General features: G+C 58.8%; 56 protein-coding genes (2 of these 56 running past the window's edge). 25 read left to right on the plus strand and 31 right to left on the minus strand.

Features of this window, described 5'->3' with window-relative positions:
- The 5 genes from ACFWW4_RS00260 to ACFWW4_RS00280 form a co-directional block, all read left to right on the plus strand.
- Window positions 1–770: the 3' portion of a biotin-dependent carboxyltransferase family protein gene (locus tag ACFWW4_RS00260; RefSeq protein WP_411889025.1), read on the plus strand. The gene continues 250 nt to the left of window position 1, outside the view; the window shows 770 of its 1,020 coding nt (coding positions 251–1,020); its start codon lies beyond the left edge, outside the window; its stop codon occupies window positions 768–770.
- Between the two features lies 1 nt (window position 771).
- Complete coding sequence (locus ACFWW4_RS00265; protein WP_411889026.1) at window positions 772–1,530, plus strand: LamB/YcsF family protein; 759 nt, start codon at window positions 772–774, stop codon at window positions 1,528–1,530.
- A 9-nt stretch (window positions 1,531–1,539) separates the two neighbouring features.
- Complete coding sequence (locus ACFWW4_RS00270) at window positions 1,540–2,208, plus strand: cupin domain-containing protein (protein WP_411889027.1); 669 nt, start codon at window positions 1,540–1,542, stop codon at window positions 2,206–2,208.
- 95 nt (window positions 2,209–2,303) lie between these two features.
- Entirely contained in the window at window positions 2,304–3,122 is an 819-nt protein-coding gene (locus tag ACFWW4_RS00275) for a bifunctional allantoicase/(S)-ureidoglycine aminohydrolase (RefSeq protein ID WP_411889028.1), read from the plus strand.
- 257 nt (window positions 3,123–3,379) lie between these two features.
- The gene (locus ACFWW4_RS00280; RefSeq protein ID WP_393927524.1) at window positions 3,380–3,772 is read left to right on the plus strand and encodes a hypothetical protein; all 393 of its coding nucleotides are present in this window, start codon (window positions 3,380–3,382) and stop codon (window positions 3,770–3,772) included.
- Between the two features lie 453 nt (window positions 3,773–4,225).
- Here the strand turns inward: ACFWW4_RS00280 and ACFWW4_RS00285 are convergent, their stop codons facing one another.
- The 5 genes from ACFWW4_RS00285 to ACFWW4_RS00305 form a co-directional block, all read right to left on the minus strand.
- The gene (locus ACFWW4_RS00285) at window positions 4,226–4,831 is read right to left on the minus strand and encodes a hypothetical protein (RefSeq protein WP_411889029.1); all 606 of its coding nucleotides are present in this window, start codon (window positions 4,829–4,831) and stop codon (window positions 4,226–4,228) included.
- A gap of 33 nt (window positions 4,832–4,864) precedes the next feature.
- On the minus strand, window positions 4,865–7,282 hold the full coding sequence (locus ACFWW4_RS00290) for a calcium-binding protein (RefSeq protein ID WP_411889030.1): 2,418 nt from the start codon (window positions 7,280–7,282) through the stop codon (window positions 4,865–4,867).
- 138 nt (window positions 7,283–7,420) lie between these two features.
- On the minus strand, window positions 7,421–7,720 hold the full coding sequence (locus ACFWW4_RS00295; RefSeq protein ID WP_411889031.1) for a hypothetical protein: 300 nt from the start codon (window positions 7,718–7,720) through the stop codon (window positions 7,421–7,423).
- A gap of 72 nt (window positions 7,721–7,792) precedes the next feature.
- Window positions 7,793–8,170 (minus strand): hypothetical protein, encoded by a 378-nt coding sequence (locus tag ACFWW4_RS00300; protein WP_393928183.1) that lies wholly within the window; start codon window positions 8,168–8,170, stop codon window positions 7,793–7,795.
- A gap of 165 nt (window positions 8,171–8,335) precedes the next feature.
- Entirely contained in the window at window positions 8,336–9,637 is a 1,302-nt protein-coding gene (locus tag ACFWW4_RS00305) for a hypothetical protein (RefSeq protein ID WP_411889032.1), read from the minus strand.
- 263 nt (window positions 9,638–9,900) lie between these two features.
- On the opposite strand from ACFWW4_RS00305, the gene ACFWW4_RS00310 reads away from it, so the two are divergent.
- Together ACFWW4_RS00310 and ACFWW4_RS00315 are read left to right on the plus strand one after the other, a co-directional pair.
- Window positions 9,901–11,499 (plus strand): FAD-dependent oxidoreductase, encoded by a 1,599-nt coding sequence (locus ACFWW4_RS00310; protein WP_411889033.1) that lies wholly within the window; start codon window positions 9,901–9,903, stop codon window positions 11,497–11,499.
- A 60-nt stretch (window positions 11,500–11,559) separates the two neighbouring features.
- On the plus strand, window positions 11,560–11,865 hold the full coding sequence (locus ACFWW4_RS00315; RefSeq protein ID WP_411889397.1) for a cytochrome c3 family protein: 306 nt from the start codon (window positions 11,560–11,562) through the stop codon (window positions 11,863–11,865).
- Between the two features lie 84 nt (window positions 11,866–11,949).
- On the opposite strand, the gene torA is transcribed toward ACFWW4_RS00315, so the two are convergent.
- The 4 genes from torA to ACFWW4_RS00335 all read right to left on the minus strand — a co-directional run bounded on the left by torA (window position 11,950) and on the right by ACFWW4_RS00335 (window position 17,607).
- Window positions 11,950–14,406 carry a trimethylamine-N-oxide reductase TorA gene (torA, locus tag ACFWW4_RS00320; protein ID WP_411889034.1) on the minus strand — a complete coding sequence of 819 codons (2,457 nt, stop codon included), beginning with the start codon at window positions 14,404–14,406 and terminating at the stop codon, window positions 11,950–11,952.
- Entirely contained in the window at window positions 14,399–15,034 is a 636-nt protein-coding gene (locus ACFWW4_RS00325; RefSeq protein WP_411889035.1) for a molecular chaperone, read from the minus strand. The genes torA and ACFWW4_RS00325 overlap by 8 nt, the downstream gene beginning before the upstream one ends.
- The gene (locus ACFWW4_RS00330; protein ID WP_411889036.1) at window positions 15,024–15,689 is read right to left on the minus strand and encodes a hypothetical protein; all 666 of its coding nucleotides are present in this window, start codon (window positions 15,687–15,689) and stop codon (window positions 15,024–15,026) included. Before ACFWW4_RS00330 ends, ACFWW4_RS00325 begins: the two co-directional genes overlap by 11 nt.
- 343 nt (window positions 15,690–16,032) lie before the next feature.
- Window positions 16,033–17,607: a gamma-glutamyltransferase family protein gene (locus ACFWW4_RS00335; RefSeq protein WP_411889037.1), complete on the minus strand. Its 1,575-nt coding sequence runs from the start codon at window positions 17,605–17,607 to the stop codon at window positions 16,033–16,035.
- Window positions 17,608–17,853: 246 nt separating this feature from the next.
- On the opposite strand from ACFWW4_RS00335, the gene ACFWW4_RS00340 reads away from it, so the two are divergent.
- The 9 genes from ACFWW4_RS00340 (at window position 17,854) to ACFWW4_RS00380 (ending at window position 28,888) form a co-directional block, all read left to right on the plus strand.
- Window positions 17,854–19,011 (plus strand): acetyl-CoA C-acyltransferase, encoded by a 1,158-nt coding sequence (locus ACFWW4_RS00340; RefSeq protein ID WP_411889038.1) that lies wholly within the window; start codon window positions 17,854–17,856, stop codon window positions 19,009–19,011.
- Window positions 19,012–19,318: 307 nt separating this feature from the next.
- The gene (locus ACFWW4_RS00345; RefSeq protein ID WP_411889039.1) at window positions 19,319–20,899 is read left to right on the plus strand and encodes a hypothetical protein; all 1,581 of its coding nucleotides are present in this window, start codon (window positions 19,319–19,321) and stop codon (window positions 20,897–20,899) included.
- 104 nt (window positions 20,900–21,003) lie between these two features.
- Window positions 21,004–21,456, plus strand: a complete 453-nt coding sequence (locus ACFWW4_RS00350; protein WP_411889040.1) for a GAF domain-containing protein — start codon at window positions 21,004–21,006, stop codon at window positions 21,454–21,456.
- Window positions 21,457–21,535: 79 nt separating this feature from the next.
- The gene (locus ACFWW4_RS00355) at window positions 21,536–22,126 is read left to right on the plus strand and encodes a helix-turn-helix domain-containing protein (RefSeq protein WP_411889041.1); all 591 of its coding nucleotides are present in this window, start codon (window positions 21,536–21,538) and stop codon (window positions 22,124–22,126) included.
- 10 nt (window positions 22,127–22,136) lie between these two features.
- Window positions 22,137–22,517, plus strand: coding sequence for a GFA family protein (locus tag ACFWW4_RS00360; protein WP_411889042.1), 381 nt, complete (start codon window positions 22,137–22,139; stop codon window positions 22,515–22,517).
- Between the two features lie 15 nt (window positions 22,518–22,532).
- Window positions 22,533–24,998 carry a GcvT family protein gene (locus tag ACFWW4_RS00365; RefSeq protein WP_411889043.1) on the plus strand — a complete coding sequence of 822 codons (2,466 nt, stop codon included), beginning with the start codon at window positions 22,533–22,535 and terminating at the stop codon, window positions 24,996–24,998.
- Window positions 24,998–25,453, plus strand: coding sequence for a pyridoxamine 5'-phosphate oxidase family protein (locus ACFWW4_RS00370; RefSeq protein WP_411889044.1), 456 nt, complete (start codon window positions 24,998–25,000; stop codon window positions 25,451–25,453). Before ACFWW4_RS00365 ends, ACFWW4_RS00370 begins: the two co-directional genes overlap by 1 nt.
- Window positions 25,450–26,334, plus strand: coding sequence for a homocysteine S-methyltransferase family protein (locus ACFWW4_RS00375; RefSeq protein ID WP_411889045.1), 885 nt, complete (start codon window positions 25,450–25,452; stop codon window positions 26,332–26,334). Before ACFWW4_RS00370 ends, ACFWW4_RS00375 begins: the two co-directional genes overlap by 4 nt.
- Before the next feature lie 103 nt (window positions 26,335–26,437).
- Window positions 26,438–28,888: a GcvT family protein gene (locus ACFWW4_RS00380; protein ID WP_411889046.1), complete on the plus strand. Its 2,451-nt coding sequence runs from the start codon at window positions 26,438–26,440 to the stop codon at window positions 28,886–28,888.
- On the opposite strand, the gene ACFWW4_RS00385 is transcribed toward ACFWW4_RS00380, so the two are convergent.
- The 7 genes from ACFWW4_RS00385 to ACFWW4_RS00415 form a co-directional block, all read right to left on the minus strand.
- Window positions 28,855–29,289 carry a response regulator gene (locus tag ACFWW4_RS00385; RefSeq protein WP_411889047.1) on the minus strand — a complete coding sequence of 145 codons (435 nt, stop codon included), beginning with the start codon at window positions 29,287–29,289 and terminating at the stop codon, window positions 28,855–28,857. The two genes, ACFWW4_RS00380 and ACFWW4_RS00385, sit on opposite strands and share 34 nt — an antisense overlap.
- 158 nt (window positions 29,290–29,447) lie before the next feature.
- Complete coding sequence (locus tag ACFWW4_RS00390) at window positions 29,448–30,797, minus strand: S41 family peptidase (RefSeq protein ID WP_411889048.1); 1,350 nt, start codon at window positions 30,795–30,797, stop codon at window positions 29,448–29,450.
- Window positions 30,798–30,811: 14 nt separating this feature from the next.
- Window positions 30,812–31,891 carry a murein hydrolase activator EnvC family protein gene (locus tag ACFWW4_RS00395; RefSeq protein ID WP_411889049.1) on the minus strand — a complete coding sequence of 360 codons (1,080 nt, stop codon included), beginning with the start codon at window positions 31,889–31,891 and terminating at the stop codon, window positions 30,812–30,814.
- Entirely contained in the window at window positions 31,888–33,399 is a 1,512-nt protein-coding gene (gpmI, locus tag ACFWW4_RS00400; protein ID WP_411889050.1) for a 2,3-bisphosphoglycerate-independent phosphoglycerate mutase, read from the minus strand. Before gpmI ends, ACFWW4_RS00395 begins: the two co-directional genes overlap by 4 nt.
- A gap of 58 nt (window positions 33,400–33,457) precedes the next feature.
- Entirely contained in the window at window positions 33,458–33,928 is a 471-nt protein-coding gene (rlmH, locus tag ACFWW4_RS00405; protein WP_411889051.1) for a 23S rRNA (pseudouridine(1915)-N(3))-methyltransferase RlmH, read from the minus strand.
- On the minus strand, window positions 33,928–34,383 hold the full coding sequence (gene rsfS / locus ACFWW4_RS00410; RefSeq protein WP_393927507.1) for a ribosome silencing factor: 456 nt from the start codon (window positions 34,381–34,383) through the stop codon (window positions 33,928–33,930). Before rsfS ends, rlmH begins: the two co-directional genes overlap by 1 nt.
- 43 nt (window positions 34,384–34,426) lie before the next feature.
- Complete coding sequence (locus ACFWW4_RS00415; protein WP_411889052.1) at window positions 34,427–34,942, minus strand: hypothetical protein; 516 nt, start codon at window positions 34,940–34,942, stop codon at window positions 34,427–34,429.
- A 130-nt stretch (window positions 34,943–35,072) separates the two neighbouring features.
- Here ACFWW4_RS00415 and ACFWW4_RS00420 point away from each other — a divergent pair, with 130 nt between their 5' ends.
- From ACFWW4_RS00420 to ACFWW4_RS00430, 3 genes are read left to right on the plus strand one after another with little or no spacing between them, the layout of a single operon-like run.
- Window positions 35,073–35,546, plus strand: coding sequence for a DUF2975 domain-containing protein (locus ACFWW4_RS00420; protein ID WP_411889053.1), 474 nt, complete (start codon window positions 35,073–35,075; stop codon window positions 35,544–35,546).
- Entirely contained in the window at window positions 35,543–35,764 is a 222-nt protein-coding gene (locus ACFWW4_RS00425) for a helix-turn-helix domain-containing protein (RefSeq protein ID WP_411889054.1), read from the plus strand. Before ACFWW4_RS00420 ends, ACFWW4_RS00425 begins: the two co-directional genes overlap by 4 nt.
- Before the next feature lie 52 nt (window positions 35,765–35,816).
- Window positions 35,817–36,182: a VOC family protein gene (locus ACFWW4_RS00430; protein ID WP_411889055.1), complete on the plus strand. Its 366-nt coding sequence runs from the start codon at window positions 35,817–35,819 to the stop codon at window positions 36,180–36,182.
- Window positions 36,183–36,215: 33 nt separating this feature from the next.
- On the opposite strand, the gene ACFWW4_RS00435 is transcribed toward ACFWW4_RS00430, so the two are convergent.
- The 5 genes from ACFWW4_RS00435 to ACFWW4_RS00455 form a co-directional block, all read right to left on the minus strand.
- Window positions 36,216–37,223 (minus strand): alcohol dehydrogenase catalytic domain-containing protein, encoded by a 1,008-nt coding sequence (locus ACFWW4_RS00435; RefSeq protein WP_411889056.1) that lies wholly within the window; start codon window positions 37,221–37,223, stop codon window positions 36,216–36,218.
- A 14-nt stretch (window positions 37,224–37,237) separates the two neighbouring features.
- Window positions 37,238–38,371, minus strand: coding sequence for a hypothetical protein (locus tag ACFWW4_RS00440; RefSeq protein ID WP_411889057.1), 1,134 nt, complete (start codon window positions 38,369–38,371; stop codon window positions 37,238–37,240).
- A 15-nt stretch (window positions 38,372–38,386) separates the two neighbouring features.
- Window positions 38,387–39,175, minus strand: a complete 789-nt coding sequence (gene xth, locus ACFWW4_RS00445; protein ID WP_411889398.1) for an exodeoxyribonuclease III — start codon at window positions 39,173–39,175, stop codon at window positions 38,387–38,389.
- A 76-nt stretch (window positions 39,176–39,251) separates the two neighbouring features.
- Window positions 39,252–39,968 (minus strand): bifunctional 2-polyprenyl-6-hydroxyphenol methylase/3-demethylubiquinol 3-O-methyltransferase UbiG, encoded by a 717-nt coding sequence (ubiG, locus tag ACFWW4_RS00450; RefSeq protein ID WP_411889058.1) that lies wholly within the window; start codon window positions 39,966–39,968, stop codon window positions 39,252–39,254.
- Window positions 39,946–40,779 carry a methyltransferase family protein gene (locus ACFWW4_RS00455; protein ID WP_411889059.1) on the minus strand — a complete coding sequence of 278 codons (834 nt, stop codon included), beginning with the start codon at window positions 40,777–40,779 and terminating at the stop codon, window positions 39,946–39,948. Before ACFWW4_RS00455 ends, ubiG begins: the two co-directional genes overlap by 23 nt.
- 123 nt (window positions 40,780–40,902) lie before the next feature.
- On the opposite strand from ACFWW4_RS00455, the gene ACFWW4_RS00460 reads away from it, so the two are divergent.
- Window positions 40,903–41,043, plus strand: a complete 141-nt coding sequence (locus ACFWW4_RS00460; RefSeq protein ID WP_411889060.1) for a hypothetical protein — start codon at window positions 40,903–40,905, stop codon at window positions 41,041–41,043.
- A 54-nt stretch (window positions 41,044–41,097) separates the two neighbouring features.
- Window positions 41,098–42,027, plus strand: a complete 930-nt coding sequence (locus ACFWW4_RS00465; RefSeq protein ID WP_411889061.1) for an endonuclease/exonuclease/phosphatase family protein — start codon at window positions 41,098–41,100, stop codon at window positions 42,025–42,027.
- Here the strand turns inward: ACFWW4_RS00465 and ACFWW4_RS00470 are convergent.
- The gene (locus ACFWW4_RS00470; protein ID WP_411889062.1) at window positions 42,024–43,013 is read right to left on the minus strand and encodes an asparaginase; all 990 of its coding nucleotides are present in this window, start codon (window positions 43,011–43,013) and stop codon (window positions 42,024–42,026) included. The genes ACFWW4_RS00465 and ACFWW4_RS00470 overlap by 4 nt on opposite strands.
- A 195-nt stretch (window positions 43,014–43,208) precedes the next feature.
- Between ACFWW4_RS00470 and ACFWW4_RS00475 the strand changes: the two genes are divergently transcribed.
- The 3 genes from ACFWW4_RS00475 (at window position 43,209) to ACFWW4_RS00485 (ending at window position 45,454) form a co-directional block, all read left to right on the plus strand.
- Window positions 43,209–43,739, plus strand: a complete 531-nt coding sequence (locus ACFWW4_RS00475; protein ID WP_393927494.1) for an invasion associated locus B family protein — start codon at window positions 43,209–43,211, stop codon at window positions 43,737–43,739.
- A gap of 95 nt (window positions 43,740–43,834) precedes the next feature.
- Window positions 43,835–45,010, plus strand: a complete 1,176-nt coding sequence (rlmN, locus tag ACFWW4_RS00480; RefSeq protein WP_411889063.1) for a 23S rRNA (adenine(2503)-C(2))-methyltransferase RlmN — start codon at window positions 43,835–43,837, stop codon at window positions 45,008–45,010.
- 39 nt (window positions 45,011–45,049) lie between these two features.
- Entirely contained in the window at window positions 45,050–45,454 is a 405-nt protein-coding gene (locus ACFWW4_RS00485; protein ID WP_393927492.1) for a ribbon-helix-helix protein, CopG family, read from the plus strand.
- Here the strand turns inward: ACFWW4_RS00485 and ACFWW4_RS00490 are convergent.
- From ACFWW4_RS00490 to ACFWW4_RS00520, 7 genes are all read right to left on the minus strand, one after another.
- Window positions 45,451–46,572 carry a Gfo/Idh/MocA family protein gene (locus ACFWW4_RS00490; protein WP_411889064.1) on the minus strand — a complete coding sequence of 374 codons (1,122 nt, stop codon included), beginning with the start codon at window positions 46,570–46,572 and terminating at the stop codon, window positions 45,451–45,453. The genes ACFWW4_RS00485 and ACFWW4_RS00490 overlap by 4 nt on opposite strands.
- 9 nt (window positions 46,573–46,581) lie before the next feature.
- The gene (locus ACFWW4_RS00495; protein ID WP_411889065.1) at window positions 46,582–47,328 is read right to left on the minus strand and encodes a sugar phosphate isomerase/epimerase family protein; all 747 of its coding nucleotides are present in this window, start codon (window positions 47,326–47,328) and stop codon (window positions 46,582–46,584) included.
- Window positions 47,329–47,343: 15 nt separating this feature from the next.
- Window positions 47,344–49,728 (minus strand): beta-mannosidase, encoded by a 2,385-nt coding sequence (locus ACFWW4_RS00500; protein ID WP_411889066.1) that lies wholly within the window; start codon window positions 49,726–49,728, stop codon window positions 47,344–47,346.
- Complete coding sequence (locus tag ACFWW4_RS00505; protein ID WP_393927488.1) at window positions 49,725–50,801, minus strand: ABC transporter ATP-binding protein; 1,077 nt, start codon at window positions 50,799–50,801, stop codon at window positions 49,725–49,727. The genes ACFWW4_RS00500 and ACFWW4_RS00505 overlap by 4 nt, the downstream gene beginning before the upstream one ends.
- Window positions 50,798–51,778: a carbohydrate ABC transporter permease gene (locus ACFWW4_RS00510; protein WP_411889399.1), complete on the minus strand. Its 981-nt coding sequence runs from the start codon at window positions 51,776–51,778 to the stop codon at window positions 50,798–50,800. The genes ACFWW4_RS00505 and ACFWW4_RS00510 overlap by 4 nt, the downstream gene beginning before the upstream one ends.
- Window position 51,779: 1 nt before the next feature.
- The gene (locus ACFWW4_RS00515; protein WP_393927486.1) at window positions 51,780–52,703 is read right to left on the minus strand and encodes a carbohydrate ABC transporter permease; all 924 of its coding nucleotides are present in this window, start codon (window positions 52,701–52,703) and stop codon (window positions 51,780–51,782) included.
- Between the two features lie 74 nt (window positions 52,704–52,777).
- Complete coding sequence (locus ACFWW4_RS00520) at window positions 52,778–54,007, minus strand: ABC transporter substrate-binding protein (RefSeq protein ID WP_411889067.1); 1,230 nt, start codon at window positions 54,005–54,007, stop codon at window positions 52,778–52,780.
- 178 nt (window positions 54,008–54,185) lie between these two features.
- Here ACFWW4_RS00520 and ACFWW4_RS00525 point away from each other — a divergent pair, with 178 nt between their 5' ends.
- Window positions 54,186–55,226 (plus strand): LacI family transcriptional regulator, encoded by a 1,041-nt coding sequence (locus ACFWW4_RS00525; protein WP_411889068.1) that lies wholly within the window; start codon window positions 54,186–54,188, stop codon window positions 55,224–55,226.
- Between the two features lie 39 nt (window positions 55,227–55,265).
- Here the strand turns inward: ACFWW4_RS00525 and ACFWW4_RS00530 are convergent, their stop codons facing one another.
- The gene (locus tag ACFWW4_RS00530) at window positions 55,266–56,111 is read right to left on the minus strand and encodes a TIGR00730 family Rossman fold protein (RefSeq protein ID WP_411889069.1); all 846 of its coding nucleotides are present in this window, start codon (window positions 56,109–56,111) and stop codon (window positions 55,266–55,268) included.
- 61 nt (window positions 56,112–56,172) lie between these two features.
- Window positions 56,173–56,601, minus strand: the 3' end of a protein-coding gene (locus ACFWW4_RS00535; protein WP_411889070.1) for a fused MFS/spermidine synthase. It continues 1,767 nt past the right edge of the window; 429 of the gene's 2,196 nt are visible here — the last part of the coding sequence; its start codon lies off the right edge, out of view; it ends in the stop codon at window positions 56,173–56,175.

Here is a 56,601-nt window from a genome sequence, read left to right on the forward strand (position 1 = left end):
ACGGCGCGCCTGTTGCGCCCAATACGACCCATTTGCTGCGGGCCGGTCAGCGGCTGACCGTCGGTGGTGCTCGGCGGGGCGTGTTCGGTTATCTGGCCTTTGCCGGTGGCATTCAGACCAACCCCGTGATGGACAGCCGCGCCGCACATCTGACGGCAGGTATTGGCGGGCGGCGGCGGGACGACGACAGCCTGCCATTGGGTCGTGACGCTGACCCATTAGCGGGGCCGTGCCGGATTACGCCGCAGGACCGTCTGGCTGGCGGCGTAATCCGGTTGATGCCTGGCCCGCAGACGGGTTTCTTTGCGTCCGAAACGCGATACCGCTTTGCCGGCACCGCCTTTCAACGCAGCCCACGCGGCAACAGGCAGGGTGTCAGGCTGGACCATGACGGGGCAGGTTTTGTGATGGACGGTCAGCCGAATATCGTGTCCGATCTGGTGCTGCCAGGCGATGTGCAAATGGCCGGTGATGGGGTGCCTTACGTGCTGCTGGCGGAGTGCCAGACCATTGGGGGCTATCCCCGGATTGGCACTGTGATCCCTGCCGACTTGCCCAAGGTGGCGCAGGCGATTCCGGGCGCGACCCTGCAGTTTCAATGGCTTACGGTTGAGGAGGCTGACGCGACAGCACAAACCGATGCCACCCTGTTGCGCGATCTGAAGCAGAACCGTCAGCCATTGATCCGTGATCCGCATGACATTGCTGATCTGCTTGGCTATCAGTTGATCAGCGGGGCGACCCGTGGCGATGACCTTGAAAGGCCCTGAGATGACACGCAAAGTCGATCTGAACTCCGACATAGGCGAAGGGTTCGGCCCGTGGAAAATGGGCGATGACGCGGCCCTGCTGGATATCGTGACCTCGGCCAATATCGCCTGTGGCTTTCATGCGGGTGACCCGGATGTGATGGCGCAGACCATGGGGCTGGCCTTAGACAAGGGTGTGGGGATCGGGGCGCATCCGGGTTTTGCCGATCTGAAGGGGTTTGGCCGCCGCCGGTTGCCGCTGGGACAGGAAGAACTGGCCAATGCGGTTGCCTATCAACTGGGGGCCGCGCAGGCGATGGCGCAGCGGGCCGGTGGGCAGGTGCGCCACCTGAAACTGCACGGTGCGCTGGCGAACATGGCGTCCGAGGATGCCGGGCTGGCGCGGGTTTGTTACGAGGCCGCGTTGGCTGTTGATCCTGACATCGTGATCATGGTTCTGGCGGCCACGGCCCAGGAGACGGCAGCGCGCGATCTGGGTTGCAACTGGGCCGGTGAGATTTTCGCTGACCGCGCCTATGAGGATGACGCCACGCTGGTGGATCGCAGCAAGCCGGGGGCTGTGCTGCATGATGCCGAGGCAGCGGCAGTGCGCATCCTGCGGATGCTGGAGGCGGATGCGATTATTGCCGAAAGCGGCAAGCACATCCCCTGCCGCATTGACACCATCTGCCTGCACGGCGACACGCCGGATGCTGTGGCGATGGCGCGTGGTATCCGGCAGCATTTGGAACAGGCGGGTGTCACGCTCGCCCCGCTATAGGATAAGCCTATGGAATTGAACGCAGATTTCACCAAGCGCATACTGATCCATTCCAACGATATCCCGTGGAAACCCTCGCCCATGCCCGGCGTCGACCGGCGGATGCTGGACCGTATCGGGGAGGAGGTCGCGCGCGCCACATCTATCGTGCGCTACACGCCAGGCAGCAAATTTTCGGCACATACCCATGACGGTGGAGAAGAATTCATCGTGCTCGACGGCGTTTTTCAGGACGAACATGGCGACTATCCGGCGGGGACTTATGTGCGCAATCCACCGACCACATCGCACACGCCCGGCGCGGCAAATGGCTGCACGATTTTCGTGAAACTCTGGCAGTTTGACCCAGACGACCGGACCCAATTTCGCATCGACATGGAGAGTGGGCTAGAGCCGGGACCAGACGGTATCATGCTGAAAACACTGCATAAAGATACGCGCGAGGTTGTGCGGTTCGTCAGGATGGCGGCTGGCAGCACGCTGGCCGAGACCCCGCAGGGCGGTGCAGAAATCCTGATGTTGAGCGGCGACATGCTGGAAGATGGCGACAGGCTGCGCGCCGGTTCATGGTTGCGCCTGCCCGAGGCTGCACCGCTCCGACTGACGGCGCGCGATGACGGCGCTGCCTTCTGGATCAAGACCGGGCACCTGCCCTTTGCCACAGCACCAAGGGTCTGAATTGTCAAAGAAAGCCGGAGGGTCCTATTCGCGCGCTGCATCTTTGCAGGGGAGACCCGCTGCGGTCTAATGCACCAAGTCCCAGAGGAGTTTTCATGACCAATCCGACCTACTATGCGCCCAAGGGCGGGCTGCCGCCGCAAACGCAACTTTTGACGGATCGCGCCATGTTTACAACGGCTTACGCGGTCATTCCCAAAGGTACGATGACCGATATCGTGACCAGCAACCTGCCGTTCTGGGATGCGAGCCGCGCCTGGGTTTTGGCCCGCCCGCTGTCAGGCTTTGCCGAGACATTCAGCCAATACGTTGTGGAGGTTTCGCCCGGTGGCGGTAGCAAGCGGCCTGAGACCGATCCGACCGCCGAGGCGGTGTTGTTCGTGGTGGAGGGTGAGGTGGCGCTGACCGTTGACGGTGTGGTGCATCAGTTGGCCGTTGGTGGCTATGCTTTCTTGCCGCCCGCTTGCGATTGGCAGTTGCGGAATGATCGTGATGCGCCTGCCCGGTTTCACTGGATCAGGAAGCGATATCAGGAGGTTAGCGGGATCGAGATGCCGGAGGCCTTTGTCACCGATGCCGACAGTGCGACCACCGTGGCGATGCCGGGGACGGAAGGAAAATGGGCCACGACCCGGTTTGTGGACCCTGCTGATATGCGCCACGATATGCATGTGAATATCGTCACGTTTGAACCCGGCGCGGTGATCCCATTTGCCGAGACGCATGTGATGGAACACGGGCTTTATGTGCTTGAAGGCAAAGCGGTTTATCGGCTCAATCAGGATTGGGTGGAGGTCGAGGCAGGCGATTTCATGTGGCTGCGCGCGTTCTGCCCGCAGGCCTGTTATGCGGGCGGGCCGGGGCCTTTCAGATACCTGCTCTACAAGGATGTGAACCGGCATATGCCGCTGTAGCCCGCGCAACGTTCGGTGGCCAATGCAACAAGGGCACCGAACGTTGCGCAGGCGAAATCCGCGAATCATGTGTTAACGCTGGGGTTTTGGTCAAAATGGCCGGTCGGATTTGCGTCGGACAAGCGTCGGCAAAGCGTCGGACCCCTGCCCGCAAAACCCCGTGATGAATGATGCGTGCGGTGCGATTGTTACCGTGATATTAAGGTTTGAGGCGCGTGGGTTATACCCACGCTACGAGCAAAAAGACGGAGCAAAGAATGGCCAGAGGCGCAGGCGGGACCGAGGGCGGAACAGGCAGTTTCCTGATCGGGATCATCATGATGATCGGCGGCGGATATCTGTTGCTGAACAGTATCGTGGTCCGCCCGAATTTCGGGCTGGGGGCGGTGGCATTCAGGCTGGGCGGTATCCCCATCACCAGCGGCATGATCCTGATCCCGTTCATGTTCGGGGTGGGGATGATTTTCTACAACTCGAAGAACTGGATCGGCTGGCTGCTGGCGGGCGGATCCATGGTCGCCCTTGTCTTTGGTGTGATCGCCAATATGGAACTGCAACTGGCACGGATGAGCGCGTTTGATCTGATTGTTATTCTGGTGCTGCTGGTTGGTGGGATCGGGTTGTTTTTGAGGTCGCTCAGGGCGGGGTGAGTTAGTGCCTACGGGCACCCCCTCTATGTAAAGATAATGGCCGCTTCGCGGACAAACCGGCTTTTTGCAGGCGCAGCCATTGCTGACGCAGCAAACGTTCGCTTTTGCGGCATCGCTTATTTGGCAGTGCTGCACATTTCACCAAACCGGCCGTTCAAATGCATAAACCTGGGCAAACTCTGACTGGATTTTCGCTGCGGTCTGTTCCAACAATCGGAACGCCGGGCAAACACCAATTCACTGCACCTGCTCCAAAGACCGCTTCATCGGATCGCGATAAAAATGCAGGTTTTCGCTGACGTCAAACACGACGACATCGACATAGTCTCCGGCAAAACCGGCGCGGTTTAGTCTCGAGGATGTTCGCAGCGGTTGTGATCATCGCGCTTGATCTTTGCACGGCCAGCCGCCGCTGTTTCAGCGGCGGCGTTTCGATTTTGGACAAGTTGCGCGCTACCGCTCAGCGGAAAAGACACCGTCATCCAGGAAATTGCCACCAACGTTGCCGTCTGCAGTACCGGCAATTGCGCCAATTGGGTCAGCGCCATTCGCAATAATGCTGCCTTCCAATGCAATGGCCGTTACATAGTCGGTGCCGCCGTTGGACAAAGTACCGTCAATATCGGTCTGCACTTGCGATACCCCCATCGGCGGGTCCTGCACCAGAATGCCAGTCCCTGTTAAAGTGCCGGTGTAGGCACCGTCGGTTTCATGGAAGAAACCGGTTGCTGAACTAGTGATACTACCATCCCCAGCTGCAAAGGCTGCATTGATTGTCAGTTGCCCGATCAGATCACTGCCGCCGATCTCACCGCCAATGAAGCCGTTATAGGTTGCCGAGCCACTGTCGGGAATGTCCATTGCTGTGGCGGGGGTGATCCCCATCAAGAGCGCGCCATTGCTGTCCGTGTAGCTGCTCTGCATTGCAGCCGCATCGGGTTCGATTTCGGCAAAAGAGGTATAGTCAGGCGTCGTCGATCCGCCTCCGTCGTCGTTGCTGCATCCCGCCAACAAGACCGATGATGCTGCAAACGCAGCCAACATATTAACTCTGTTCATTTTCAATTCCTTTCGAGAAAAGTGGTCCGGCCACTACACCAGCAACAGCGCATCATCGGGGATGAAGTCGCTTTCAGTGATTTCAGTGAAGTCGACATTTCGCAGGATCATCCGGTCCATGCCGGATTGGATGACCGCACCGGTGCCCCGGTAGTCAGAGATTGTCAGATCAGCGAAGGTCAAACCATCCAACTGGATCTGGTCTGTGCCGTCCATATAATCATAGACGATGTCCAACCCGGTCCCTGTGGCAAAGACAAAATCGTCTGCACCCGCACCGCCATAAAGCCGGTCGATGCCAGCGCCACCGTCAAGCACGTCATCGCCCGCCAGGCCGTAAAGGTAGTCGTTCCCACCAAGACCCGAGATCAGATCGACCCCTAGGGTGCCAGTCAGACTATCGGCCATTTCAGTCCCGATAATGATGTTTTGATCTGGTGCACCGGCTGTGCCATCGCCGGGGTTTGTAATCAGGAAGCTGTCCAGAAGGGACAGGCCCTCGCCTGGATCAACGGTGCCGTCAAGGATACCCAGTTCAGCGGCAGTCCCTTCCAGCGTGGCCACAAGCGAGAAGCCAGTGCCATCGGCGACTGAGATCGTCAGATCATCGCCCGAGACGCCTTGCTGGATCAACTGGCGATCTTCGAGCAAATCGACATTGAACCCGGCCAAAGCGTCAAAGCCGATGAGGCTAAGCTTGTCGCTGCCGACCTCAAAATCGGTGATCACGCTTGCTGTGACAACATCGCTGACGCTGGTACCGTAGGACAGCACGAACAGGTCATCACCGCCGCCACCTGTGAAGGTGTTTTCGCCAATCCCGACAAGGAAGTCAGATTCAGCCGTGCCAGCAATGGATGTGCCAAAGTCGAACTGATCGACCTCTTCATAGTCCAGCAAAATTTCGGTGCTATAGATCGTCGCTGGTTTCACATCACCTTTGATATAGAAGGCCACGTTCAGATCGTTGGTCATATTGACGCCATTGACCGACACTTGGCCGGCGTTGTTCTGCCAGCCTGCGCTGATCTCAAGCGGTGAAATCGGGGTGGCCCAATCCAGCAGGTTCAGAACGGTTTGGGTTTCGGCCCCAACCTCGTACTTTTCCTCGTCTTTGGTGACCGGCAACGGATCGCTTGGGTCGATCGGGATCACGACACCGGGCAGATCCTGGCCGTACTTGTCAGGCAGCAAGCGCCAGCGCGGACCAGTGATGTATTCTGTGCCATCGGCGTTCAACACAGGCTCGAACGGTTCGCGGTCCATGGTGGTGTACCATGCATTGGTAAAGCCCATCTCTAGGTCTTCGGAGGCCGCACCGATCTCAACAATGGTGGAGCCGGCAACCGCATCAACCAGTGCTGTGTCGCGCAGGATTGTGCCAGCCTCGTAGAGATCACCGTTCCCGGCATAGTAATCATCGGTGGTACGCCAGATGATCCGATCACCGATGATCTCTTCCTCATAGGTGGGCAACTTACCAATCGCGGATTCGTTTTCGAAATCCTCGGGGCGGACCTGATCATTGGGGTTGTTGGTAATCGTGTGGTGGATCACCAGTTCCGCCGCCATGATCCTGAAGAGTGGCTTCAGCGAGCTGAAGTTATCAACCTCTTCCCATTCATCCGGAAGCGGCAGTTCCACATCTAGACGCACGTCATTGGGCCGTTTGACCGCATTGCCCCAACGATAAAGCAGCTTGCCGTCATCCTTCATCGTGACCGAGTAGTCGTCACCATAGGCGATGTCGTATTCAATCGTGGATTCGTTGGGGTTCAGCAGATCCTTAAGGTCTATAACGCCATCTTGGTTGGCGTCCGTGACCTGGTCCTCCACCGCAAGTGCGACTTCCATGCCATCGGCGTCTATTCTGACATTATTCAACAGGTCCGACACATACTGTCCATCGTACAATTCATTCTGGCTAAGCAGGATCAGATCATCGTCCAGCTGATATTCCGCATCTGGATCGCCGGGAAACATCTGATCGGACAGGATGTTCTGCATTGTCACGTAGTGCTCGGTCGAAGCTTTGACCTTGTTGTCGCCCAATCCAGTCAACCAAGTGCCAAGGACAGCGGGGGTCTTGAACGTGTCTGTCGGGGCGTCCGAGACCACGAGACCGATTTGTTCGCCACCTTCGACCAGGTCGCCGACCCAGCCTTCGGTATATAAGCCATCAATTACTTTTTCTTCCGCACCAACAAAATCGGTCACGTTAAACCCGAACTCGCTGTCAATCGGGTAAAGTGTGACGCCTTCTTTGGTGACTCTAGTCCCGTTGGCACCGCTGAAATCAACGTAATTTGCGCCCTCGTCACCTTGTTTGTCGCCATCAAATGTCGCGGTCACATCAGCGGTACTGAACACATGCACCGCTGTATAATCAGGATCTGTGTTCAGCGGTTGATCAAAGTCCAGAACTTCGCTTGGATTAATTGGAATGGCCATCTTTCGTTTCTCCTCCGACTCGCGCTTAATTACGCGGGTGAGGGCATCGTTGCCCCAACATATTCACTAATTGTGATTTGTATTGAGAGACGTGGATTGACGAAAATCAATCCTGACATTCAATAGTCGAGGGCGTGGCTATCTGACAGTAAGCACACCGCCAAGCACCAGCATTCCCCCTGCAAGTAACATTGGAAGTGCGATGCCAAACAGGACCACGGGTGTGGTCCATGCATTGAAGAAGATTACCGAGGCCACCCCAAGCAAGATGATCAAACAGCCTCCAATGCGCGGCCATTTGAATGCAATCCAAACCACGCCAGCAAGTGCGACCCATGGGGCGGCGTTCGTAAGGTTTTGCCACCATGGAAGGCCCCGGTCGGGATCAATTCCCGAAAGCAGCGCAAACCCTCCCCAAAACAGCGTGATCAGCACCAACAGCCCGCGCGCTGTCGTCAACGTTGCGCGGGCCAACCTTTGCTTGCTGATCATAGCAAAGGGGCGCGCATATCAGCCACCACCTTGGTTTTGATTGTTGTTTTGGTTCTGGTTCTGATTGTTGTTCTGGTTCTGGTTCTGGTTCTGGTTCTGGTTGCCCCCGTTTGGATCAGTTGGATCAACGATCACGACACCATTGCTATCATCCACAGTGTCAACATCGGCCACCACATCAACAGGCGCACCTCCAATTACAGAGCATAGCGGCAAGTCCGCGGTATATGGCCCACCGATGGGTACATCGCCCGGACGGCAAGACGGATTGCCGAATTTGTCAAATGTTGGTTCAGCATAGATGACGCCAATGCTAGGTTCCGGCGCTGGGGCACAAGCCCACAAAAGCGCCATGGTTCCTGCGCCCAAGGCGGCGAGCCATTTTGAATGTGTCATGTCGTATCCTCTCAATTACAATATTCTTCACTCGCCGCGACAATGGCGCAGTTGTGATCTTGCAATTCTAGCAATGCGAAATGCGCCGTGATTGACATCGCTCAAGCATGCCTCAACGACTGCTGTTGCCGCTGCATACCAATCATTTCTCAGCCCGCGCCTGCCTTAGAACCGAGTTTCCAGCACCAATGCGCAATATGTCGCGTCACTATCAAAGCGTTCAATGTTTGAGACGGTTTGGTTATAGGCACATGAAAAACGCGGCGATGCGGACATGATGTTCAGGCGGCTGTCCTGAAGCGAAAAACCAAGCTCGCCAAAACTGTCAGACCGGGCTTCGCCCTCGGTTGGATCATCTGCCTTGTAAGACCGGATGCCCAACTCGCCAAACAGTCCAAGCGTTGTTGTCGGGGTGATCGGGCGCGTCATCGAGGCATAGACGGAGGGGCTGTAATAGCGATTGCGTTCCCGCCTGGCATTGTTGCGGGTCATGAAAGCGACGCCATACTCTTCGCTGCTCAGGTCTGGCCCGATGTGCCGCAAGCCAAGAGCCGAGCTGAACTCGCCTTTGCGCGGGTTGTCTTCGCCGTCATAGTCGCGCTGACGGACGTGCAGGGCACCCACCAATGTCGCACCACTGGCCAGATCGCGGTTGTAGTCCGCCTTAAACCCAAGCGCTACAAAGTCATCGTTGAGGTCATCGGCATCGCCGTCAAATGTAGTTTGCTGGAAATAGGTTGTCAGTCGCAGCATCTGCCCGTCATATCTTTGGCGCCATCCGACGCTCAGGCGGGCGTTCAGGCGATGGAAGTCTTCATCGATGAAATCATCACGGAACACGCGCGCGCCAAAGGTGAGGGAAGACCTGTTGCCCAGCCCGACCTGATAGTTCGCGAGCGCCCCCAGATGCAGCCGGTTTCCCGCCTCCGGATCGGTGTCTTCATTTTCCCCGCCACCCTCTGCACCGGGTTGGAAGAAGGAGGCCTCGGTTGACCCGTGAAAGATGGAGTTAGACCGATGTTGCTCAATGTCCGTGCTGGACAAGAACCCAACGGTCAGTCCGAACGACAATGGATCTCTATGCGCATTCCGTCCTGTGTTCCCTGGCTGTTGCAACGGAGTTGCCGCAACTGGGCTGGTTTCGGCGGGGGCAGTCGGCGTGCTTGCTGGTTGCGCAACCTGGGTCTGGGGTGCCTGTGGCGATGGTTTTGGCAGGATTTGCGTATTTTCGTCGGTCACAGCGTCTTCCGTTGTCTCCCAAAGCGGGGGCACGCGTACTTCGGGCACCGGCGTAGGCGCGATGGCAGTGCTTGTGGCGGGAGCGGGGCCAGTGCTGGTTTCGTGGCAGGCAATGCATTCGCTACCAAACCGGGGCAAGGCCTGTGCGACGCCCGCATGCACCGACAAAGCCAGTGTCAATGACGCCAAAAACAACTGGCCGTAGTTGCGAAGATTTGTCTGTTTCATTGGCTTGCCTTCCTTGCTGCACATCACTCGCTAAGCGGTGGAAATCGTCGCGTCAGACACGCCAAATGGCGAGTTGACCTCGCTGACCAGTCTAAGTGCCAAGTGTGCTGCATGATTGATAATGCTCAATGGGTTGTGTGCCAGATCGATCATGAATCGAGGATAGGCAATTGCGTGCAGCGAAGGCCTCGCACGACGCCTTTGGATCAGCGTTTCGTGTTGATGAGGCCAAGGCCCCGCACTCAAGATTGAAGGAGACCATCATGACACATCACGCAAAAACAAAGTCCCAATCAAGCACCACTCGCCGGGATGTCATTAAAGGAGCAGGCGTCGGCATAGCCGTAGTCGCAGCGTCCGGAACACCCGCGCTCTCGTCACCACTTCCAGTGCCTGAAAGCTGGGATGCTGAAACGGATGTGCTGGTCATCGGGTATGGCGGGGCAGGAGCTGTCACAGCCGTGACCGCCCATGACGCCGGTGCCCGGGTGATGGTCATTGAAAAACAAGCCGAAGACGCTCACACATCAAACACGCAGATGTGCCTTGGCGTCTTTTTGTCGCCCGACACGGTCGAGGATACGCTCGCTTATATGAGCGTAGCATCACTGGTGAATGTCGATATGCCGGAATCCAAGGACATCGATGACGATACTATTCGGGTCTGGGCCGAAGAAAGCGTCAAGAACCGCGACTGGTTGACCGCGATGGGTGCCACGGGTTTCGAGATGTTTTCCAACGCTGGTCGGGACTCAGACTGGCCGGGCAACGACGCCATCAAAGCCTACCAGATGAAAAAACCGGATGGCACAGCGGGTGTTGGTGTTGACCTCTTTGCATTCCTTGATGGTCTGGTTCAAGAGCGCGGCATTGAGGTGCGCTGGAACACCCCTGCAAACCGGCTGATTGCTGATCCGTCCGGGGCGATTGTGGGCGTGCGGGTCCTGGAAGACGGTGTCGAAAAATCTATTCGTGCCGCGCGTGCAGTTGTCTTGACGACTGGCGGGTATGAATTCGATCAGGCTGCGCATCGCACTTATTTGCCTTCTTATCCCATGGTGTTTTACGGCAACCCTGACAATACCGGTGACGGGTTGCGCATGGCACAGGATGTGGGTGCAGACCTATGGCACATGACCGTGCTTGGCGGTGGCTTCAAATTCAAATTTGATGACTTTCCAACGGCCTTTGCACCCAGCTTTGGGACCGGTAGCTATGTGATCGTCGATCGCAGCGGCAGGCGCTTCAATGCCGAAACCAAGCTCGGCGGGTATTCAGGCTATTGGAACGCTTTGGTTTACGACACTGTCAACTACACGTGGCCGCGCATCCCGACATGGTTCGTCTTTGATGAAAAGCGTCGTCAGGCAGGTCCGATTGTGTGGACGGCCTTTGGCGCGGCGGGACCCATCGGTATGTACGACTGGAGCGACGACAACAGCGCCGAGGTTGAAAGTGGCTGGATTTCCAGCAGCGACACTCTGGAAGGTCTCGCAGCCAAGATCGGCGTAGCCCCTGATGCCCTCACCGATGAAGTTCGAGACTTCAATGCTGGGCATGGTCGGGGTCGTGACAGGGCGTTTGATCGTCCGATAAACACGATCGCACCACTTGATACGCCGCCTTATTACGCCGTTCCCTTGTGGCCGGGTTTGAACAACACCTTTGGCGGACCACGCCGCAATGCCAAATCTCAGATCCTTGATACCTTTGGCGCACCGATTGAGCGGCTTTACAGTGCCGGTGAACTTGGGTCGATCTTTGTGCAATACCCGCAAGGAGGCGCGAACATTGGTGAGTGTCTGGCGTTCGGGCGGATTGCTGGCGCAAATGCAGCCGCCGAGCCGCCACGGCACGCATAAGTCATGGTCCGCAACAAGTCACTCTGCACGTGCGCGGCGACCTTGCTGGTCGCCGCTACAATGTGGATTTGCATTGGATCTGCGGGTGCGGCGGATGACAACACTTTGGCAACAACCCATGCCCATGCCGGATTGCCCTGCATGGCCTGTCATGTGGAAAACCCGCCAGCCCAACCTGTTGCGACGGAGACTTGCACGGTCTGTCATGGTCTGGGCCAGGGCCTTGCCGAAACAACGGCCGAAATCGAACCCAACCCCCATGCCTCCCACAAGGGTGATTTGCCCTGTGCCAGCTGTCACCGCATGCATAGCGCCTCGGTTGATGCCTGCGCGGGCTGTCACAGTTGGGGATACACCGTACCCTAAGACAGTCGCTGACTGAGACCCTGCCACATGACTAAGCCGCCCGCGCAAACGCAGGTGGCTTTTAGCTGGCAGATTGAGCATCATTCAGCCGTTGCGCGGTGTATCGAACACGGTCACCGCAGGTGGGGTGCCGACGAACTTTTCCACCTCAGCGTTGGCCGTGTGCCCGCAGTTGCCCTGCGCCAGTTTGGACGTCCCAAGATCAGGCGTCAGGATGTTCACGTTGCCATAGGCGCAAACGGTGCCGGGGGTACCCGGCTCAGCCGGGCTATACCAACCGCCTTCGCTGACTTTCAGCACACCGCGCCGGATATCGTCGGTCACGACTGCGCCGGCCAACAGTGCCCCGCGATCATTGTAGACCCGGACAACGTCGCCGTCCGCAATACCGCGCGCCGCAGCATCTGCAGTGTTGATCAGGCACGGTTCACGCCCCGCAACTGCATAGGTTTCGCGGAATGACGTGCCGCAAAGCTGCGAATGCAACCGCCCGATGGAGTGCTGGCTGGACACATGCAACGGATATTTGGCATCCGGGCCATCGAGCCGCTCAATCGGTTCCATCCATGTGGGGTGCGGCGGGCAATCGTCATAGCCCATCTTTTCGATATTACGCGAATAGATCTCGATCAGGCCGGACGGTGTGCCCAAGGGCTCCAGCACCGGATCGTCGCGGAACGCCGCATAGCGGACAAAGCTGCGTCCTTCATCGGTTACCGGATACATAACATAGCCTTGATCCCAGAACGTATCGAAGTCCGGCATTGTGATGCCTGTCGCCTCCTGCTGATCAAAGGTCGTCTCGTAGAACTGCCTGATCCACGTCATCTCGTCCTTGCCTTCGTCGAAATACGCGCGGGTGCCAAAGCGGCCGGACAGGCCGGCGAAGATATCAAAGTCGGATCGCGCCTCGTACATCGGCTCGATCACTTTTTTCATCGCAAGAACGCCTTTTTGCGAATAGTCGCCGTACATTTCGATGTCATTGCGTTCAAACGCGCTGGTGGCGGGCAGGACGATGTCGGCGTGCCGTGCCGTTGGGGTCCATTGGAAATCCTGCACGATGAAGGTATCGACTTTCTGCAGCGCGCGCAGCAGGCGGTTCTGGTCCTGGTGGTGGGCAAAGGGGTTGCCGCCGACCCAATAGACCAGATTGATATTGGGGTAGATGCCTGCTTCACCATTGAAGTCGAAGGCACCACCGGGATTTTCCAGCATATCGGTGATCCGTGCCACCGGAATACGGTCTGATGCATCGGGCTGCGTGTCTGTACGCGTAAGCTGTACGGACCCTGCGTTCATCCCCGATGGCCTTGGCCCTTTGGCCGAAGGCGACCCACCACTGGAGTAATGATAGCTGAGCCCAAAGCCCCCACCGGGCAAACCGATCTGCCCCAGCATAGCTGCCAATGTCACAAGCATCCAATGGGCCTGTTCACCGTGGTGCATCCGCTGCATCGACCAGCCACTGGCCAGCATCGTGCGATTGGCCGCGAAGTCGCGGGCCAACTGGCGGATGACATCAGCCTCTACCCCACAGACACCGGCGGCCCAATCTGCGTCCTTGGGTTGGCCGTCGCTTTCGCCCGTCAGATAAGGCAGGAACTGATCAAATCCGGTTGTGTAGGTATCCATGAACGCCTGATCATGTAGGCCTTCCTCAAGCAGCGTATGTGCGATGCCCATCATCATGGTGACATCCGTCTGCGGCTTGGGCGCGATCCACTCGGCGTTCATATACGCGGCTGTGTCGCTGCGGATCGGATCAATGCAGATCACGCGTTTGCCGGCGGCCTTGAAGTCCTCCATCCCCTCATAGGCACCGTGATCGGGCACGACCCAGCCAATCTTGTTGGTCACAACCGGGTTGGCGCCCCATAAAACCATCAGGTCCGTATTCTCGACCACAACAGGCCATGCTGTTTGCTGTTCATAGACTTCGATTGTGCCCAGCACATGCCGCATAATGACCTGAGACGCCCCCGTTGAATAATCCCCTACATGGCTGACAAATCCGCCTGTGCCATTCAGGAACCGCCGCAACAGGTTGCGCGCGTTGTTGAACTTGCCGGGGCTTTTCCAACCGTAGGAGCCACCAAAGATGCCCTTTGGACCGCTCTCTTCCTGCACCCGTGCGACCTCATCCGCGACAAGCTGCAGGGCCTGATCCCAACTAACGCGGACGAAATCATCGCGGCCACGCGTGTCTGATGCTGTCCCCGGGCCGCCTTCCAGATAGGCGCGGCGCACCATGGGGTATTTGATCCGCGTCGGGGAATAGACGCTGTCCATCACACCTTCCAGCATCTTGGTGGGAAAGCGATCTTCTTCCCAGCCCCGCACGGCGGTCCACCTGCCGTCCGTCACGGTGGCATGAAACGCACCCCAATGTGATCCAGTCAGCACCTCGCCGTTTTGCGCGGCCTGTGCCATGCCAGCGCCCAGCACAGATGGCCCCAGTACAGCGGCGGCACCCGTCAGCGATGTGGTTTCCAGAAAGCCCCTGCGGGTCAGTCCCCGATGTGGTGATTGGTCAGACATTTTCTTCTTCCTCCTTGACCCGGACCGGACGGGTCCGGAGCCATTTCAAATCCTCTGCAACGAAATCTTCGGCAGTGCGCGCAAGCAGGGTGTAGAAACCATGCTGATCGCTGCGGGCGCAGGCCGTGCCAAATTCCGGCAGCCATGCGGCCAGATGATCCTCCAGAAATTCAATTTGCTGGGCCGTTGGCCTACCCGAAGCAATCAGCTGCGCCGCCACAGCAAGAATGACCGCGATGTGATCGGCAGGTTCACGATAGGTGCCCGCGACATGCATGTTCAGGTCTTTGAGGTGCTGCGCCATGGCCGCCGTCGGCGCCTGACAAACACGCCCACGGGGATCAACAAAAGAGCTTTGGGATGACGGCACGCTCTGCGGCCCCCCGGCACCCAGAAAGAGGAAGGCATAGGCCCCAGCGAGGTCGCTTTCCGAAAGGGTGGGGTCTTTGTCAAACACCTGAAAGCGGGCCAGCAGCGGGCCGATACAGGGGTCGTCGTTCAAATCCTCTTGCACTGACACCGCCGCCAGTTGGCTGATCTTTGCAGCGGTTGCAGGTTGCGCAAACAGGTCCGATAGCAGCCGATAGACCACAATGCGCGATGCCGATGTGTCCTGTTTAATCTGCATGGGCGTTCTCCACTGAGAGCGGAGGATCCATGTCACTGGCATGCAGTTGCAGGTACTTTTGCAAGAACCGATAGTCGGGTTTGTCGAGCGTGATGTAGCGTTCCATGGATTTCATCAGCCCGATCCACTGGTTCGACAGGTAATCATTGGGACGCATCGAACTGTGGCAATTTGCGCAGGCCGTTTGAAACATCGTCACCCCTTGGTCCCAAAGCAGATTTGGATCAGGGGTCAGCCGATCAGGGCTGACCCACACATCGAGGCTGATAGGGTGCCAGATCAGATCGGTTTCAGGATCAACAACCGGATCGCCCAGGATCGTTCGCTCTTGCGCACCAACCCTGAGGCTAGCCGCCAGAATACGTTGGCCCATTTGTTCATAGATGGCGCGATCCGCACCCTGTTCCCGCCAGCCGGTCAAACGGACGTGCAGCGCGTCTTGAGTTTCTTCCAGCAGGGTCACTTCTGTCGCAGCAAAGATGATGCCAGCAATTTGGGTGCGCCCAACGTGGTGTGGTTGCAAATACAGATTTTTTTCCGCGTTTGTATAAAGGCGATGTTCTTCAGCGAGAACCTGATCAGCAACCAACAGGCCGCTCAACAGCAGAAAACCAATGGATTGTAGACAGACTTTGCATGCTGAAGTGACTGCCATAAAAAATGAACTCTCCTGCGAGGTTTCGCACCAAGGCACCTTGTGTGATGAGAATGCGCAAATTCGTCATGGCAAGATTGACAATAGTCAATCTGCAGAAGCCCACTCTGTCCCGCAGTGTGCCAATTGGTGGTTCCAGATTTGCTGCATACTGCCTGAATGGCTGCTTTTGCCTCTGCGAGGCAGCAGCGTTTTCGCTACAGCGCGGCAAGTTCCTGCGCGGTGAGCGCACGCAGCAAAATTTTGGCACTTACGCAATGGGCTCGAAGCGGACGAACAGGCATTGCTCGGCCCGCCAAACGGAAAACCGGATACCCGTCCTTTCGCAGACTCGCTTGTTTCGCTAATAGCCCACCGCGCACCCGTCCTTGCGCGGATCGCTGCCTGCTTCCAGTACGCCGTCATCGTGTATCATGATGGCTTGCGCGCCGCCGATGGCTGTGGCGGGGGTCTGGACCGTGTGTCCGCGCTCTACCAGTTCTGCGCGCACCGCTTCGCTGTAGCTGGTTTCGACGTTCAGCACGTCTCCTTCGGCGAAGCTGCGGGGGGCGTCGATGGCGGCTTGGGGTGACAACCCGAAATCGGTCACATTGGTGACGAAGCGGCCGTGTCCGGCTGACTGGTATTGCCCGCCCATCACGCCGAAGGGCATGTGGACCTTGCCGTTCTTTTTCAGCATCGCGGGGATGATCGTGTGCATGGGGCGTTTGCCGGGTCCAACCTCGTTCGCGTGCCCTTGTTCGAGCGTGAAGCCCGCACCGCGGTTCTGGAACAGGATGCCGAATTTGTCGGACGCGATGCCAGCGCCGAAGGAATGGAAGACCGAGTAGATGAGCGAGACGCACATCCGGTCCTTGTCGACCACGGTGATGTAGATCGTGTCCTTGTGGACCGCCTCTACCCCCGGCACGTTGCCCGGCATCGCCTGTTTCGGATTGATCAGGGCGGCGAGCTTTTCGGCCGTTTCGGGGGACGTCATGTGGTCGAGTTTCGTCATATGCGCCGGATCGGCCACGAAACGGTTGCGGGCGTCGTAGGCGAGTTTGGTCGCCTCAGCCTCGATATGGGCCCGTTCGGACCCCCATGGGTCCATCCCTGCGATGTCGAAATGCTTGAGGATGTTCAGCAGCAGGATGGCGGTGGCCCCCTGCCCGTTTGGCGGATGCTCGTAGAGGTCTAGGCCGCCATAGCCGCCCGTGATCGGGTCGGTGTAGTCGCAGGCGGTGTTGGCAAAGTCGTCCAGCGTATGAGTGCCGCCGAGGGCGCGGAGGGAGTTGACCATATCCTCTGCAATCTCGCCTTCGTAGAACGCGTCGCGCCCTTCCATGGCGATTTCACGCAGGACCTTGGCCTGACCGGGGGCGCGGAAGATTTGCCCCGGGCGGGGGGCCTGCCCATTCATCAGGAACAGATCGCGGGCGTGGCCAGAGAGGTTGTCGGTGGATTGCGCCCAGTCGAAGGCGACCCGTTCGGCGACGGGCACACCGGCTTCGGCATAGTGGATGGCCGGCGCGAGTGTGGCCTTGAGCCCGATCTTGCCCCAATCCTTGGACAGGCGGCAGAAGGCGTCAATGGCGCCGGGGATGCTGACCGCGTCGGCGGAGTAAGGGGCGATGACGTCACCCTTGGCGCGCAGCGCTTCGGCGTCGATAGCGGCGGGCGCGCGGCCGGAGCCGTTGAGTGCCTTGACCTCATCCGAGCCGGGGGGCGTGAAGAGAACGAAACAGTCGCCGCCGATCCCGGTCATTTGCGGTTCGCAGATCCCGAGCAGGACCGCCCCGGCGATGGCCGCATCCACCGCATTTCCGCCAGCTTCGAGCATTTGCACGGCCACTTTGGCCGCGAGCGGGTGCGATGTGGCACAGATACCATTGGTGGCGTAGACGGCTGAGCGGCCGGGTTTATGGAAGTCGCGCATGGAGGGTCCCCTTTTGAATTGGCCTGAAGTTAGGCCAATGGGCCGCGCGTGCAATCACAATGTTGGGGATTTGCCCCGGTGCCGCCCGCATGGGTGGGGGCTATGAACAGGCAGCACCGGGATCAGCCATTTGGCTATGGGTCAGGTTTGCCGGTTAAACGAGGCCGCAGAATGATCGAATTGGGGCAGTTTGAGGGCTTTTCGTTTTTGTGTCGCGGGCGTAGCCTTGGCCCAAAGGAGAGATGAATGGAACAGGTTGTCATAACAGGTGCCGCGCGCACGCCGATGGGCGGGTTTCAGGGTGTGTTTTCCGATGTTGACGCCCCTGCGTTGGGGGGGGCCGCGATCCGGGCCGCGCTGCATGGTGCCGGTGTGTCGACTGTGGACGAGGTGCTGATGGGCTGTGTCCTGCCAGCGGGGCAAGGACAGGCCCCGGCCCGGCAGGCCGCGTTCCTGGCCGGTTTGGGCGAGGACGTGCCGGCCACGACCCTGAACAAGATGTGCGGGTCGGGAATGAAGGCGGCGATGATGGCCTTTGACCAGATTGCTGGGGGCGGGGCCGATGTGATGATTGCCGGGGGCATGGAGAGCATGACGAATGCCCCCTATCTGATGCCCAAACTGCGTGGTGGTGCCCGGATTGGCCATCAGACCGTGCAGGATTCGATGTTTCTGGATGGGTTGGAAGACGCCTATGACAAGGGTCGTCTGATGGGTACCTTCGCCGAGGATTGCGCCGAAAAGTTCCAGTTCACCCGTGAGGCACAGGATCAATATGCGATTGCGTCCCTTTCCAATGCGCTGGATGCGGAACGGTCCGGCGCGTTCGATGCTGAGATTACGCCGGTGACGGTCCATGCCCGCACGGGCGAAGAGGTCATCACACGTGATGAGCAACCCGGCAAGGCGCGGCCCGAAAAGATCCCGACGCTCAGGCCCGCCTTTCGCAAGGATGGGACGGTGACGGCGGCGAATGCATCGAGCATTTCGGATGGCGCAGCGGCATTGGTTTTGGCCAAGGCGGGAGCGCCGAATGCGCGGGCCCGGATTTTGGGCCATGCCAGCCATGCGCAGGCGCCGGGTTGGTTTACCACGGCACCCGTGCCTGCCGCCCAGAAACTTCTGGCCAAGATCGGCTGGTCGGTGGACGACGTGGATCTGTGGGAGGTGAACGAGGCGTTCGCTGTGGTTCCCATGGCCTTCATGCATGAATTGGGTATTGCGCGCGACAAGGTGAATGTGAATGGCGGAGCCTGCGCGCTGGGGCATCCGATTGGCGCATCGGGCACGCGGATTATGGTAACGCTGCTGAACGCGCTTGAGACTCGCGGGCTGAAGCGCGGAGTGGCCGCAATCTGCATTGGTGGGGGTGAAGGCACCGCGATTGCGATCGAACGGCTTTAGGTTGCATTTCCTGATTCTCTCCGAAGGCTAATTCCCTCTCTGTTCTCGCGCCCCAAGCAGCGCCGGCTTACCCAGATCTTGTCCGTTAAACATGATGTTGTTCTGCGCCCGGAAAGGGCCGCATCATGCGGCGTGAGGGCAATCTGCAACATCAGAACAAAATAAGAACAAGTCTACGCTTATTCCTTTAAAATATGGCAAATAGCTGTGATGTTCTTGTTATGTTCCAAGCGATTCCGTATCGGATGAACCGGTGTAAGGAACGTGGTTTCGCTTTGAGCAGATTTTACAAAAACAGAGAGACTTTATGACTGAAACAATCACAACAACGCTTACAAACGACAACGACGAATACCGTTTCCTGAGCAACCCGCAGAGCATTTTCGCTTTGGATGGTGATGACGTTCTGGTTGCATCGGGGCGGACCCCTTTTGAAGATATTTTGATCGACGGTGGCGATGGTACCGACGCGCTGACCCATCAGGGCCGTTTGAAGCTGGGCGATGGTGTTACCTTCAACGATATGGAGGTTCTGGCCGCCGATACCGTCAAGGTTACCGATGGTGCCACGGTTGATCTGTCCGATTTTGAGCGCAATGACAGCTGGGCCATTTACGGTTCGGCCGGGGATGAGACGATCATTGGCACGCAGGATGCCGATTTCATCCGCGCCGGGGCAGGCAATGACACGGTTTTTGCCAATGCCGGTGACATCGTGCACATGGGCAAAGGTGACGACACGCTGCAATTCGTGCAGGACGGCACCGCCGTGGTTGATGTGAATGACAAGGGCAACGGCACGATCCGTTACGCGAATGGCGATGTCATCAAATTCCGCGGTGTCGAGAATTTCGAGGAGATCGCGCCGCCGGTTGAAACTGCCGAATATGTGCTGGATTTCAACGACGGCGCAGCAATTTCCAATGGTGACACGATCCTGCAGGACCAGTTTGTCGTCGATCTGAGCACCGGGCTTTCCAATCGTGAGGGCGAAATTCGCCCGATTGATTATGATCGCGGTGAGGTCGACAGTGATCAAGAAGCCTTTAACGCGTTTTTGCCCAAGACGATGGGATTTGAACGGACCGATGGCAGCGATTTCGACTTCAAGAGCGTGTCATTGGGCAAAGGCTTGCGCGATGGCGGCAACCCGGATGCGTCCAACCTTGCCCAGACGGTTGAGATTATCGGCTACCGCGATGGCGAGGTTGCGTTTTCGCAGACGGTGACGCTGGAATTCGGGCAGACGGTGACCGAGTTGAACTTCACGGCGATTGACCGGCTGGAATTCGTGGCATCCGGCGGATCGGAAGGCGGCACCGGCGTCTATTCCTTTGACGATCTTGTTTTTGTGGCCGACGCCCTGCCCCCGGTTGACACACCTGATGGTCCAACCGAACAGGTGGTCGATTTCGATAACGATGTGACGCTGGTGACCGGGACGGAGGTGCTGGATGGTCAGTTCATCGCGGAGGTCAGCCGGGGCGAAAGCAATATTGCCGGTTCGTTGCGGTCGCTGGATTATGACGCTGGCGACGTCGATGACGACCTTGAGGCCTTCAACAGCTGGGGTGCGACGGTGGGTTTTCGCAGTGCCGATGGTGATACGTTTGATTTCAAGAGCGTTTCGCTGGCCAATGGGTCCCGCGCTGACAAGACGAATGCGAACCCTGATGGCCTGGCCAATACCGTTGAGATTACCGGGTTTGATGATGGTGTCGCGCTGTTTACCCAGACTGTCGACCTGACTGATACCCATACTGTGCAGGAGTTGAACTGGACGGGTATCGACCAGATTGAATTCCGCGCCACGGGCGGCGGTTATGATGGGGCTGATATCACCAATGGTGGTGTCTTTTCGATGGATGACCTGGTGTTCATTGCCTGATCGGATGATGATCTGAACGGAAAAAGGGCCGCATCCGTGGCCCCTTTTTTGTTGCAAGGGGGCCGGATAGAACCGGCCTTGTTTGATCAACGGAAAACCCGCCAATGCCTGTAGACTATGCCACCCTGTCCAAGACGATTGCATCCCTGACCGAGGGTGAAGATGATCAGGTGGCCCTGATGGCCACGGTCGCATGTGAGGTCCATCACAGTGATGACCGGTTCGACTGGACCGGGTTTTATCGGGTTGTGGCCCCGGAGCTTTTGAAGATCGGCCCTTATCAGGGCGGGCATGGTTGCCTTGTTATCCCGTTTTCCCGTGGTGTCTGTGGTGCTGCCGCCCGCACCGGCGGGGTCCAGTTGGTTGCGGATGTTGATGCGTTTCCCGGTCATATCGCTTGCGCCAGCAGCACGCGGTCAGAGCTGGTCTTGCCGGTCTTTGACGAGAATGGTGATTTGATCGCCGTGTTTGATATCGACAGCGATCAGCCAGATGCGTTTGATCAGGCGGACGCTGATGCGTTGGCCACTATACTGAGGGATGTCTTTTCCACCTGACCCCAACCCATGGTTTTCATGCACAGATCGTGACAAACTATTGTTGCTATCAAATGGAGATTATGCATCATGAAATTCAATGTCCATTTTTCACGGATCAGTCATGGCGGATGATCGTCAGCCCTTCCGGACGCTGGGGGCGGACCTGCGCGCCTTACGCAAGGCGCGGGGTATGACCCTGACCGAATTGGCCGAGGCGATGGACCGATCGGTGGGCTGGTTGAGCCAGGTTGAGCGCAATATCTCGAACCCGGCCATTATCGATCTGAACCGCATGGCCGAGATACTGGATGTTTCGGTGTCCAGCCTTTTGCAGATCGGCACGGCACCGGGCGAGGAAGGGATCATTGTTCGCGCACAGGCCCGTCGCCCCATCGGATGCCGTACCCCGGGGCTGACCGAAGGCTTGCTGTCCCCGGATCTGACCGACAGTTTTGAGGTGGTCCATTCGTCCTTTGCCCCGGGTGCCGAGCTTGTGGTGCCGTTGACCCGCCCGACGCAGGAAATCGGCTATATCGTTCGTGGTCGTTTCGACATCTGGGTGGATGACAAGATGTTCAAGCTGAACCCCGGCGACAGTTTCCGTTTGCGCGGTGAACAGTTTCGCTGGGCCAACCCGTATGAAGAGACCTGCGATGTGATCTGGGTCATCTCACCACCGGTCTACTAGGGAGAGGGCGATGACAAAGGGGCGTTGCGAATGCGGAGAGGTGGCGTTTGAGGTCACCGGCGCGCGCGATACCATCACCTTTTGTCATTGCGGCCAGTGCCGCCGCACCAGTGGCCATTACTGGGCCTCCACCCGGGCAGAGACGGCCGATGTTGTGTTCAGCAAGGAGGCAGGGCTGACATGGTATCAATCGTCCGATCATGCCCGCCGGGGATTTTGCAAGTTCTGCGGGTCCAGCCTGTTCTACCAGCCCAATGGCGCCGATCATTTGGGTATCGCTGCTGGCTGTCTGGATCTGCCTACGGGCATGACGCCGGGCAAGCATATCTTTGCCGCTGATGCGGGCGATTATTACACCATCCCGGCAGATGCGCCGCATATCCCAGACTGAATGAAAGAGTGATCCATGGCTGATTTTCCAAGCTCTGCCCGCGTTGTCATTATTGGCGGCGGCGTGGTTGGCGTATCCACACTGTACCATCTGGCAAAAAAAGGCTGGACCGATTGTGTGCTGTTGGAAAAGAACGAGTTGACCGCCGGCTCGACATGGCATGCGGCTGGCAATTGCCCGTCTTTCAGCACCTCATGGGCGGTGATGAACATGCAGCGCTATTCCCTGAGCCTTTATAAAGGGCTGGCGGATGAGGTGGATTATCCGATGAACTATCACGTCACCGGGTCGATCCGGCTGGCGCATAGTAAGGAGCGGATGCAGGAATTTGCCCGGGCCATGGGCATGGCGAATTATCAGGGGTTGAACCTGAAGATCATGACGCCGGATGAAGCGCAGGACATGTATCCGTTTCTGGAAACCCATGATCTGGAAGGCACGCTTTATGATCCAGATGATGGCGATATCGACCCCGCCCAGTTGACGCAGGCGCTGGCCAAGGGTGCCCGCCAGATGGGCGCGCGCATCGAGCGGTTCTGCCCCGCCACAGGTGTGACCCAGACAAAGGACGGCTGGATCGTGCATACCGACAAGGGCGATATCGCCTGTGAGAAGGTGGTCAACGCCGCTGGATATTATGCCCAGCGGGTCGGCGAATGGTTCAAACCTTATGGTGGCCGCACGGTTCCGATGGTCACCATGTCGCACCAGTATTTCCTGACCGAGGAAATCCCTGAGTTGAAAGCCTGGACTGAGGCAAACGGGCGCAAGGTGCCGCTGCTGCGCGACGTCGACAGTTCCTATTACCTGCGCCAGGATAAGAACGGGCTGAACCTTGGCCCTTATGAGCGTAACTGCAAGGCCCATTGGGTGACCCCGGACGATCCGCAGCCGGATGATTTTTCGTTTCAGCTGTATCCTGACGATCTGGAGCGTCTGGAGTGGTATATTGAGGACGCGATGGCCCGGGTTCCGATCCTTGGCACCGCTGGCGTGGGCCGTGTGATCAATGGCCCGATCCCCTATGCCCCAGATGGTCTGCCTCTCATTGGCCCGATGCCGGGGGTGAAGAACGCCTATGAGGCTTGTGTCTTTACCTTTGGCATCACCCAGGGTGGTGGCGCAGGCAAGGTCGCCGCAGAATGGATCGTCGATGGTCACACCGAGTGGGATATGTGGGCTGTCGATCCCCGCCGCTACACCGACTATACCGATTTCGACTATTGCCACGCCAAGGCGGTGGAGGTCTATGGCCACGAATACGCCATGCACTTCCCGCATCACGAATGGCCTGCGGGCCGTGACAAGAAGCTGTCGCCGGTGGATGCGAAGGTGCGTGAAATGGGTGGCCAGATGGGTGCCTATAATGGGTGGGAGCGCGCGAACTGGTACGCCAAGGATGGCGACGATACCTCTCTGGCGGCGACCGAGACATGGGCCCGGACCGGCCCGTGGGAGCCGCGGGTGCGCGAAGAATGCGAGGCGGTGCGCGATGCGGCCGGTATCCTTGATCTGCCGGGGTTTTCGCGCTATCGGTTGAAGGGTGAGGGTGCGGCGGAATTCCTGCGGGGTCTTTGTACCGGTGGCATTCCAAAGGTGGGTCGGATCGGTCTGCTTTACTTTGCCGATGACCGGGGCCGGATCGTGACCGAGATGTCGGCGATGCGGCTGGATGAGGATTTCTTTTTCCTGATTACCGCTGCCCCCGCCCAGTGGCATGATTTTGAGTGGCTGCGCGGTCACCTGCCCGTCGATGCGGGGTTTACGCTGGAAGATGTGACAACCGCGTTTTCCTGCCAGATCCTGACTGGGCCTAAGTCGCGGGATATCTTGGCCGATTGTTGCGATGCAGATTTGACCCAAGGTTGGCTGACCCATCAATCCGCACAGATTGATGGCACATGGGTCCAATTGGTCCGTGTCTCTTTTGCCGGGGAGTTGGGGTGGGAGATTCATTCTCAGGTCGCTGACACCAAGAAGGTTTTTGATGCTGTGTTGAAGGCAGGCGCGCCGCATGGGCTGAAGCCGTTTGGGATGTACGCCCTCAATTCATTGCGCATCGAAAAAGGGTATCGCGCCTGGAAGGGCGACCTTTCGACGGATTATTCGATGCTGCAGGGTGGATTGGACCGGTTTGTGAAACTGGACAAGCCACAGGATTTCCCCGGCAAGGCAGCGATCCTGTCTGAGAAACAGCAAGGTTTGGCCAAACGCTTTGTCACGCTGACGCTGGACGCGCCGGGGGAGTGCGATGCGCCTTACATGTCGCCGATTTGGGCGGGCGATGAGGTGGTTGGTGAGACGACATCAGGCGCGTGGGGCTACCGCGTCGGCAAATCCGTGGCGCTGGGCATGTTGCGCGCCGATCTGGTAGAGCCGGGCACCAAGGTCGAGGTGGATATCTATGGGGAGCGATTTGCGGCGACGGTCCAGCCCGACCAGCCGCTTTGGGATCCTGAGAATGCCCGGATCCGGGCCTGATGCTGACGACAGAAATGACAGATCTGATCGCCACCTTCCCTTTGGGGTTTGTGGCGACGGTTACGCCGAATGGCACCCCGGCGGTGTCCCCCAAAGGTACGTTTCTGGTGCTGGATGAGGCCACGATCGCCTATAGCGACATCCGTTCCCCCGGAACCCGGCGGAACTTGACCGCGCATCCGGCCGTCGAGGTGAATTTCATCGACCCGTTTCGACGTATTGCCGTTCGCGCGGGCGGTACGGCAGCACTGCACCGCAAGGGATCGGATTGGTTTGCCGAACGGCATCCGATGTGGCTGGATACATTTGGCGATCTCGCCCGGCGCATTACCTGTCTGGTCGAGATCAGTCTGACCCATGCCAGTATGATCTGGACCCCGCCCTATGATGACGGGGTGACCGAAGATGACATGATCGCCCTATACAAGGCGAAGTTCGCGGAGATTTATCCATGACCGGGATTACGTTGATGGATGGCGGGATGGGCCAGGAGTTGATCCATCGTGCCGGAGACGCGCCGACCCCGCTGTGGTCGACGCAGGTGATGGTTGATCACCCCGGCATGGTGGCTGATGTGCATCGCGATTATGTGGCCGCCGGTGCGTCGGTGCATGTGACCAATACCTATGCCATTCATCGTGATCGGTTGGCCGGTTCGGGACTGGAGGAGCAGTTCGCCGCGTTGCATATGGCGGCGGTTGCTGAAACACGGACCGCTTGCGCCGGCCATGGCCGCATTGCCGGGTCCATCGGGCCGCTGATCGCCAGTTATCGCCCCGACATACATCCGGCACATGATGTGGCCGTACCGCTTTATGCCGAGGTGGCGCAGATCCTCGGGCCTGAGGTGGATTTACTGATTTGCGAAACGATTGCATCGGTCGATCACGCCCGCGCGGTGCTGGAAGGGGCGCTGACGGCGGGCAAACCGGTCTGGCTGTCAATGACTGTCGATGATGAGGATGGCACGCGCCTGCGCTCGGGCGAGAAGCTGGCGGATGTTTTGCCAATTGCAGAGGGCGCATCGGCGCTGTTGGCCAATTGCGCCGCACCCGAGGCGATGGCTGCGGCTGTCGCTGCTCTGGCGGAGGGTGATCTGCCCTTCGGGGCCTATGCCAACGGGTTTCAGCAAATCACCAAGGATTTCCTGAAAGACAAGCCTACCGTTGATAGTCTGTCCGCCCGCCGTGATCTGGGACCGGAGGCCTATGCGGACTTCGCGCTGGGCTGGATCGCGCAAGGCGCCACGATTGTGGGCGGCTGCTGCGAGGTGGGACCGGCCCATATCAGGCGGCTGGCAGAGGTCATTCGTGAGGCCGGGCATGAAGTTGTTTAGGCGCTTTCGCCGAAAAACGCCGATATTGTAGCGGATTGCGCGTGACGTATGACATATTTCGTGAAATTATCCGGTAAATATTCATTTTAGGACTGCTAGACCGATGGCTACCCCCCCTTCTTCCGCGCGCGTTGTCATCATTGGTGGTGGCGTTATCGGCTGTTCTGTCGCCTATCATCTGGCCAAGCTGGGCTGGACAGATGTGGTGCTGCTGGAGCGCAAGCAACTGACGTCGGGCACGACTTGGCATGCGGCCGGGCTGATCGCCCAGTTGCGGGCGACGGCGAACATGACGAAGCTCGCCAAGTATTCTCAGGAGCTTTACGGCAATCTGGAAGCGGAAACCGGGGTGGCAACGGGTTTCAAGCGCTGCGGGTCAATTACGGTTGCACTGACCGATGAGCGTAAGGAAGAGATTTATCGCCAGGCTGCGATGGCCCGGGCGTTTGGTGTGGATGTGGAGGAAATCTCGCCCACCGAGGTCAAGGAGCGTTATGAGCATCTGAACATTGATGGTGTCACTGCGGGCGTCTATCTGCCGCTTGATGGTCAGGGTGATCCGGCGAATATCGCCTTGGCGCTGGCCAAAGGGGCCCGCCAGAATGGTGCAAAGGTGATTGAGCGGACGCTTGCCACGGGTGTCCGCCGTGATGGTCGCCGGATCACCGGCGTGGATTGGGCGCAGGGTGATGAGACGGGTCATGTCGCCTGCGACATGGTGGTCAATTGTGGGGGCATGTGGGGGCATCAGGTGGGCCGCATGCTGGGCGTCAATGTGCCGCTGCACGCCTGTGAACATTTCTATATCGTCACCGAAGCGATTGCGGGCCTGACCCAGATGCCGGTGCTGCGGGTGCCGGATGAATGTGCCTATTACAAGGAAGACGCGGGCAAGATGTTGTTGGGCGCGTTTGAGCCCAATGCCAAGCCCTGGGCGATGGATGGTATTCCGGCAGATTTCGAGTTCGATCAGCTGCAGGAGGATTTCGACCATTTCGAACCCATTCTGGAGGCCGCAGTGGAACGCATGCCGATGCTGGCCGATGCTGGCATCCATACGTTTTTCAATGGCCCCGAGAGCTTTACCCCTGACGATGCCTATCATCTGGGGCTGGCACCCGAGATGGACAATGTCTGGGTCGCTGCTGGTTTCAACTCCATCGGGATCCAGTCGGCCGGTGGTGCAGGCATGGCCCTGAGCCAATGGATGGAGAGTGGCGAAAAACCGTTTGATCTGGGCGATGTGGATATTGCCCGCATGCAGCCGTTTCAGGGCAACAAGACCTATCTGTTTGAGCGGTCCAAGGAAACGCTCGGCCTGCTTTATGCTGACCATTTCCCTTACCGGCAAAAGGCGACCGCGCGGGGGGTCAGGCGGACGCCCTTCCACCAGCATCTGCTGGACCGGGGTGCGGTGATGGGTGAGTTGGCCGGGTGGGAGCGCGCCAACTGGTTCGCCCGCGAGGCGCAGGAAGCCAGGTACGAATACAGTTGGTCGCGCCAGAACTTTTTCGACAATGTCCGGGAGGAGCATATGGCCGTGCGCCAGAATGTGGGCATGTATGACATGTCTTCATTCGGCAAAATCCGGGTCGAGGGGGCCGATGCAACTGCATTCATGAACCATATTGGCAGCGGCCAATATGACGTGCCTGTGGGCAAAATTGTCTATACCCAGTTTCTGAACAGCCGTGCCGGGATTGAGGCGGATGTGACGGTGACGCGGATCGAGGAGGATTGCTATCTGGTGGTTACCCCCGCCGCTACCCGGCTTGCGGACCAGACCTGGATGCGCCGTAACAAGGGTGATTTCAACGTTGTGATAACGGATGTGACCGCAGGCGAAGGTGTGCTGGCGATCATGGGGCCGCGGTCACGCGAATTGCTGCAGGCGGTGTCGCCCAACGATTTTTCGAATGACGTCAACCCGTTTGGCACCGCGCAGGCGATCGAGATCGGCATGGCGCTCGCCCGTGTTCACCGTGTGACTTATGTGGGTGAGTTGGGGTGGGAGGTATATATCCCGTCCGACATGTGCGGGCATGTGTTTGAAACGCTGGCGACGGCGAGATTTGACTTTGGCATGCGCCTGTGCGGCATGCATATGATGGACACCTGCCGGATGGAAAAAGGGTTCCGCCATTTCGGCCATGACATCACGTCTGAAGATCACGTGTTGGAGGCCGGTTTGGGCTTTGCCGTCAAGACGGACAAGCCCGATTTCATTGGCCGCGATGCCGTGCTGCGCAAGCGTGAGGAAGGGCTGGCGTGCCGTCTGGTGCAGTTCAAGCTCACGGACCCGGAGCCGCTTTTGTATCATAACGAGCCGATCCTGCGGGATGGTGAGTTTGTCGGCTACCTGTCGTCCGGCGGCTATGGCCATCATCTGGGGGCGGCCGTAGGCATGGGATATGTGCCTTGCGCCCAGCCGGGTGAAAAACCGGAAGAGATGCTGGCGAGTACTTATGAGATCGACGTGATGGGTACCCGTATCAGGGCAGAGGCACAGTTGAAGCCGTTTTATGACCCGGCGGGCGAACGGGCCAAGGCCTGAGATGCGCCGGACCCCGGTTCTTCCCCAAGTTGTCTGCCTGACGCCAGGGCCTGCTTGTGAACCGATGCCACAAGCTGATTTTCACTGGCTGGTTTGATCAGGATGACGGCATCGGGAAACTGCGGGAAGATGGCAGGATTATCTGTGCTGCCGGAGTGGAAGATTAGCGGTGTATGGCGCATGTGCAGCCGTTCGGCGACGGGCTGAACCGTTCCGTCCGGCAGATCAATGTCGAGAATGGCCGCATGATAGTCTGCTTCGCACAGCGGCAAACATTCTTTAACTGACCCGGCAGTTGTGACAGTCGCACCCGCCTCTTCCAGGATCAGTTTTGTTTCGTAAAGGATCAGGAAATTGTCCTCGATCAGGAGAATTTCCATCCCTTGAAGTGATCGTGTCACGATGCCCTCGTCAATCGCCCCCACCCATAACTTCGCAAGAATAGCATGAGTAAAAACAGATATGCAACCTATGGTTGAAGATCCTTCAAAGAGAGAAACGGTTGCCCAGAATCCGGGCAACCGTTGTTGTTTGAGCTTACGACTTGTCGCGAAACGATTCAGGGATCAAGCAGCGCAGTCGGCCCCAGCGCGTTCAACCCTTTGAGGATGTCGATCGCATAAGCCAACTGATAATCATCCTCGCGCAGTTGCGCTGCGGCCTCTGCCCGTGCCCGGTCTTCTTCGATCTGGCGAATTTCATCCTCGGTCAGGCTGTCATTGTCGAGCGATCCGCGCAGGTCCGCCTCTGACCGCTGCTGACGCGGCTGGTCCTCATCATCCTCGTCCGAGGTGGGGCGTGGCCGCGGCTGTTCGACGATGATGTCAGGCGAAATGCCCAGTGCCTGGATCGACCGGCCTGATGGGGTGTAATAGCGCGCGGTGGTCAGACGCATGGCGCCATCACCGCGTAGGGGAACAACTGTTTGCACAGACCCCTTACCAAAAGATTTGGTGCCTACAACAATCGCCCGGCGGTGATCCTGCAAGGCCCCCGCCACGATTTCAGAGGCTGAGGCGGAGCCGCCATTGATCAGCACAACGATGGGTTTGCCCTGGGCCAGATCACCCGGTTCGGCATTGAACCGTTCCCCATCCGCTGCATCGCGTCCACGGGTGGACACGATTTCGCCAGCGTCAAGGAATGCGTCCGACACATAGATTGCCTGATTCAGCAGACCGCCCGGGTTGTTGCGCAGATCCAGCACGAAGCCATCGACATTTTCGATGCCCCCGGCATCCTCAACCTGTTTGGCGAGGCCTTCGCGCAGATTGGGGAAAGTCTGATCGTTGAAGGTGGTCACACGTAGGACAACGGCATTGCCTTCGGTCCGGCTGCGCACGGCGGTCAGTTTGATCGTGTCGCGGATGATGGACACGTCGAACGGTTCAACCTCGCCCTCGCGCACGATGGTGATGATGATTTCGGACCCCACCGGGCCACGCATCATGTTGACCGCGTCGTCCAATGTCAGCCCCAGCACGCTTTCGCCATCCACGGCGGTGATGAAATCACCGGCGATGACCCCGGCGGCGTCGGCGGGGGTGCCATCCATCGGGGAGACGACCTTGACCCAGCCTTCTTCCTGCGTGACTTCTATCCCGAGCCCGCCGAATTCACCGGATGTCTGCACCCGCATACGGGCGGCATCGTCAGCGGACAGATAGCTGGAATGTGGATCAAGCGAAGTCAGCATGCCGTTGATTGCCGCCTCGATCAGTTCCTTGTCATCAACGTCCTCGACATAGCCGGCGCGGATCCGTTCGAAGATGTCGCCGAAAAGGTCCAGCTGTTCGTAGACGCTTGCGTTGTTTTTGGATTCCTGCGCCAGTAGCGGCCCGGCAATCTGGCTGGTGGCCACAAGCCCCAGAGCAGCGCCGCCGATTGCGGCCAATATCAGCTTTTTCATTATCGTATCCTATCCTACTCGAGCGCGAACCAGGTGTCCGGATTCACGGGACTTTGCCCGGACCTGACCTCAAGATAAAGGGTTTGCTGCGTCTGATCGTCATCAAAGACAGCATTTTCGCTCAAAATACCGTCATCTGCCTGCCCGTTGCCACCCATCAGACCGATGGCTTCGCCTGCGGGCAAGATCTGGCCTGCTGTTCCAAAGGTTTGTTCCATGCCTGCGATAATAAATAGCACGTCTGCCGCGGGTTCAAGGATGACCACGCTGCCGTAATCCAGAACCGCACCGTGAAACAACAGCGTTGCGGCGACCGGTGTGGTGACCAGCGCCTGCGGCTGGGCGGCGATCCGCACGCCAGGGCGCCCCTGACCGTTGTCCGGCAGAACGTAACCTGCGACGGGGAGTGGCAGGTTCCCCTCTGCCGTCAGCCCGGTGTCGGATGACGGCAGCGATCCAGCCAACCCCCGCGCAAACCCGTCCAACGTTTCGGCACTGGCCACGAGTAGAGCGGTTTGTACCGAGTCTTCGCTGAAGCGCTGCGGCAGGTCGGTCCGTTCGGAGATCGCGATGCCCAAGGCCGTGCGGGCGGTTTGTGCCGCCTCGCGCCCATCGGTCAGTGTTTCGGCCGCTTTGATCCGGAGGGTGCGCAAGCGGTCCAGTTCCGACAATTGCTCTTGCAAGGCTGACACCTGGGTTTCCAGCGCCGGTGTCAGATCGGCCACGATCCCGCCGGCGCGCGCGGCGGCAAGTGGGCCTTGCGGATGGCTTTGCAGAACGGGGGTCGGTGTCCGCCCGATGGCCTGCAGCGCGCCGATCAGATCGCTGAGTTCATCGCGCCGCGCGCTGAGTTCGGCCGTCAGCGCCGCCTCACGCGTTGCAACCTGCCGTAACCCGTCACGCATCGCCGCCAGCCCGTCTTCATAGGCCTGCACCGTTTCTGTCAGCGCCTTGACCCGGTCGCGTTTGGTTTGCGCCTGTTCCAGCTGGGTGCGAGCGGCCAGCAGGCGGTCCATCGCCGTGCCGGCCGCAGCCTCTGGGCTTTGGGCTTGGACTGGCAGTGCCAGACAGATCAGAAATGCGGCGAGCCTCATTTGATCAGGCTTTGCCCTGTCATTTCGGGGGGCAGGTCGAGCCCCATCAGATCAAGAAGTGTTGGCGCCAGATCGGCAAGCCGTCCATCCTGCAATCTCGCTCCATCCGGCCCGCCGACAAGGATGACCGGCACCGGGTTGGTCGTGTGTGCGGTGTGCGGACCGCCGGTTTCGGGATCAACCATGGTTTCGCAATTGCCGTGATCGGCAGTGACAATCATCGCGCCACCTGCGGCTTTGAGCGCCTTCAGCACCTCGCCCAGCCCCTGATCGACCGCTTCGCAGGCCTTGATCGCCGCGTCCAGATCACCGGTATGCCCGACCATGTCGGGGTTGGCGTAGTTGGTCACGATCAGATCGTAGCCGTCTTCGATTGCCTTGACGAAGTGTTCGGTCACCTCACCCGCCGACATTTCGGGCTGCATGTCGTAGGTGGCGACCTTTGGCGATTGAGCCATATACCGGTCTTCGCCCTTTTCGGGCGTTTCGATGCCGCCGTTGAGGAAGAAGGTCACATGCGGATATTTTTCGGTTTCGGCGAGCCGGAACTGCCGCAGCCCTTGTTTGGCGACCCAGGCGCCAAGGGTGTTCTGGATATCCCGCTTGGGGAAGACGATGTCGAACCATTGGTCATGCTTGTCGGAATAGCTGACCATGCCCAGGCGGGCGGCGAGGTCGGGCTTGTCCCGGTCGAACCCGTCGAAATCCGGGTCGGCGATGGCGGCCAGGATTTCGCGTGCCCGGTCAGAGCGGAAGTTGAGGCAGAAGAAACCGTCGCCTGTGGCCAGCCCTGAATAGTCACCGATGACTGATGCCGGGATAAATTCATCGGTCTTGTCAGCGTCGTAGGCCGCCTTGACTGCGGCGCTGGGCGTGTCTGCGGTGTTGCCCTGCCCTTTGATCATGGCGTTATAGGCGGTTTCAACCCGTTCCCAGCGGTTGTCGCGGTCCATGGCGTAGTAGCGCCCGATGACAGTGGCGACTGTGGCGTCGTCGGGCAGTTTGTCCTGCAGTTCGGCAACGAAATCGGCGGCTGATTTTGGGGCCACGTCGCGCCCGTCGGTGATGGCGTGGATCGCAACGGGCACACCTGCATCTGTGATCACCTTGCTGGCGGCAATAATGTGGTCGATATGCCCGTGCACCCCACCGTCAGAAACGACACCCATCAGATGCGCTACACCGCTGCTGTCCTTCATCTTTGCGATGAAATTCTGTAGCGCGTCAGCTTTGAAGAACGATCCATCCTCAATCGCTAGCTCAATCTGGCCAAGGTCCATGGCAACGACACGGCCTGCGCCGATATTGGTGTGCCCGACCTCTGAATTGCCCATCTGGCCCGATGGCAGACCTGCATCGTTGCCGTGCGTGATCAGCTGGGCATGCGGCCCCTGCATGATCGCGTCAAAATTGGGGGTATTGGCGAGTATGGGGGCGTTTGCGGTGCTGTCATCGCGCAGGCCCCAGCCGTCGAGGATACACAGAACAACGGGTTTGGGGGCTGGCATGGGAAACTCCATTTGATTTGATCAGAGGTTTAGCGCATCGCGAGGGGCGCGCAAACCGCTAAGCGCGGTGGTAGGGTCCGCCGGCAAGAATGGACGCGGCCCGGTAAAGCTGTTCGGCCAGCATGACGCGCACCAGCATATGCGGCCAGACCATCTTGCCAAAGCTGAGCGATGCGTCCGCGCGCCCGCGCAGGTCAGGATCAATCCCGTCAGCCCCACCGATCACAAAGGTCAGATCTTGGCGCCCCTGGTCGCGCCATGTCCCGAGTTGTGCGGCAAAGTCAGGCGACGACATCAGCTTACCGCGCTCGTCCAATGTGCACACCAGTGCGCCATCGGGAATAGCGCGACGCAAAAGCATGGCTTCGGCGGCCATACCGCCGCCCTTTTTATCATCCACTTCGATGAGTTGCGCGGGGCCAAGTGCCAAGGCCCGCCCGGTCCGGTCGAACCGGGTGAGATAGTCGTCATACAGCTCGCGCTCGGGCCCTTTGCGCAATCGGCCCACAGCGCAGATCTGGACGCGCATCAGGCGGTCGAGGCCGCCCCGGTCTGCCACATCTTTTCGAGCTGGTAGAACTCGCGCACTTCGGGGCGGAAGATGTGGACGATGACATCGCCCGTGTCGATCAGGACCCAGTCGCCTGCATCCTTGCCCTCGATCTTGGAAATGACGCCATATTCCTGCTTGAGCCGGTCGGTCAGTTTTTCCGCCATGGCGGTGACCTGCCGGGTCGAACGGCCGGAAGCGATGACCATGTAATCACCCATCTCAGAGCGCCCGCGCAGATTGATCTGCACGATGTCTTCGCCTTTGTCATCATCGAGGGATTTGAGAACAGCGGCCAAAAGGCTTTCGCTGGTCGCAGTTTTCGGAGCGCTCATTGCTGGGGCTCCGGTGTTGGCCGCCGACGCGGCCGAGGTGGAAAGAGACAGTGCATTGTCCTCCTTAAAGCGCGCCGTCACGGCCCCGGCGCAGGGCATAACCTGAAATTAGCAATGCCCCGGCGCTTTTTCAACAATTCGCTTAAGGACAGTCGGGCATATCGCGCAATTGTTCCTCTGACGTGACGGCAGATAGCGGCCCATTACGGACGAGTGGCAGGAACGCACCGTCCGGTGCCATGCGGACCGCAACACTGACGCGCGCATCATCTTCGGGGCCTGCATCCAAGCGGCAAGGTGAAAGGCTGATCGAGAGAGAGCCCTTGGTTGCGTCGGCATTTTCCGCGTTCCAAGCGCGCGCGGTGGCCTGCAAGCTGCGCAGCTCGGCGTAGTCGGCTGGGTTCACTTTAAAGACAGAACCGTCGCGTTGCAGCGCGAAAGTACCCGCCGCAGTCTCGTTCGTATCACTGCGTGTTGTTGAGAACAGCATCAACGCCGAACCGGGGCTGACATCAATGCCTGCTGGCAGGGTCAGGTCAACCGCGAGGTCCGCCGGATCGGCAGTCGTGGGTGAAAGGCCGCTCAGCCGCATCGCCGTGCTCGGTACGATGCTGGTACAGGCCGACAAGGCCAGGGCAGAAAAAAGTGCAAATCGCATACGAATCTCCTTTGACAAGTATTTTTTATTGTTTTACATTAAATTTTAGAAACGGAAAGGCCAAACTATGTCGTCGATAGATAAAGTAAAAAGATGGAGCCGAACGCTCCAATGGCTGACAATTTTTGCAATGATTGCGACGCCCATCGCCTTCTGGATCGGTGCCCTGAACATGCCATTGGATCAGGCGATCGTGGATGGTCTGGTGCATGGTATCACCGTCACCCGAAACGTCACAGCAGGTCAGCTATACGGCGCAATCGCCCTGTCGGTGATCAGTCCCATCATATTTCTTTTTGTTCTCAACGATATGCGCAGGCTGTTCGCGTCATATCGCACGGGCGACGTTCTGACCAAGGCATGCGCCAATCTGATCAAACGTATCGGCCAGGGATTTCTGGGCCTAGCGTTGATGCAGTTCATATTGCAGCCGGTCATGACGGCACTGCTGACCATGCATAACCCACCCGGCGAGCGCAGCATCGCTATTAGCCTGAACAGCGAAATGATCTTTTTCGCATTGTCAGGAGGTCTGATCATCGTGATCGGCTGGGCCATGCGCGAAGCGTCTAACGTTGCGTCCGAAAACCGGTCATTCGTATGAAAGACATGCAGATCATCGTCCGCCTCGACGTGATGCTGGCCCTGCGCAAGATGAAGTCCCGCGATCTTGCGCAGGCGATCGGCATCACCGAACAGAACCTGAGCCTGCTGAAATCGGGTAAGGTCAAGGGGATCCGGTTCGAGACACTGGCCAAGATTTGTGCAGTTTTGGAGTGTCAGCCGGGCGATTTGCTGGAGGCGGAGCAGCGGGCGACATGAGCCCTTTGCGGTGATCCTGCCTGAGGCTAAGATCAAGGGGGGGGTCAGCACCATGGCACAGTTCCGCTACATCGTAGATGACGTCGACGCGGCTATTGCGTTTTACCAGGGCAAGCTTGGGTTCACCTTAGAAGAGCAATATGGGCCAGCAATGGCCATCCTGAGCAAGGATGATCTGCAGCTTTGGGTAGCCGGGCCACCGGCTTCGGCCTCCAAGCCAATGCCTGATGGCAGAAAACCGGAACCGGGCGGCTGGGGCCGCATCGTAATCCTGGCTGACGATCTGGATGCAATGGTCGCCGCAATGACCGAAAGCGGTGTCACCTTCCGCAATCAAATTGTCGAAGGGCCGGGTGGGCGCCAAATCCTTTGCAATGATCCGTCGGGAAATGCGGTGGAGTTATTTGAACCAAGCTGACGCCGCTTCGCATCGCGACGACCGCCGCCCATCCTAAACCCTGGGGTCAATGAACGCTTTCCCGTCCGGCTTGGCCAGCGCCTCTGGCAGTTTGTCCATCGCTTCGGACAGTGGCACGATGCCAGCAACATCGGTGGTCCATTTGCCTGTCACGAACCGTTTCTGGATTTCGCTGAACGCCTCGGGGATACGGGCCGGATCGACCTGTTTCATCCAGCGGGTCAGCCAGAAACCTTCGATCTGTTTGCCCATGAAAATCATCTGCCCAAGCTGGGTCAGCTTTGGTGCCTCGGTCGAGAGTTTGCCGTAGTTCACCCAGCGCGCATGGGATGGCATGGCGAAGAACAGATCGGACGTGAATTGGTCCCCAACCGCGTCCAGCAGGATGCGCGGCTTCAGAGTTTTGAAGATGGATTGTGCTTGTCCCAGCGGGTCATCGGCGCCGGTCACGATCACCTCTGCGGCGCCGAGGTCTTTTAGCGCCTGCGCCTGTTCGGCCCGCCGAATGATGGCGATCGGTCTGATCCCGTGATCCCGACCCAGCGCGATCAGCAGTTTGCCGAGTTGCGAGCCTGCGGCGTTGAGGATGAAGCTGTCCGCCCCGCTTTCCTTGACCATGTCGAACATGGCGATGGCGGTCAGCGGATTGACCAACTGACCCGCCGCGTCGGGTTCCGCCAGATCGGGACGACAGGGGACAAGGCGGCTGGCGTCGGTCATGGCGTACTCGGCCCATGTGCCGGAGGCATCGGCGAAGAAGCTGACGCGCTGGCCCTTGAGCGGCGTATCCCCCGCGACAACCTCGCCCACTGCCTCAAACCCGGCAGGCATCCCCTTGACGCGGGGCTGGCCATATTCGCCCTTGATGAAATGGATGTCAGAGGGGTTCACGGCGGCCAGATGCACCTTGATCAGCGCCTGCCCATCGCCGGGCGTGGGGACCGGCACATCCTGTAGGGCCAGAAAGGGTGACAAGTCGTCGATATTCGGGCCGGTTTGGGTATCGGCGTAGCCGTCATGCAGTTGGATCAGAGCTTTCATCGGCAGGCTTTCCTTTATGCAAAGACGCAGGCCGCGGCCTGCGTTGGTATCAGCAGTTTCGCGATCCGCTTGCGATCCTTCTTGCGTGCCACAAACAGGCAATGCGTGTCGGATTGCGTATCAAGGCTCCACAGATCAAAACCGGCATCCTGCAGACTTTCCGCGTATACCGCGAAAACACCATCTTCGGCCACGGACCTGTTTTCAACGTCAGGCAATCGCACCGCCTCGTCACCCAGGGCGCATGTGATCCGATTTGCCAGATCGGACGGTTCCGCTTTCCAGTCTAACGGGACCATGAAAACTGTCTCGCGTTGCTCATTATACATCTCGGACAGACGCAAGGCCACGTCGTCGGGTGCTTCGTGGTTTTCAAATACGGTTTTGATCCTGGCCTTTGTCGCCGCGATATCCGCATTGTGCATAATGATATCCGCCAGCTTCAGATAGGCTTTTTGCGCCTCTTTTGGTGAATACAGCCCCTGCAACAACGGCTTGATCGGGTCGCCGCCACCTCGGTTTGGCCCTGGCTGCAATGGCTGCGGGGCCTGCCCGCGATGCTTCTTGACCAGTTTCACGCCGCCAGCGGTATCAATGTCATCCGTCGGTCGAATCCGCTGACCCGAGACGAAAAACCGCGTCTCGGACAGGACACATGTTCGCCATACATCCGCGCCTGCCTTGCGCAGATCGCCCGTCCAATCGGCGGGCGGGAAAAACATGTGACGCGCCGTATAGGCAGCACCATGTTCGCGCAGTCCACCCATTACAACGATCTTGGATCCATCCACCCAGAAATCGGCAGAGTCCATGTGATCATCGCGAAAATCGCCCAACACAGTTTCATCGACGCGGTATTTCCCCAGGATGAGGGGCTGCCGATTATGCGCCGAGACGGAAAAGGCATAACCGCTGTCGCCGTCTTTGGCGATGCATAGCACCGGTTCAGCCTGATCGGCGTCGAACAGTGCAAAACCATCTGTCGTGCCCCTGTTGTAATCCGGTATCGTCGCAGACCTGACTGTGAGATGCGGAAATGCCAGGTGAATGGCCTTTTCCGAGTAGGGCAGCCAGCCAACAGCGTATCCGGCGATGGCATCATAATTCAGGTTCAGATCACCCTTAGGTGCCCGTGAGAAAAGTCCCATTTCCCGGTTCCTGTTTTACAGATCGAATGTTGCAAAAACGGGTGCATGATCGCTGGGTTTTTCCCAGCCGCGCGCGTCGCGCAGGACCCGACTGGAATGGGCGGCATTCTTGATGTCGGGCGTGGCCCAGATGTGATCGAGCCTGCGCCCCTTGTCGGCGGCGTCCCAGTCTTTCGCCCGGTAGGACCACCAGCTGTAAAGCTGTCCTTCGGGGATGTCGTTGCGGGTCACGTCGGACCAGCCGCCTGCATCCATGACCTGCCCGAAATGGTCGACTTCAATGGGCGTGTGGCTAACGACCTTGAGCAGTTGCTTGTGGCTCCACACGTCATCTTCGCGGGGGGCGATGTTCAGGTCGCCCACAAGGATGGATTTCTGCGGTTTGTCCGTATGAAAGGCGTCGCGCATTTCGGTCAGGTAGTCGAGTTTCTGGCCAAATTTCTCGTTCACGTCGCGGTCGGGCACATCGCCACCGGCAGGAACGTAGAAATTGTGGACGGTCACGCCGTTTTCCAGCTTGCCGGCGATGTGGCGAGCATGGCCGAGGCTGGCGTAATCCTCTGACCCGGCCTCCTCCATCGGGATTTTGGAGAAGATGGCGACGCCATTGTACCCCTTCTGCCCGCGCGCGACCATGTGGATGTAGCCAAGTGCTGTGAACTGCTCCACCGGGATCTTGTCCACCGGGCTTTTGCATTCCTGAAGGCAAAGCACATCCGGGGCTTCCTCGCGCATCAGTTTGGCGACGATATCCTCGCGCAGGCGGACAGAGTTGATGTTCCAGGTGGCAAGGGTGAAGGGCATGGCGGTTCGGGCTTTCAATGGGGCGGCGGCGCCGCGCTGCATTATTGAACCTGTTTGCCTCGCCCTGACCGATTGTTCAACCTTGAGCGGGTTTCGTTGCCAGACCGATATAGATAACCGTGCGCAGCGGCAGGGGGCCGAAGGTCAGGTCACCGCGCCGGTTGATGCCTCTGGGACCCAGACCGGTAGTTGGACCGAGGATAAGCCCCGCCGTTTCAAGCGCTGCCTGCAATTCGTCCGGCTTGATGAACATTGCCGGATGATGGGTGCCTTTCGGCAATATGCGCAGGATATCTTCGGCCACTGTGATCGCGGCAAGCCGTGCGATGATGTTTCGGTTGATGGTGTCGAACAGGAACACACCGCCGGGTTTGAGAACACGCGCCACCTCTGACAAGACTTTTGGCAGATCCGCAACATGCTCCAGCACGTCGACGCAAACCACGTAGTCAAACTGCGCGTCGGGGTAAGGCAGATCCTCTCCTAGCCCCACATCATAGCGGATGTTGCGGCCCGTTTCCGCCGCATGTGCCTGCGCCGCCGCTATGGCATCTTTCGCCGGATCAATACCGGTGACCTCTGCGCCCTTTTCGTCCAAGGCTTCGGCCATGAACCCACCCGCGCAGCCCAGATCCAGCACCGCCTTGCCCGCCCAGTCCACATGCCTGTCGAACCATTTCAATCGCCCGGGAACAAGGTTTTTCAGCGTGCGCACCCAGCGGATATCATCAGACCACCAGTTCTGGGCATATTGATCATAGATCGTCAGATCATTCCGTTCGGGGCTGGCCATCGGGGACATTCCTTTTGAAGGTGGGGAAAATGTAGGGCACGCGCGCCTGATAGGCCCGAAACCGGTCGCCATAGATTTTCCGGAAACGTCGTTCTTTCAGTCGCGGGGCCAGCAGGCAGTAGGCTGTGTAGCTGATTGCCAGGAACAGTTGATCAGGCGTCCAGACTGGCACGGTCCAAAGGGTGAGCGCAAAGGCCACATAGATTGGTTGTCGGATGAAACGGAAGAGGCCGGTTGTCGGCATGTCGGGAAAGACCGGTTTGATCTTCTGCATTAGTGACATCCAGCCCAGCGCGCCAGACTGCACTTCAGCCCCGGCATCATAGCTGGCCTTGATCAGCAGGAGCCACGAGGCGGCGTAAAGCGTACAGATGGTGGCAAATGCCGCGCCTTCTGCCTGCCACCAGATGATCCCGCTGGGCGTCCAGAATGCGAAGAGCAGGAACAACTGCGTTGATGCGATAATGGCATAGGTCGTGGTGCCCAGCGTTTTCCCATGAGGTGCCGGCGCTAGCTTTGACAGAATTGCGCGGCCCCGCCTCGACAACAAGAACGAATGCACAAGCGGGAATTGCAGGATCAGTGCGGTATTGGCAAGCCATAGCCATGGGTCGGAAACCCGGCCGAAACTTTCGCTCATCCCGAAAAACATAGCGATCATCATGGCGAGCACGGACAGGGTGAAGATGCTGTGGCAAATCACCCCATAAATCAGCGCGATCAGGATGCGGCGCCGGCTAGGGGGTGGGCGGAATGTGCCGAAGGCTAGCTGCAGCAGTCGGGTGAGTGGTGTTTGCGTGTCATGTCGCATCGCGAGCCAGATAGACCCGCTGCACCCAATGGCAAGCATGTCAGACGAAGGGTCGCAGTATGATTGTGATTTATCAGTCTACCCGGACAGTCGGACGCTATTTTTACGTAGAGAGGCATGGTGATGACCGACGATGACAAACCGCCGAAACGACACGATCCGGTTTCGCTGGTAAGACCTTTCGCGCGCGTTCGCATCATGGCAGCAATCGTCATCTTTCTGATTGGATTGGTTGTACTGGCTTTCCGGGCTTTCTCGGGCTGATCTGCCAATCTTGATGCTTTGTAAAACCGCGTAGCCGTGCGACCTTGGCGCAGCATGCGTATTGCCACACTCAACGTTCAAAGCCTCAGGCTGTTTCCTGACGTCGAAGGTAACCCGCTGCGCGGCGCGCGGGATTCGGATGTGTCTGAGGATGCTGGTCTTGATCAGATCGACCGCAAGCTGACGGCCGAATTGTTGCGGCAGGTGGATGCGGAGGTGATTGCGTTGCAGGAGGTTTTTGACCAGCAAACCCTTGATTACTTCCACAATGTTTATCTGGTCCCTACTGGTATCCGCCCTTATCCGCATCGGGTTTGCCTGCCCGGGAACGATGGGCGCGGGCTGGATGTGGCGATGCTTTCACGACGCCTGCTTGATCGGGTGCAAAGCCACGCATCGCTGACACTGGCGGATGTAGGGATAGACGCCCCTGCAGGGGTAGATCCGGAATTGCCGGTATTTCGCCGCGACTGCCTGATGGTCGATATCGGTCCGCTGACGCTTTTTGTGTGCCATTTCAAATCGCCTTATCCGGATCCCGACAAGGCGTGGATCACCCGCAATCTGGAGGCGCGCGCCACGCGGTGCCTGATCGAACGCCGCTTTGCGGACCCGGCGAAGGGTCTTTGGCTGATCATAGGTGATCTGAACGAGGCGAATGACGGCGATGCCGGTCATCCCAGAGCCATCGCGCCGCTGGAGAGGGATTTCAGTGTTGATCTGATGCAGCGCCTGCCAGTCGACCTGCGCTGGACCTATTTTGATCCGCATTCGGCGCTTTATCATTGCCCGGACGCGCTTTTGGCCTCACCGGCCCTAGCCGCAAGGTGGCCAGACGCGGTGCCGCGCGTTATGCGCATGGGGTTGGGTGCAGAATCCTCACGCTTTCACGGCCCGCGCCTTGCTGGTGTTGGCTGGCACAGGCCGCATGCCAGCGATCATGCGGCTGTGGTCATTGATCTTGATGATTTGTCCGTGGCTTAACGCAAGGCCGCAACCGGGCGGATCTGACCGGTGACGATATCGCGCCTGTTGTGGATCGGCGGCTGCATGCGCGCCAAGGTCGCCGGATGAGCCGGATCCAGCACGCCGAGCTGTACGAGGATCGCGGCGATTGCGCATTCGCTTGCGCGCGTGGCCCCGTCCGCGATCTTGAGCGCGACGCCAAGACGCTTTTCCGGGATGATCGCGATAAAGACTCCTTCGGCCCCGGTCTTGATCGCCACCTTGCCGTCCATCGCCCGCATCAGTTCGGTACAGGCGCGGGTTTCGCCCGCCACCAGTTCAGGAAAGGCACCCATTGCGCGGGTAAGCCTGACCGCCGCCTGACTGCGCGCGTCGGACCTGTCATGCGCGCTGGCAAAAAACGCCATGGCGCGGGCCAGACCGTGGAGAGTGCAGGCATGGTTCGGGGCCGAACAGCCATCAATCCCGAACATCGGGCTGGTTTCTTGGGTGACCTCTTCAAAGGCGGCCTTGCAGGCCTGTTGCACGGGATGGTCGATCAGGTCGTAATCCGGACCGGCCCGCAGATGTTTGCTCAGCGTTAGAAAGCCTGCATGTTTTCCGGAGCAGTTATTGTGGACCTGGCAGGGTTCCTCGAACGCGCGGATCAGGCCATAGCGCGCATCCTTGTCATTCGGCATTTGCGGACCGCAGCGAAAATCATCGTCGGTCAGGCCCAGATCGCCGAGCCATTCTTTGACCCGATCGGTATGAATGGCTGCCCCGTTATGCGAGGCGCAAGCCAATGCCAGTTGTTCATCGCTCAGATGCGCCCCTGCCCCGCTTTCAAGAAGCGGCAAGGCCTGCACCATCTTGCAGGATGACCGCGGATAGATCAGCGCGGTGGGGTCGCCCCACGCCTCGACTATTTGGCCGGCATCGTCACAGACCACCGCATGCCCCTGATGGAGGCATTCCAGCAGATCACCGCGCCAGACTTCGACCAAATCAACCGAATGTGCCATTTTTTCGCCTTTTTGGATTGTATATGTCTTTCAGATAGCCGCCGTCGCGTTTGGGGCTTTCCCCGGCGGGCGGTTTTTTGCTACGCTTATGGCTATCGAGTTGAAACAGTTCCTGCCAGTCGAAAAGGTGTACGCCAGATGCACCGCGACGAAAACAGGAGCATCCAGAGGCAAGGACAGCTTGGAGGCTGTGACATGATTTTTAAAATTTCTCGCGCAATTGGCGTGGCTGCGGCTGTGTTCTGGGCTGGTGCCGGTTTGGCACAAGAGGTCAGTGACAACCGGATTGCCGCGAACACCGATTGGAGCGTGTTTGTTGAGAGTGACCCCACCGAATGCTGGGCTGTGTCTGCCCCGACCGAAACCGTGAACACCCGCGACGGCAATACCGTTTCGGTGAACCGCGGTGATATTCGTCTGATCGTGTTCTACCGTCCGTCCGAAAGCGTGAATGGGCAGGTTATGTTTGCGGGCGGCTACCCCTTTGCCGACGGATCAACCGTCAGCCTTGAGGTTGGTGGCACCACATTCCAGATGTTCACTGATGACGAAACCGCATGGCCCGCCACCCCCGAGGATGATGCCAGGTTTGTCGCCGCCATGAAGCGCGGTGCAAATGCCGTTGTCGTGGGCCGTTCGAGCCGTGGCACGACCACCACGGACACGTTCAGCCTGCTGGGCTTTACCGCCGCCGTGGAAGAGGCCGAGAACCGCTGTTCCAGCTGACGCCGTGTTTCATTGACTTTGTGGGGCCGGTTTTCTTGTGGAAACCGGCCCTTTCTCTTATATGGCAGGCTTGACCCCCGATCCGGAGCATTCCCATGGAAGCCAAGGCCCCGATTACCCAGGACGTGCTGACCATTCCGCGCAAGTTGCCGGAAGGGCCTGTGAACCTTGTCGGGATGACGCGTGACGCCATGCGTGATGCCCTGATTGCCGCAGGTACGTCGGAAAAGCAGGCCAAGATGCGCGTCGGCCAGATCTGGCAATGGATCTATCACTGGGGTGTCCGTGATTTTGCCGACATGACCAATCTGGCGAAAGACTATCGCGCGATGCTGGCCGAGAAATTCGTGGTTGCCATTCCTGAGGTGGTCACCCGGCAGGTGTCCGACGATGGTACACGCAAATATCTGGTGCGTATCGCTGGCGGCCACGAGGTTGAGGTGGTGTATATCCCCGAGACGGATCGCGGCACGCTCTGCATTTCATCCCAGGTCGGCTGCACGCTGACCTGTTCGTTCTGTCACACAGGCACTCAGAAGCTGGTCCGCAACCTGACCGCAGGAGAGATTATCGGGCAGGTCATGCTGGCCCGCGACGATCTGGGTGAATGGCCTGTGCCCGGTGCCCCCAAGGACGAAACCCGCCTGTTGTCCAACATCGTGCTGATGGGCATGGGTGAGCCGCTTTATAATTTCGAGAATGTCCGCGATGCGATGAAGATCGCGATGGACCCGCATGGTATTCAGTTGTCGCGGCGGCGGATCACCCTTTCGACATCGGGTGTGGTGCCGGAAATCGCGCGCACTGCGGAAGAGATTGGCTGCCAGCTTGCCGTGTCATTTCACGCAACGACCGATGAGGTCCGCGACAAGCTGGTCCCGATCAACAAGCGCTGGCAGATTGCCGATCTGCTGGATGCGCTGCGGACCTATCCCAAAGTATCCAATTCAGAGCGGATCACGTTCGAATACGTGATGCTGGACGGGGTGAACGACAGCGACGCCGATGCCCGTCGTCTGATCAAGCTGATTGACGGAATTCCCGCCAAGATCAACCTGATCCCGTTCAACGAATGGCCGGGTGCGCCCTATAAGCGGTCGTCGAACAACCGCATCCGCGCCTTTGCCGATATCATCTACAAGGCAGGTTATGCGTCCCCCATCCGCACCCCGCGGGGCGAGGATATCATGGCCGCCTGCGGACAGTTGAAATCTGCCACCGAACGGGCCCGAAAATCGCGCGCACAAATTGCTGCAGAAACCGGTTTGTAGTTAACGACATCTTCACCAAGAACCGGCGATATTTCGCCTATGAAACAGATTGTACTTGGTTTACCCCCCGAACTCGCCGACGCCCTCGACCATCTTTGCGGGCGCAATGAAGCAGCCATAGGTGATATCCTGCGTGAGGCGCTGCGGAACGATTTGAAACGCCGGACCCGCGCACGCGCGGATCGGGCAGCACGCCAGCATGGCCCCTTGCGGGCAAGGCTGACGGAAGATTTTGAAGACGCTGTTGATTGGTATGATCTGCAAAGCCGCCTGCGCAAGAAAGGCTATCAGTTTGTCCGCCATGGTGGTGGCCTGAGCCTGAGAGATGCAGAGGATCAGCATATCTGCAACGGTGCTGATCTGGGCTATAGCCATGCACAATTGACCCGTCGCTTCGGGCGGCAGATCCCCCGTACCGTGTCCACCTTTGCGCTGGCCAGTTAGGCCAGCAGCGCGCCTGCCTCGTCCGGTGAAAGAGCGGCGGGGCGATCACATGTCGTTGTCAGATTGATGAATTTCCGGTTCTCGCCGGCCTTCAGAATGCTGGTCATGACATCCACGGCGTGTACGGCCAGATCGACACTACAGCGGTGCGCGCGGTTTTCGGCGATGGCCGTCACCATATCGGCCAACCCGGCACAACGGTAATTGGCGCGGCCCTGTTCATCATTGGGGATACCGAAAGGGTGATCCCATGTCGGCAGCGGTGTGATTTCCTGATCCTGACCGCCGATTTCGACGGTGCCCCCAAAGAAATTGGGGTCCGGCACGAATAGCGATGCATCTTCGCCATAAAGCTCCATCGGGGCATGGCGATTGGCCCAGACATCCCAACTGGCACCAAGCGTGACGGTCGCACCGTTTGCAAATTCCAGCAGCGCGTGAATGTTGGTGGGGGTATCAACAGGGATCGTTTCGCCCTTCCGGTCGCCATTGCCGATCGTGCGGGTGGCAAAAGTGGTATTGGCGATAGCGGCGACCGATTTCACGGGGCCGATCAGTTGAAGCAGGTTGGTGACATAATAGGGTCCGATATCCAGAACCGGACCGGCGCCGGGCTGATAAAAGAAATCGGGATTGGGGTGCCAGCTTTCCATACCGTGGCTCATCACGTGACATGTGCCGCCGATGACCTTGCCCATATCGCCTGCGTCAATGGCCGCCCGCGCCTGCTGATGCGCGCCGCCCAGAAAGGTGTCGGGTGCCGAACCCACACGCAGGTTCTTTGACGCGGCCAGTTCGCGCAGGGTTTCAGCCTGATCCAGCGTCAGCACCAGCGGCTTTTCGGAATAGGCGTGCTTGCCCGCTTCCAGAATCTGCCTTGTGACCTCGAAATGCACGGCGGGGATCGTGAGGTTCACCACCACGTCGATATCCGGGGCTTTCAGCAGGTCATCTACCGTATCGGCCCGCAAATCAAACTCCGCCGCTCGCGCTCGCGCCGCGTCCATATTGATGTCCGCCACGGCCCGAACTGACAGGGATTCAAACATCGGGGCCAGCCTGCAATAGGCGGTCGAGATATTGCCGCATCCGATGATGCCAACGCCGAGTTGTGTCATGATGTGTCCTCAGAAATTGTTGATGGCAGTCAGGCTGCGTGTTGCAAACCGGACGTGGTCGTTGGGATTGTCATGTTCGACGACGTAGTGGTCGACACCGGCGTCCTGCAGGGCAGCATGGATCGCGGGCCAGTCCATGATGCCGTGCCCCACATCGGCCCACCCATCTTCGTCTGTGCAGTCGCCGTCGGGTGCGATATCCTTGATATGTACCGCGCTGATCCGGCCTGCATATTTTTTGATCCGCTCCACCGGGTCGTGACCTGCGACACGGACCCAGCCCAGATCCAATTCCAGCATCAAATCGTCCGACGCTTGCGCGATCAGGTCCAGCGGCATGTCCCCGCTGTCCAGCGGATCAAGTTCAAAAGCATGGTTGTGCCAACCAAAGGTGACACCGGCATCCTGCAGCGGTTTGCCTGCCGCGGCCAATCGTTGCCCGAAAGATGCCCAGCCCGCAGCATCAGCCGGTCGGTCTTCTGGCGCGATGAAGGGGGCAAAGACCTTTTGGACACCCAGCGTCTTGATCAGGGCAAGGGTGCCAGCGACATCGCCTTCGATCTGGTCAAGGCCGATATGGCTGCTGGACATCGCGAGGCCATGGGCATCAAGCGCGGCCTTGAGCCCGTCGACGTCACTGAACAGACCGCCATAGCCTTCGACCTCCTGATAGCCGGCCTTTGCGAGCATTTGCAGCGTATCCCCCAATGGCGGAAAGTTGCGGGAACAGTAGAGTTGATAGGAAATGCGGGGCATGGCGCGGTCCTTTGTTCAGGCGTGAGTGGCGCTGTGCAGATCGCGCAGCGTGAAGTTGGGTTGGACGTTCGATGACGCGGGCGTGAAGCGCAGGGTGTTGGGTTGGTCCGGCAGTTGGGTGAACGCGTTGGTGCTGAACCGACCGGGCATGTTGGCTTCAACCGCAACGAACAAAGCGAGCCTTTCCGCATCGACCGTGATCAGCCAGTCTGCGCCATCCGGCTCGGCGTTCATCTTGAGCTTGGGCGGCAGCAGATTGTAGTGTTTGTAAGGATGCCGCGCATAAAGATCGCTGCCCTTTGCGCCACCCGGACCGGTCCATGTGAAATACAGCATCTCCTGATCCGACAATGCGTCGGCATCAATCTGCAGAGTGTCGATCGCCCGATCCTGCACGGTGACTTCAACCGCATCCAAAGGTCGGGTCGTCCCGTCCATCGCCAGCGCCGCCGCAGCAATCTGTAGTGTGGCGGGTGCCGGGGCGTCGTTCATGGCGCGCAATACGATTTTCTTTTCATGTGGTACGGCGGTGACGTTGATGGGGGCGTAAAAGGCCTGTGCCATGTGGTGCAACAGCTTCCACTCGCCATCATCGTTTAGCGATGACCAGCTGCAGACCGGCCATGTATCGTTAAGCTGCCAGATCAACGTGCCCATGCAGTGCGGTTTCAGACTGCGCCAATGGCTGACGGCTGTCTTGATCGCAAGCCCCTGTTGAACCTGAGACAGATAGACGAAATCATCGAACTGCGTGGGCCAGCGGAAATAGCGGAACATGGTTTCGGCGATGCGGGCGTTGCCGCCTGTGTTCTTCTGGTGGCTTTCCAGAACCGGGGCGGCGATGTTCTGATCGGCCGGGCTGGCAAAGCGGTTGATGGCGCGCATCGACGGGTAGCTTTGGAAGCCGAATTCCGAACAGAAACGCGGACTGACATCGCGGTAATGGTCAAAATCCCGCCCTTCGTGCCAGACCGACCAGAAATGCATGTCGCCTGAGCCGTCATCATGCCACGCATCCCCGAAATTCAGCGGCCCGGGCGACGGTGACGATGGCCACCAATTGGCTTTCGGATCTATTTCCTTGAGGGCGGTTTCGATGCAGCGGTTCAGTCGGTCATAGTTCACCAGATAGCGGTCGCGATCAATCCGCGAACATTCGTACCAGCCCAGCGCGCCGATCGATTCGTTGTCGCCGCACCAAAGTGCGATACAGGCGTGATGGTGGAGTCTGGACACGTTATCAATAACTTCGGCGCGCACTTCGGCAAGAAACGCGTCGTCGGAGGGGTAGAGGTTGCAGGCGAACATGAAATCCTGCCAGACCATCAGCCCGAGTTCGTCGCATAGATCGTAGAACCAAGTGTCTTCGTACCGGCCACCGCCCCAGACGCGGATCATGTTCATGTTGGCGTCGACGGCGGATCGCAGCAAAGCGCGGGTTTTGGCGGGGGTGATCCGACCGGCGAGCGCGTCGGCGGGGATCCAGTTTGCGCCTTTGGCAAAGACATCACGCCCATTGATGCGGAACTTGAAACCAAGGCCGGCCGCATCCGTTGCGGTCACCAGTTCCGCAGAGCGCAGACCAATCCGCCGCGTGGCCTTTGCCTTGGCAAAGGTCACTTCGAGATCGTAGAGATGCTGATCCCCCTGCCCGGCGGGCCACCACAATTGTGCGTCAGGAATACGCAAAGACAATGTGCAGATATTCCCGATGCATGGCGCCGTCGCTGTCTGACCGGCAATGGTCGCTGCGACCTCTCCTGCCCCACCCGAAACATGGGCGGTGATCTGCAATTCCACCCCTTCACCGGAATGATCCTGCGCGATCATGATCCGGTCGATCCGGGGTGCATTTGCATCCTCGATCCGCGTGGTGCCGTAGATGCCGAAGGGGGCCAGTGCGATGTTCCAGTCCCAGCCGAAATCGCAGGCGGGTTTGCGTAGAAAGTTTCCGTTGGGGATCGGACAGTTCGCGCTATTGGGCAGTGGAAATGGGTGCGCCGCCTGTTTGGCGGCACCGGCGGCCACGACGGAATGGAATGTCACACTGATCGTATTGCGCCCCACGCGCGCTGCGCCGGCCAGCGGGACGCGGTATTCACGAAACGCATTTTCGGCCGTCAGGACGATCCAGTCGTTGATCCGGATGGTCACCACCGTATCGACACTGGACAGAACCAGATCAACCTCCGTTTCCGTCAGATCGAAATCGCGCGTGGCGGTCCAATCGCGTTCGCAGGTCCAGCGCAGATCATATTCGTTGCGCCCCCAATAAGGATCGGGGATCAGCCCGGCCGCGTGCAGCGCGGTGATCCCGTCGGTGGGCAGATGCATGGCGCAGATATGGTCGCCGCTGTCATCGGACAGCGCCCATTCGCCTGCCAAATCAAGCGGTGTCACAAACGGTCCTCGGTCGCTTTGTCGAACAGTGATGCACGGGCGGGGTCAATGCCGATGGGCAGCGTATCGCCCGACCTGACCCGCGCCTGTCCGTCCATCCGAATACGGAAAATATGCTGGCCCAGTTTGGCGTAGACCAGCGTGTCGGACCCCATGGGTTCGACCAGATCAACGTTGACCTGATATTGCAGCGGCGCATTGGCAACCAGTTCGCCGGTGATCACATGTTCGGGCCGGATACCTATTGTGGCGGGCCGATCCGTGGTCTGGGTGATGAAGTCATAGCCGGTCATGGGCATCGCCATGTCGTCCACCTTGAATGTGTCACCTTGCAGATAACCTTCGAGGAAGTTCATCGACGGGCTACCGATGAAATCCGCCACATAGAGGTTGCGGGGCCGGTTATAGATTTCGTCGGGCGAACCGAGTTGCATGATGTTGCCGCCTTTCATGACGGCGATCCGGTCGGCCAGTGTCATCGCCTCGACCTGATCGTGCGTCACGTAGATCATCGTGTTCTGCAATTGGTTGTGCAGCCGCTTGAGCTCGACCCGCAGATCGACCCGCAACTTGGCATCAAGGTTGGACAGCGGTTCGTCGAACAAGAACACATCGACGTCCCGCACCAGCGCCCGCCCGATGGCAACCCGTTGTCGCTGGCCACCGGACAGCGCGCCCGGCTTGCGCCCAAGAAGCGGTTCAATCTGCAAGATTTCGGCGGCGCGGGCGACGCGCCGTTCGATTTCCTCCTTGGGCAGCCGCGCGTTTTTCAGACCGAATGACAGGTTCCCCCGGACCGTCATCTGCGGATAAAGCGCATAGCTTTGGAACACCATCCCGATCCCCCGTTCGGATGGTTCGGCCCAGGTCACGTTTTCACCCTTGATGAAAATCTGCCCATCGGTGACCTCCAGCAGCCCGGCGATGCAGTTCAGCAAGGTGGATTTGCCGCAGCCGGACGAACCCAGAAGGACGATAAATTCACCCTCCTCGATATCGAGGTTCAGGTTTTTCAGAACTTTGACTGCGCCGAATGCGAGGTCGAGATCCTTGATTTCTACGGAGTAGCTCATCCCTTGACGGCCCCTGCTGCAATGCCCCGGACGAAGAGTTTGCCGGAGGCGAAATAGATGAAGAGAGGCACCAACCCCGTGAGGAGCGTGGCGGCCATATTGACGTTGTATTCCTTGATCCCCTGCACCGAGTTGACGATGTTATTGAGCTGCACCGTCATCGGATAGGTGTCGGGTTTGGTGTAGATCACTCCGAACAGGAAATCGTTCCAGATGCCGGTCACCTGCAGGATCATCGCGACCACGAAGATCGGCAGCGACATGGGTAGCATGATCCGGAAATAGATGCCCCAAAAACCGGCCCCGTCGACACGGGCGGCCTTGAACAATTCCTCGGGGACGGACGTGAAGTAGTTGCGGAAGAGCAGCGTCAGGATCGGCATGCCAAAGATCGTGTGCACGATCACAAGCCCAGACAGTGACCCCATGAGCCGGATCGTGGGTGCGTCAGCGTAGAAGAACCGCACGAAATTGGTGATCCCTTCACCGCTTTCACGCAGGATGATCACGATGGGATAGATCATCACCTGATAGGGGATGAAGGCGCCGAAGATCAGGATGGTAAAGAACACTTCGGACCCTTTGAACCGCCAGTTGGCCAGAGCGTAACCATTGACCGACGCGATCGCGATGGACAGGAAAACCGACGGGACCAGGATCCAGACCGAATTCCAGAACCCACGGCTGAGCCCGTCGCAATTGACGCCCGTACAGGCCTCGGCCCAGGCTTTGACCCAAGGTTCAAAAGTGACCTCGACAGGGGGCGAAAAGATATTGCCAAGTCGGATTTCCGGCATCCCCTTGAGCGATGTCACGATCATCACGTAAAGCGGCAGCAGGTAGTAGATGCAGACCACGAAGAGCGTGCTGTAAAGGATGATGTTGGCGGGGGTTATCCGCCGTTTGGGCTTTGGCCCGCGCGGACCTGACAGTGCGTCCTCTGCGGGTTTGAGCGCCACCCCCGATGCAAGTGCGATATCAGACACGGCGTTTCCCCCCGAATTCAAGATAGGCCCACGGGATCAGGATGATCAGGACCGACACCAGCATCATGGTCGAGGCGGCGAAGCCCTGCCCCAGGTTCTGGGACGAGAACATTTTTTCGATGACATATTTTGCGGGCACTTCTGAAGCGATCCCGGGTCCGCCGGACGTCTGGGCAACCACCAGGTCATAGACCTTGATGATCCCGCTGGCGATCAGCACCAGCGCGGTCACAAATACGGGCCGCATCATGGGGATGATGATGAAAATATAGGTTTTCCATGTGGGGATGCCTTCGACGCGCGAGGCCTTCCAGATGTCTTCGTCAATCCCGCGCAGCCCGGCCAGCATCACCACCATGATAAACCCCGACCCCTGCCAGATGCCCGCGATCAGGATACCGAAGATCACGATTTCGGGGTTGTTGAGCGGGTCGAACGTGAAGCTTTCCCAGCCCCAGTCCCGCACCACGTTTTGCAGCCCCAGGCTGGGGTTGAGGATCCACTGCCAGACCAGCCCGGTCACGATGAAGCTGAGGGCGAATGGGTAGAGGATGATCGTGCGAATCGTGTTTTCGAACCGGATTTTCCGGTCGAGCAGCGCTGCGAGGGTGAAACCGATCACCAGCGACAGGATCATCGAACAAGCGCCATAGATGGCCAGGTTTTCGATGGAGGTGATCCAGCGGTTCGTCGACCAAAGCCGTTCGTATTGATCGAGCCCCACCCATTTGTCAGGGGCTGGCAGCAGCCGCGATCCGGTGAACGAATGATAGACCGTCCACAATGTGCAGCCGATGAAGATGACAAGGGCTGTCGCCACCATCGGGATTGCTGCGATTTTCGCGGTCTTGTTGCGGAATAATCGGTTCGGGCGTTTTGCGCGCGTCCGCCCCTGTCCGGCGTCGATGGCCGACATGGCTTCCCCCTCCCTCTCGGGTGATTGGTGACCGTTGGGGCCCCGCATGAATGCGGGACCCCGGAGTGGTGGCCTTAGTCGGCGTCGGCGATGATCGCGGCGTAACGCGCTTGTGCGTCAGCGGCGGTGATCGACGGATCGTTCCAGAACTCGACCATCAGGTCTTCGACCTGGCCTTGAGTATCGGGAGAAAGAAGGATGTCGCCGGAGGGCAGTACATTACCGCCCGCCAGGATTTCGAGACCCTTTTTCATGCAGTCATTGGCGGCACTCAGGTCCACATCACCCCGGATCGGCAACGACCCCTTGGCGAGATTAAAGGCAACCTGTACGTCGGGAGAGAGCAGCATCGCCGCCATCTCTTTCTGTGCGGCCTCAATCTCAGGATCGTCCTGCTTGGGGAAGTAGAAGGCGTCACCGGCGGTATCGAGGATTTCGTTCACACCCAGACCGGGTAGACAGGTGTAGTCTTCACCGGCGACCTGTTCAGCGACCTGAAATTCACCTTGCGCCCAGTCACCCATGATCTGTCCACCGGCCTGACCGGTGATCACGAGGTTGGTGGCAAGGTTCCAGTCCTGCACATTTGAGTCAGCCGCCATTTCACGGGCGGTTACAGCGGCCTCGAAGACTTTCGCATATTCAGGGCCTGCCGCGACATCCGCATCCTTGTCACGGTTTACCTGCAACCAGGCCTCGGTACCCGCAATCGCTATGGTCATCACGCCAAACGCGCCAGACGACTGCCAGGGCTGTTGCCCCATGGCCAGCGGAACCTTCCCGGCAGCCTCAAGTGCTGGGGCGGCTGCGACGAATTCATCCCAGTTGGATGGGACATCGACACCGGCATCTTCAAACGCCTGATGGCTGAGCCACATCCACTGCCAAGAATGGATGTTCACCGGGGCGCAGAAAATACGCCCATCCAGTGTGCAGGCATCCAGCAATGTGGGCGGATTTACGATATCTTTCCACCCTTCAGCCTCGGCCACATCTGTGAGATCGAGAAGCATACCTGCTTCAATCAGTTCTTCGGCTTGGCGGCCATGGTTCAACTGCGTCGCCCCCATCGGGTCGCCGCCCAGGATGCGGCTGATGATGATTGGGCGTGCGGTGCCACCGGACCCTGCAATGGCCCCGTCGACCCAAGTATTGCCGGTGGCATTCCAGGCCTCGGCGAATTTGGAAACAGCGGCGGCTTCGCCACCGGATGTCCACCAATGGGTGACTTCGAGTTCGACCGCAGACGCCGCAGAGGCGCTGATCATCGCGGTGGCCGCGAGCAGTTTTGTTGTCAGTTTCACGATTCTCTCTCCCTGGTTCTAAATCGTTGTAGATGAGCCTATATCGATTTAGATTGACCTCGCAAGGAAATTTCCGCCAAGGTGCCGACAGCAGCCAGAGTGCCCGCAAGGCACTGGCGATTTTAAGATTTTGGCCCTACCAAGCCGAAAGTCATGCGGAAACAGAGGACTAGGCCATATGCATGAGAACAAAGTTCCGGGGGATCGCAACGCGCCACCGGAACGCAAGGCAAAGCCGACACTCAAGACCATCGCCAAGCTCAGCGGGCTAGCGGTGCCGACGGTCTCGCGCGCCCTGAATGACGCCCCGGACATTGGCAGCGAAACCAAAAAGCTGATTCGCAAAATCGCTGATGAGATCGGATATGTCCCCAATCGCGCCGGTGTCCGCTTGCGCACGGGGCGCACCAATGTGATCAGTCTGGTGATGTCGACCGAACATGATAATCACACAGCCCGGCTGATTTCATCCGTGGCGGGCGGGTTGCAGGGCACGCGCTTTCATCTGAATGTGACCCCCTATGCCCCGGCTGATGATATTATGAAGCCGATCCGATACATCGTGGAAACGGAATCCGCGGATGCAATCATCCTCAATCAGATCGAGCCCGAGGACCCGCGCATCGCCTATCTGATGGAGCGCGGTTTTCCCTTTGCTACTCATGGCCGCAGCAATTGGTCCGATCAACATCCTTATTACGATTTTGATAATGAAACCTATGGCCGTCATGCCATCGACCTGTTGCATGCAAGGGGTCGCAAACATGTCGCCGTCGTCGCCCCACCTTTGCGTCAATCCTATGCGCTGCATCTGGTCGCAGGACTACAGGCACGCGCCAAGGCAAACGGTCAGACCTTGTTTATTCTTGATCAGGTGAACAGCGACAATCCCAGCGAGGATATCATTGCTGCCACTACCGAGCACCTGACCGGGCACCCGGAAACGGATGCTTTCGTGACGGCGTCGACCACTGCGGCGCTGGCGGTTCTGGCAGGGTTGGAGCAGCGCGGGCTCACCGTCGGTCAGGAGATCGATTTATTCGCCAAGGAGGCGGTTCCGTTCCTGAAGATGGTTCGCGCCGACATCCTGACGATGGCCGAATCTGTGGGTTCAGCAGGCGATTTTCTGGCCAAGGCTGCGATTCAGGCGATCAAGCAACCCGACCTGCCGCCAATGCAGCATCTGGAAGTCCCGGTCGCCCCGACATCCGATGGCTGAAAAGCAGCTCCGGTCGGGGCGGCGACGCGCGAGCAACACCTATCGTCCCGGGATCACACCACGCTTTTCGCCTTTGCCTTCCCAGCCATCCAGGGCAGCGACAGCCTCGTCCGCCGTTTCGACAAAGCGGAAAAGCTCCAGATCATCGGTTGAAATCGTGCCGGCATCGGCCAGCGCATCCCAGTTGATGATCTTTTCCCAGAACGCCTGCCCGAACAGCAGGAAGGGCACCCGTGCCATGCGACCGGTCTGGATCAGGGTGAGTGCCTCGAACAATTCGTCGAGCGTCCCGAAACCGCCCGGGAAGACGCAAATTGCCGAGGCCCGCATCAGGAAATGCATCTTGCGAATGCCGAAATAGTGGAAGTTGAAGCAGAGTTCTGGCGTAACGTATTCGTTGGGCGCCTGTTCGTGCGGCAAAACGATATTCAGCCCGATGGATTTGCCCCCCGCTTCAAACGCCCCGCGGTTACCGGCCTCCATCACCCCTGGCCCACCGCCGGTGACGATCACATCATCTTTGCCACCCTTTGCCAGTGATTTGGCCGTCATGATCTGGGCGAACTTCCGGGCCTCATCATAGTATTTGGTCAGTTCCGCCAGCGTTTGCGTGCGCGCCTTGTCCTTGTTCACCGGGTCGGGAATGCGCGCGCCACCGAACAGAACGATGGTCGAGTTGATCCCCGCCTCGTTCATCAGAAGATCGGGTTTGAGCAGTTCCAATTGCAGCCGCACAGGACGCAGGTCTTCACGGCACATGAAGTCCTCGTCAGCGAAGGCCAGCTTGTAGGAGGGCGCGCGCGTTTGCGGCGTGTCCGGCGTGTGTGTCGCCGCCTCTCGGTCTTGCGAGCTGTCGCGGAACGGGTGTTTGCGGTGGTCTTGCATCAAATACGGCCCCTGGCATTGTTTGACTTACCGTCGCCGCTGGGCGGCCAAGATGCAATGGCTAGCGCATCACAGACAGGATGTTGGCGTATTCGTCTGTCCATGCAGGTTCATCATCGCTTTCGAGGACGCGCCACCGCTCATCCGCGTCGAACGGGGCCAAACTGTCTGCGTCGGCCGACATCAGCACGACCTTAGAAGATGTAGCCCCCGGCAATTTGTCCTCATTCGCAAATTCCTGGTATCGCGCATGCATTCCGATTTCCTCGGCCACGCGGGCCATCGGCACTGACATGTTGTAGTAGCGGTTCGAGATATGCAGCACCAGCAGCCCGCCGGGTTTCAACCGGTCCTGGAACAGCGTCATGGCCTCTTTCGTGGTGAGATGAACGGGGATCGCATCTGATGAGAATGCGTCGATCACCAACACATCGTAGCGCAGGTCCTTTTGCTGTTCCAGCACAACGCGGGCGTCGCCCAGATGCGTCGG

The organism is Yoonia sp. SDW83-1, from assembly GCF_046762885.1.
In the GTDB taxonomy this organism is placed as follows: Bacteria; Pseudomonadota; Alphaproteobacteria; order Rhodobacterales; family Rhodobacteraceae; genus Yoonia.

Coding starts and splice junctions, on each gene's coding strand:
- ACFWW4_RS00265 (WP_411889026.1), top strand. CDS start 772: ATGACACGCAAAGTCGATCTGAACTCCGACATAGGCGAAGGGTTCGGC.
- ACFWW4_RS00270 (WP_411889027.1), top strand. CDS start 1,540: ATGGAATTGAACGCAGATTTCACCAAGCGCATACTGATCCATTCCAAC.
- ACFWW4_RS00275 (WP_411889028.1), top strand. CDS start 2,304: ATGACCAATCCGACCTACTATGCGCCCAAGGGCGGGCTGCCGCCGCAA.
- ACFWW4_RS00280 (WP_393927524.1), top strand. CDS start 3,380: ATGGCCAGAGGCGCAGGCGGGACCGAGGGCGGAACAGGCAGTTTCCTG.
- ACFWW4_RS00285 (WP_411889029.1), bottom strand. CDS start 4,831: ATGAACAGAGTTAATATGTTGGCTGCGTTTGCAGCATCATCGGTCTTG.
- ACFWW4_RS00290 (WP_411889030.1), bottom strand. CDS start 7,282: ATGGCCATTCCAATTAATCCAAGCGAAGTTCTGGACTTTGATCAACCG.
- ACFWW4_RS00300 (WP_393928183.1), bottom strand. CDS start 8,170: ATGACACATTCAAAATGGCTCGCCGCCTTGGGCGCAGGAACCATGGCG.
- ACFWW4_RS00305 (WP_411889032.1), bottom strand. CDS start 9,637: ATGAAACAGACAAATCTTCGCAACTACGGCCAGTTGTTTTTGGCGTCA.
- ACFWW4_RS00310 (WP_411889033.1), top strand. CDS start 9,901: ATGACACATCACGCAAAAACAAAGTCCCAATCAAGCACCACTCGCCGG.
- ACFWW4_RS00315 (WP_411889397.1), top strand. CDS start 11,560: ATGTGGATTTGCATTGGATCTGCGGGTGCGGCGGATGACAACACTTTG.
- torA (WP_411889034.1), bottom strand. CDS start 14,406: ATGTCTGACCAATCACCACATCGGGGACTGACCCGCAGGGGCTTTCTG.
- ACFWW4_RS00325 (WP_411889035.1), bottom strand. CDS start 15,034: ATGCAGATTAAACAGGACACATCGGCATCGCGCATTGTGGTCTATCGG.
- ACFWW4_RS00330 (WP_411889036.1), bottom strand. CDS start 15,689: ATGGCAGTCACTTCAGCATGCAAAGTCTGTCTACAATCCATTGGTTTT.
- ACFWW4_RS00335 (WP_411889037.1), bottom strand. CDS start 17,607: ATGCGCGACTTCCATAAACCCGGCCGCTCAGCCGTCTACGCCACCAAT.
- ACFWW4_RS00340 (WP_411889038.1), top strand. CDS start 17,854: ATGGAACAGGTTGTCATAACAGGTGCCGCGCGCACGCCGATGGGCGGG.
- ACFWW4_RS00345 (WP_411889039.1), top strand. CDS start 19,319: ATGACTGAAACAATCACAACAACGCTTACAAACGACAACGACGAATAC.
- ACFWW4_RS00350 (WP_411889040.1), top strand. CDS start 21,004: ATGCCTGTAGACTATGCCACCCTGTCCAAGACGATTGCATCCCTGACC.
- ACFWW4_RS00355 (WP_411889041.1), top strand. CDS start 21,536: ATGTCCATTTTTCACGGATCAGTCATGGCGGATGATCGTCAGCCCTTC.
- ACFWW4_RS00360 (WP_411889042.1), top strand. CDS start 22,137: ATGACAAAGGGGCGTTGCGAATGCGGAGAGGTGGCGTTTGAGGTCACC.
- ACFWW4_RS00365 (WP_411889043.1), top strand. CDS start 22,533: ATGGCTGATTTTCCAAGCTCTGCCCGCGTTGTCATTATTGGCGGCGGC.
- ACFWW4_RS00370 (WP_411889044.1), top strand. CDS start 24,998: ATGCTGACGACAGAAATGACAGATCTGATCGCCACCTTCCCTTTGGGG.
- ACFWW4_RS00375 (WP_411889045.1), top strand. CDS start 25,450: ATGACCGGGATTACGTTGATGGATGGCGGGATGGGCCAGGAGTTGATC.
- ACFWW4_RS00380 (WP_411889046.1), top strand. CDS start 26,438: ATGGCTACCCCCCCTTCTTCCGCGCGCGTTGTCATCATTGGTGGTGGC.
- ACFWW4_RS00390 (WP_411889048.1), bottom strand. CDS start 30,797: ATGAAAAAGCTGATATTGGCCGCAATCGGCGGCGCTGCTCTGGGGCTT.
- ACFWW4_RS00395 (WP_411889049.1), bottom strand. CDS start 31,891: ATGAGGCTCGCCGCATTTCTGATCTGTCTGGCACTGCCAGTCCAAGCC.
- gpmI (WP_411889050.1), bottom strand. CDS start 33,399: ATGCCAGCCCCCAAACCCGTTGTTCTGTGTATCCTCGACGGCTGGGGC.
- rlmH (WP_411889051.1), bottom strand. CDS start 33,928: ATGCGCGTCCAGATCTGCGCTGTGGGCCGATTGCGCAAAGGGCCCGAG.
- rsfS (WP_393927507.1), bottom strand. CDS start 34,383: ATGCCCTGCGCCGGGGCCGTGACGGCGCGCTTTAAGGAGGACAATGCA.
- ACFWW4_RS00415 (WP_411889052.1), bottom strand. CDS start 34,942: ATGCGATTTGCACTTTTTTCTGCCCTGGCCTTGTCGGCCTGTACCAGC.
- ACFWW4_RS00420 (WP_411889053.1), top strand. CDS start 35,073: ATGATTGCGACGCCCATCGCCTTCTGGATCGGTGCCCTGAACATGCCA.
- ACFWW4_RS00425 (WP_411889054.1), top strand. CDS start 35,543: ATGAAAGACATGCAGATCATCGTCCGCCTCGACGTGATGCTGGCCCTG.
- ACFWW4_RS00430 (WP_411889055.1), top strand. CDS start 35,817: ATGGCACAGTTCCGCTACATCGTAGATGACGTCGACGCGGCTATTGCG.
- ACFWW4_RS00435 (WP_411889056.1), bottom strand. CDS start 37,223: ATGAAAGCTCTGATCCAACTGCATGACGGCTACGCCGATACCCAAACC.
- ACFWW4_RS00440 (WP_411889057.1), bottom strand. CDS start 38,371: ATGGGACTTTTCTCACGGGCACCTAAGGGTGATCTGAACCTGAATTAT.
- xth (WP_411889398.1), bottom strand. CDS start 39,175: ATGCCCTTCACCCTTGCCACCTGGAACATCAACTCTGTCCGCCTGCGC.
- ubiG (WP_411889058.1), bottom strand. CDS start 39,968: ATGGCCAGCCCCGAACGGAATGATCTGACGATCTATGATCAATATGCC.
- ACFWW4_RS00455 (WP_411889059.1), bottom strand. CDS start 40,779: ATGCGACATGACACGCAAACACCACTCACCCGACTGCTGCAGCTAGCC.
- ACFWW4_RS00460 (WP_411889060.1), top strand. CDS start 40,903: ATGACCGACGATGACAAACCGCCGAAACGACACGATCCGGTTTCGCTG.
- ACFWW4_RS00465 (WP_411889061.1), top strand. CDS start 41,098: ATGCGTATTGCCACACTCAACGTTCAAAGCCTCAGGCTGTTTCCTGAC.
- ACFWW4_RS00470 (WP_411889062.1), bottom strand. CDS start 43,013: ATGGCACATTCGGTTGATTTGGTCGAAGTCTGGCGCGGTGATCTGCTG.
- ACFWW4_RS00475 (WP_393927494.1), top strand. CDS start 43,209: ATGATTTTTAAAATTTCTCGCGCAATTGGCGTGGCTGCGGCTGTGTTC.
- rlmN (WP_411889063.1), top strand. CDS start 43,835: ATGGAAGCCAAGGCCCCGATTACCCAGGACGTGCTGACCATTCCGCGC.
- ACFWW4_RS00485 (WP_393927492.1), top strand. CDS start 45,050: ATGAAACAGATTGTACTTGGTTTACCCCCCGAACTCGCCGACGCCCTC.
- ACFWW4_RS00490 (WP_411889064.1), bottom strand. CDS start 46,572: ATGACACAACTCGGCGTTGGCATCATCGGATGCGGCAATATCTCGACC.
- ACFWW4_RS00495 (WP_411889065.1), bottom strand. CDS start 47,328: ATGCCCCGCATTTCCTATCAACTCTACTGTTCCCGCAACTTTCCGCCA.
- ACFWW4_RS00505 (WP_393927488.1), bottom strand. CDS start 50,801: ATGAGCTACTCCGTAGAAATCAAGGATCTCGACCTCGCATTCGGCGCA.
- ACFWW4_RS00515 (WP_393927486.1), bottom strand. CDS start 52,703: ATGTCGGCCATCGACGCCGGACAGGGGCGGACGCGCGCAAAACGCCCG.
- ACFWW4_RS00525 (WP_411889068.1), top strand. CDS start 54,186: ATGCATGAGAACAAAGTTCCGGGGGATCGCAACGCGCCACCGGAACGC.
- ACFWW4_RS00530 (WP_411889069.1), bottom strand. CDS start 56,111: ATGCAAGACCACCGCAAACACCCGTTCCGCGACAGCTCGCAAGACCGA.